This is a genomic window from Streptomyces sp. NPDC036984, assembly GCF_055607665.1.
Genome location: NZ_JBVJRL010000004.1, coordinates 370,174 through 426,674 on the forward strand (window position 1 = coordinate 370,174; position 56,501 = coordinate 426,674).

General features: G+C 72.1%; 49 protein-coding genes and 1 pseudogene (2 of these 50 only partly in view). 20 read left to right on the forward strand and 30 right to left on the reverse strand.

The features are described 5' to 3' along the window. A protein-coding gene (locus ACZ7DL_RS11025; protein WP_470773274.1) for a VMAP-C domain-containing protein crosses the window boundary here: on the reverse strand, positions 1-663 show its beginning. The gene continues 1,089 nt to the left of window position 1, outside the view; only the first 663 of its 1,752 coding nucleotides appear in the window; it begins with the start codon at positions 661-663; the stop codon falls past the left edge of the window. Then, positions 660-1,124 (reverse strand): CU044_2847 family protein, encoded by a 465-nt coding sequence (locus ACZ7DL_RS11030; protein ID WP_470773275.1) that lies wholly within the window; start codon positions 1,122-1,124, stop codon positions 660-662. The genes ACZ7DL_RS11025 and ACZ7DL_RS11030 overlap by 4 nt, the downstream gene beginning before the upstream one ends. Before the next feature lie 225 nt (positions 1,125-1,349). Here ACZ7DL_RS11030 and ACZ7DL_RS11035 point away from each other — a divergent pair, with 225 nt between their 5' ends. Next, positions 1,350-4,982 carry a S8 family serine peptidase gene (locus ACZ7DL_RS11035; protein ID WP_470773277.1) on the forward strand — a complete coding sequence of 1,211 codons (3,633 nt, stop codon included), beginning with the start codon at positions 1,350-1,352 and terminating at the stop codon, positions 4,980-4,982. A gap of 1 nt (position 4,983) precedes the next feature. On the opposite strand, the gene ACZ7DL_RS11040 is transcribed toward ACZ7DL_RS11035, so the two are convergent. Together ACZ7DL_RS11040 and ACZ7DL_RS11045 are read right to left on the reverse strand one after the other, a co-directional pair. Beyond that, positions 4,984-6,342, reverse strand: a complete 1,359-nt coding sequence (locus ACZ7DL_RS11040; RefSeq protein WP_470773278.1) for a carboxyl transferase domain-containing protein — start codon at positions 6,340-6,342, stop codon at positions 4,984-4,986. Then, entirely contained in the window at positions 6,335-7,813 is a 1,479-nt protein-coding gene (locus ACZ7DL_RS11045; protein ID WP_470773279.1) for an acyl-CoA synthetase, read from the reverse strand. Before ACZ7DL_RS11045 ends, ACZ7DL_RS11040 begins: the two co-directional genes overlap by 8 nt. Positions 7,814-8,069: 256 nt before the next feature. Between ACZ7DL_RS11045 and ACZ7DL_RS11050 the strand changes: the two genes are divergently transcribed. Both ACZ7DL_RS11050 and ACZ7DL_RS11055 read left to right on the forward strand, forming a co-directional pair. After that, on the forward strand, positions 8,070-8,948 hold the full coding sequence (locus ACZ7DL_RS11050) for an ATP-grasp domain-containing protein (protein ID WP_470773280.1): 879 nt from the start codon (positions 8,070-8,072) through the stop codon (positions 8,946-8,948). Between the two features lie 105 nt (positions 8,949-9,053). Further along, entirely contained in the window at positions 9,054-9,887 is an 834-nt protein-coding gene (locus ACZ7DL_RS11055; protein ID WP_470773281.1) for an oxidoreductase, read from the forward strand. 3 nt (positions 9,888-9,890) lie between these two features. On the opposite strand, the gene ACZ7DL_RS11060 is transcribed toward ACZ7DL_RS11055, so the two are convergent. Then, positions 9,891-10,448 (reverse strand): hypothetical protein, encoded by a 558-nt coding sequence (locus ACZ7DL_RS11060; RefSeq protein WP_470773283.1) that lies wholly within the window; start codon positions 10,446-10,448, stop codon positions 9,891-9,893. Between the two features lie 158 nt (positions 10,449-10,606). Here ACZ7DL_RS11060 and ACZ7DL_RS11065 point away from each other — a divergent pair, with 158 nt between their 5' ends. Beyond that, positions 10,607-11,380: an IclR family transcriptional regulator gene (locus ACZ7DL_RS11065; RefSeq protein ID WP_470773284.1), complete on the forward strand. Its 774-nt coding sequence runs from the start codon at positions 10,607-10,609 to the stop codon at positions 11,378-11,380. Beyond that, positions 11,377-12,222, forward strand: coding sequence for an SMP-30/gluconolactonase/LRE family protein (locus tag ACZ7DL_RS11070; RefSeq protein ID WP_470773285.1), 846 nt, complete (start codon positions 11,377-11,379; stop codon positions 12,220-12,222). Before ACZ7DL_RS11065 ends, ACZ7DL_RS11070 begins: the two co-directional genes overlap by 4 nt. 291 nt (positions 12,223-12,513) lie before the next feature. Here the strand turns inward: ACZ7DL_RS11070 and ACZ7DL_RS11075 are convergent, their stop codons facing one another. The 3 genes from ACZ7DL_RS11075 to ACZ7DL_RS11085 are packed head-to-tail and all read right to left on the reverse strand — an operon-like array spanning position 12,514 to position 15,765. Continuing rightward, on the reverse strand, positions 12,514-13,908 hold the full coding sequence (locus ACZ7DL_RS11075; RefSeq protein ID WP_470773286.1) for an NAD(P)/FAD-dependent oxidoreductase: 1,395 nt from the start codon (positions 13,906-13,908) through the stop codon (positions 12,514-12,516). Then, on the reverse strand, positions 13,901-15,139 hold the full coding sequence (locus ACZ7DL_RS11080) for an MAB_1171c family putative transporter (protein ID WP_470773287.1): 1,239 nt from the start codon (positions 15,137-15,139) through the stop codon (positions 13,901-13,903). The genes ACZ7DL_RS11075 and ACZ7DL_RS11080 overlap by 8 nt, the downstream gene beginning before the upstream one ends. Further along, positions 15,136-15,765 carry a toxin-antitoxin system, toxin component family protein gene (locus ACZ7DL_RS11085; RefSeq protein ID WP_470773288.1) on the reverse strand — a complete coding sequence of 210 codons (630 nt, stop codon included), beginning with the start codon at positions 15,763-15,765 and terminating at the stop codon, positions 15,136-15,138. The genes ACZ7DL_RS11080 and ACZ7DL_RS11085 overlap by 4 nt, the downstream gene beginning before the upstream one ends. Positions 15,766-15,967: 202 nt before the next feature. Here ACZ7DL_RS11085 and ACZ7DL_RS11090 point away from each other — a divergent pair, with 202 nt between their 5' ends. The 5 genes from ACZ7DL_RS11090 to arfA all read left to right on the forward strand — a co-directional run bounded on the left by ACZ7DL_RS11090 (position 15,968) and on the right by arfA (position 21,709). Next, positions 15,968-17,326, forward strand: a complete 1,359-nt coding sequence (locus tag ACZ7DL_RS11090) for an extracellular solute-binding protein (protein ID WP_470773290.1) — start codon at positions 15,968-15,970, stop codon at positions 17,324-17,326. Beyond that, a complete protein-coding gene (locus tag ACZ7DL_RS11095) occupies positions 17,323-18,264 on the forward strand; it encodes a carbohydrate ABC transporter permease (RefSeq protein ID WP_470773291.1) in 942 nt (313 codons plus the stop codon). Before ACZ7DL_RS11090 ends, ACZ7DL_RS11095 begins: the two co-directional genes overlap by 4 nt. Next, positions 18,261-19,109: a carbohydrate ABC transporter permease gene (locus tag ACZ7DL_RS11100; RefSeq protein ID WP_470773292.1), complete on the forward strand. Its 849-nt coding sequence runs from the start codon at positions 18,261-18,263 to the stop codon at positions 19,107-19,109. Before ACZ7DL_RS11095 ends, ACZ7DL_RS11100 begins: the two co-directional genes overlap by 4 nt. A gap of 16 nt (positions 19,110-19,125) precedes the next feature. Next, positions 19,126-20,088: an arabinan endo-1,5-alpha-L-arabinosidase gene (locus ACZ7DL_RS11105; RefSeq protein WP_470773294.1), complete on the forward strand. Its 963-nt coding sequence runs from the start codon at positions 19,126-19,128 to the stop codon at positions 20,086-20,088. Positions 20,089-20,194: 106 nt separating this feature from the next. Next, positions 20,195-21,709 (forward strand): arabinosylfuranosidase ArfA, encoded by a 1,515-nt coding sequence (gene arfA / locus ACZ7DL_RS11110; RefSeq protein WP_470773295.1) that lies wholly within the window; start codon positions 20,195-20,197, stop codon positions 21,707-21,709. Here arfA and ACZ7DL_RS11115 read toward each other — a convergent pair. Further along, entirely contained in the window at positions 21,696-24,650 is a 2,955-nt protein-coding gene (locus tag ACZ7DL_RS11115) for a glycoside hydrolase family 35 protein (RefSeq protein ID WP_470773296.1), read from the reverse strand. The two genes, arfA and ACZ7DL_RS11115, sit on opposite strands and share 14 nt — an antisense overlap. 75 nt (positions 24,651-24,725) lie before the next feature. On the opposite strand from ACZ7DL_RS11115, the gene ACZ7DL_RS11120 reads away from it, so the two are divergent. From ACZ7DL_RS11120 to ACZ7DL_RS11130, 3 genes and pseudogenes are all read left to right on the forward strand, one after another. Continuing rightward, a complete protein-coding gene (locus ACZ7DL_RS11120; protein WP_470773298.1) occupies positions 24,726-25,184 on the forward strand; it encodes an RrF2 family transcriptional regulator in 459 nt (152 codons plus the stop codon). Between the two features lie 234 nt (positions 25,185-25,418). Continuing rightward, entirely contained in the window at positions 25,419-26,081 is a 663-nt protein-coding gene (locus ACZ7DL_RS11125; protein ID WP_470773301.1) for a DUF4360 domain-containing protein, read from the forward strand. Positions 26,082-26,293: 212 nt separating this feature from the next. Beyond that, positions 26,294-26,710, forward strand: a pseudogene (locus tag ACZ7DL_RS11130) (family 43 glycosylhydrolase); the annotation flags it as partial. Here the strand turns inward: ACZ7DL_RS11130 and ACZ7DL_RS11135 are convergent. From ACZ7DL_RS11135 to ACZ7DL_RS11175, 9 genes are all read right to left on the reverse strand, one after another. After that, positions 26,676-26,873 carry a hypothetical protein gene (locus ACZ7DL_RS11135; RefSeq protein ID WP_470773303.1) on the reverse strand — a complete coding sequence of 66 codons (198 nt, stop codon included), beginning with the start codon at positions 26,871-26,873 and terminating at the stop codon, positions 26,676-26,678. The pseudogene ACZ7DL_RS11130 and the gene ACZ7DL_RS11135 overlap by 35 nt on opposite strands. A gap of 139 nt (positions 26,874-27,012) precedes the next feature. Further along, positions 27,013-28,743, reverse strand: coding sequence for a pyridoxal phosphate-dependent aminotransferase (locus ACZ7DL_RS11140; RefSeq protein WP_470773304.1), 1,731 nt, complete (start codon positions 28,741-28,743; stop codon positions 27,013-27,015). A gap of 101 nt (positions 28,744-28,844) precedes the next feature. Further along, positions 28,845-29,993, reverse strand: coding sequence for an aldose epimerase family protein (locus tag ACZ7DL_RS11145; RefSeq protein WP_470773305.1), 1,149 nt, complete (start codon positions 29,991-29,993; stop codon positions 28,845-28,847). Between the two features lie 25 nt (positions 29,994-30,018). Continuing rightward, complete coding sequence (mmsB, locus tag ACZ7DL_RS11150; protein ID WP_470773306.1) at positions 30,019-31,263, reverse strand: multiple monosaccharide ABC transporter permease; 1,245 nt, start codon at positions 31,261-31,263, stop codon at positions 30,019-30,021. After that, on the reverse strand, positions 31,260-32,810 hold the full coding sequence (gene mmsA / locus ACZ7DL_RS11155) for a multiple monosaccharide ABC transporter ATP-binding protein (protein ID WP_470773307.1): 1,551 nt from the start codon (positions 32,808-32,810) through the stop codon (positions 31,260-31,262). Before mmsA ends, mmsB begins: the two co-directional genes overlap by 4 nt. Positions 32,811-32,847: 37 nt before the next feature. Beyond that, on the reverse strand, positions 32,848-33,957 hold the full coding sequence (gene chvE, locus ACZ7DL_RS11160; RefSeq protein ID WP_470773309.1) for a multiple monosaccharide ABC transporter substrate-binding protein: 1,110 nt from the start codon (positions 33,955-33,957) through the stop codon (positions 32,848-32,850). 4 nt (positions 33,958-33,961) lie between these two features. After that, positions 33,962-34,963, reverse strand: a complete 1,002-nt coding sequence (locus ACZ7DL_RS11165; RefSeq protein ID WP_470773310.1) for a hypothetical protein — start codon at positions 34,961-34,963, stop codon at positions 33,962-33,964. 120 nt (positions 34,964-35,083) lie between these two features. Then, complete coding sequence (locus ACZ7DL_RS11170) at positions 35,084-36,088, reverse strand: zinc-dependent alcohol dehydrogenase (protein WP_470773313.1); 1,005 nt, start codon at positions 36,086-36,088, stop codon at positions 35,084-35,086. Beyond that, positions 36,085-37,242, reverse strand: coding sequence for a mandelate racemase/muconate lactonizing enzyme family protein (locus tag ACZ7DL_RS11175; protein ID WP_470773315.1), 1,158 nt, complete (start codon positions 37,240-37,242; stop codon positions 36,085-36,087). The genes ACZ7DL_RS11170 and ACZ7DL_RS11175 overlap by 4 nt, the downstream gene beginning before the upstream one ends. Positions 37,243-37,443: 201 nt before the next feature. Here ACZ7DL_RS11175 and ACZ7DL_RS11180 point away from each other — a divergent pair, with 201 nt between their 5' ends. Together ACZ7DL_RS11180 and ACZ7DL_RS11185 are read left to right on the forward strand one after the other, a co-directional pair. Further along, entirely contained in the window at positions 37,444-38,412 is a 969-nt protein-coding gene (locus ACZ7DL_RS11180) for an SCO2400 family protein (protein WP_470773316.1), read from the forward strand. A 182-nt stretch (positions 38,413-38,594) separates the two neighbouring features. Continuing rightward, entirely contained in the window at positions 38,595-39,755 is a 1,161-nt protein-coding gene (locus ACZ7DL_RS11185; RefSeq protein WP_470773318.1) for a serine hydrolase domain-containing protein, read from the forward strand. A gap of 55 nt (positions 39,756-39,810) precedes the next feature. Here ACZ7DL_RS11185 and ACZ7DL_RS11190 read toward each other — a convergent pair whose 3' ends face one another. Next, a complete protein-coding gene (locus ACZ7DL_RS11190) occupies positions 39,811-40,230 on the reverse strand; it encodes an organic hydroperoxide resistance protein (protein ID WP_470773319.1) in 420 nt (139 codons plus the stop codon). 109 nt (positions 40,231-40,339) lie between these two features. Further along, positions 40,340-41,368, reverse strand: coding sequence for an NADP-dependent oxidoreductase (locus tag ACZ7DL_RS11195; RefSeq protein WP_470773322.1), 1,029 nt, complete (start codon positions 41,366-41,368; stop codon positions 40,340-40,342). An 88-nt stretch (positions 41,369-41,456) separates the two neighbouring features. Here ACZ7DL_RS11195 and ACZ7DL_RS11200 point away from each other — a divergent pair, with 88 nt between their 5' ends. Both ACZ7DL_RS11200 and ACZ7DL_RS11205 read left to right on the forward strand, forming a co-directional pair. Next, complete coding sequence (locus ACZ7DL_RS11200) at positions 41,457-41,894, forward strand: MarR family winged helix-turn-helix transcriptional regulator (protein WP_470773325.1); 438 nt, start codon at positions 41,457-41,459, stop codon at positions 41,892-41,894. A gap of 40 nt (positions 41,895-41,934) precedes the next feature. Continuing rightward, a complete protein-coding gene (locus ACZ7DL_RS11205) occupies positions 41,935-42,738 on the forward strand; it encodes an EI24 domain-containing protein (protein ID WP_470773327.1) in 804 nt (267 codons plus the stop codon). Here ACZ7DL_RS11205 and ACZ7DL_RS11210 read toward each other — a convergent pair. Continuing rightward, positions 42,728-43,987, reverse strand: a complete 1,260-nt coding sequence (locus ACZ7DL_RS11210) for a pyroglutamyl-peptidase I (RefSeq protein ID WP_470773328.1) — start codon at positions 43,985-43,987, stop codon at positions 42,728-42,730. The genes ACZ7DL_RS11205 and ACZ7DL_RS11210 overlap by 11 nt on opposite strands. 144 nt (positions 43,988-44,131) lie before the next feature. Next, positions 44,132-44,713 (reverse strand): TetR/AcrR family transcriptional regulator, encoded by a 582-nt coding sequence (locus ACZ7DL_RS11215; protein ID WP_470773330.1) that lies wholly within the window; start codon positions 44,711-44,713, stop codon positions 44,132-44,134. A 103-nt stretch (positions 44,714-44,816) separates the two neighbouring features. On the opposite strand from ACZ7DL_RS11215, the gene ACZ7DL_RS11220 reads away from it, so the two are divergent. Further along, positions 44,817-47,273 carry a beta-glucosidase gene (locus tag ACZ7DL_RS11220; RefSeq protein WP_470773331.1) on the forward strand — a complete coding sequence of 819 codons (2,457 nt, stop codon included), beginning with the start codon at positions 44,817-44,819 and terminating at the stop codon, positions 47,271-47,273. A gap of 93 nt (positions 47,274-47,366) precedes the next feature. Here the strand turns inward: ACZ7DL_RS11220 and ACZ7DL_RS11225 are convergent, their stop codons facing one another. Both ACZ7DL_RS11225 and ACZ7DL_RS11230 read right to left on the reverse strand, forming a co-directional pair. Continuing rightward, positions 47,367-48,344, reverse strand: a complete 978-nt coding sequence (locus ACZ7DL_RS11225) for an aldose epimerase family protein (RefSeq protein ID WP_470773332.1) — start codon at positions 48,342-48,344, stop codon at positions 47,367-47,369. Between the two features lie 15 nt (positions 48,345-48,359). After that, positions 48,360-49,244: an SGNH/GDSL hydrolase family protein gene (locus ACZ7DL_RS11230; protein ID WP_470773333.1), complete on the reverse strand. Its 885-nt coding sequence runs from the start codon at positions 49,242-49,244 to the stop codon at positions 48,360-48,362. A 257-nt stretch (positions 49,245-49,501) separates the two neighbouring features. Between ACZ7DL_RS11230 and ACZ7DL_RS11235 the strand changes: the two genes are divergently transcribed. Then, positions 49,502-49,996, forward strand: a complete 495-nt coding sequence (locus tag ACZ7DL_RS11235) for a DUF3145 domain-containing protein (RefSeq protein ID WP_470773334.1) — start codon at positions 49,502-49,504, stop codon at positions 49,994-49,996. Between the two features lie 58 nt (positions 49,997-50,054). Here the strand turns inward: ACZ7DL_RS11235 and fabF are convergent, their stop codons facing one another. The 5 genes from fabF to ACZ7DL_RS11260 all read right to left on the reverse strand — a co-directional run bounded on the left by fabF (position 50,055) and on the right by ACZ7DL_RS11260 (position 55,003). Next, entirely contained in the window at positions 50,055-51,317 is a 1,263-nt protein-coding gene (fabF, locus tag ACZ7DL_RS11240; RefSeq protein WP_470773335.1) for a beta-ketoacyl-ACP synthase II, read from the reverse strand. Positions 51,318-51,411: 94 nt separating this feature from the next. Further along, positions 51,412-51,660, reverse strand: coding sequence for an acyl carrier protein (locus tag ACZ7DL_RS11245; protein ID WP_470773336.1), 249 nt, complete (start codon positions 51,658-51,660; stop codon positions 51,412-51,414). Between the two features lie 79 nt (positions 51,661-51,739). Then, entirely contained in the window at positions 51,740-52,771 is a 1,032-nt protein-coding gene (locus tag ACZ7DL_RS11250; RefSeq protein ID WP_470773337.1) for a beta-ketoacyl-ACP synthase 3, read from the reverse strand. A 16-nt stretch (positions 52,772-52,787) separates the two neighbouring features. Further along, positions 52,788-53,708, reverse strand: coding sequence for an ACP S-malonyltransferase (locus ACZ7DL_RS11255; RefSeq protein WP_470773339.1), 921 nt, complete (start codon positions 53,706-53,708; stop codon positions 52,788-52,790). A gap of 89 nt (positions 53,709-53,797) precedes the next feature. Beyond that, positions 53,798-55,003 carry a PucR family transcriptional regulator gene (locus ACZ7DL_RS11260; protein ID WP_470773341.1) on the reverse strand — a complete coding sequence of 402 codons (1,206 nt, stop codon included), beginning with the start codon at positions 55,001-55,003 and terminating at the stop codon, positions 53,798-53,800. Positions 55,004-55,113: 110 nt separating this feature from the next. Here ACZ7DL_RS11260 and ACZ7DL_RS11265 point away from each other — a divergent pair, with 110 nt between their 5' ends. Beyond that, positions 55,114-55,767 carry a pirin family protein gene (locus ACZ7DL_RS11265; protein WP_470773587.1) on the forward strand — a complete coding sequence of 218 codons (654 nt, stop codon included), beginning with the start codon at positions 55,114-55,116 and terminating at the stop codon, positions 55,765-55,767. Positions 55,768-55,794: 27 nt separating this feature from the next. On the opposite strand, the gene ACZ7DL_RS11270 is transcribed toward ACZ7DL_RS11265, so the two are convergent. After that, positions 55,795-56,501 carry the 3' portion of a serine hydrolase domain-containing protein gene (locus ACZ7DL_RS11270; RefSeq protein WP_470773343.1) on the reverse strand. 115 nt of this gene lie beyond the right edge of the window, so the window shows 707 of its 822 coding nt (coding positions 116-822); the start codon falls outside the window, past its right edge; the stop codon is at positions 55,795-55,797.

Genomic DNA, 56,501 nt, shown 5'->3' on the forward strand with positions numbered 1-56,501 from the left:
TGCCGCGGCCCGCCGCAGCAGGGCGTACAGCCGCCGGCGGGCGTCGTCCCGGTGGCCGGGCGTGGGCACCAGCTCGCCCAGCTCGGGCCAGTACCGGGCCATCACGTCCAGCGGCAGCATCCGGCCCTTGCGCACGTCCGGCGAGCCCGCGGCCGCGGTGACCATGCCGGCCACCCTGCCGTCCGGCAGCGTCGCCGCCGCCCCGCTGAAACCGGCCACGAGCGGCTGTCCGTGCCCCTGCCACGCCACCAGCTCCAGCCACTCGTCGGCGATCAACTGGCCGGATACGGCCTGGTATTCGGCGAGCGTGCCCTCGTCGTAGCCCTCGGGGAAGCCGTACGCGATCAGCTTGGGGTACGGCTCGGTGTACGCGGCGTCGGGCGGTGCGAAGCCGGCCGGGGCGAGCGGGACGGCACGCTCCAGTTCGAGTACGGCCACATCGCCGGGGTGGGTGGCTTCACCCGCCCAGCCGCCGTGGGCCACGACCGACGCGGACAGCTCGCCCAGCTCCCGGGCGTGCGGGAAGCTGACGGTCACCGCTGCCCGGTCGCTCCACCGGACGACATGCGCACAGGTGAGCACCCGGCGGCCGGTGACCAGGAAACCGGCCCCCACCTCGTTGCCGCAGGCGATCCGGGCGTGCCAGGCAGAGCTGCTCCTCACCGGTCGGTGGACCCCGGATCCGGCGAGGTCCGGTCCCGCGCGGTCCGGCCCTGCGCCGTCTGGTCCGGCGCGGTCTGGCCCGGCACGGTCCGGGCCGGCGCGGCCTGCCCCGGCGCGGCCTGCCCCGGCGCGGCCGGCTCCGGCTGCTGTTCCGGGGACCAGCTGAGCTTGACGACCAGGTGGCCCTCCGTCGATCCCTTCGCGATGACGGCACCGGCCTCCGCGGACAGCCGCACGCCGAACTCGATCTCCACCGCATCGGGGCGCAGGCTCCCGTCCCGGAAGACCCGCAACGCGGCCGCCGCGGCCGCCCGTACGCCGTCCAGCGCCCCCTCGAAGGTGCGCGCGGCCTGCGCCGGTCCGTCACCCCGCGAGACGAGGCGGGCACCGGACCTGGTGACCACATCCTCCACCACGACGAGCGCGCCGTCCTCGGTCCTGAACTCCACCCATCCGTCCATGGCGCCGGCGGCTCCCCCGTCGTATCTGACTCGTGACCAACTCCCATGTTACGCACCGTGCTTCGGGTGTCACATCCTCGAACACATGTGGCGGAACCCGTGCCGCGCCGGCGAGAACCCGACACTGCGCCAACCCGCCACCTCCGGCCGGCCCCGGTGCCCGCTGCTCCGCCCGACACTCGTCGCAGCACTCGACGCGCTCCACCCACACGAGAAGAGGCGTGGATGACCAGAGCACGAGGAGCAGGCAGACGCGGTACGGCCGTGCTGGCGGTGGCACTGGTGAGCGCCCTGCTGCCGGGCGGCCCGGCGGTCGCCCGGCAGCAGACCCCGGCCCCGCCCACCGCGCGGAGCACCACCGGCACCCCCACCACCGTCACCCTCGTCACCGGCGACAAGGTGACCGTCACCGACCTCGGCCACGGCAGGAAGACGGTCACCGTGCGGCGGCCGCGCGGGGCCACCGGCGCCGTCCGGACCCAGTCGGGCAACGGTCACCTCACCGTCGTACCGGACGAGGCGCTGCCGTATCTGCGCGCCGGTACGCTGGACCGGCGGCTGTTCGACGTCGGCGCGCTGATCCGGCAGGGGCTCGCCGACACCGAGACCGACGCGCTGCCGCTGATCGTGACCTACGCCCGGCACGCGCGGGCCGCCGTCCCGGCCGGCGCCCAGCGGACCCGCATCCTGGCCGGCCTGCACGGGGCGGCGCTGAAGGCGGACAGGGGCCGCACCTTCTGGCGGTCCTTCACCCGGACGCCCGGCATCGGCAGGGTGTGGCTGGACGGGCGGGTGCGGGCCGGCCTGGCCGAGAGCAACGCCCAGATCGGCACCGGGGCGGCCTGGGACGCGGGACTGACCGGCAAGGGCGTCACCGTCGCGGTCCTGGACACCGGCGCCGACCTCGGCCACCCCGACCTCCAGGACCGGGTCGGCACCGCGAAGAGCTTCGTCGAGGGGCAGGAGGTCGCCGACCGCAACGGGCACGGCACCCATGTCACCTCCACCGTCGGCGGCAGCGGCGCCGCCTCCGACGGCAAGGAGAAGGGGGTGGCACCCGGCGCGACGCTCGCCGTCGGCAAGGTGCTCGGCGACCAGGGCTCCGGCAGCGAGTCCCAGATCATCGCCGGGATGGAGTGGGCCGCACGGGACGTGCACGCCCGGATCGTCTCCATGAGCCTCGGCACGACGGAGCCCAGCGACGGCACCGACCCCATGGCCCAGGCGGTGAACACCCTCTCCCGGGAGACCGGCGCGCTGTTCGTCGTCGCCGCCGGCAACACCGGCGCCCCCTCCTCCATCGGCTCGCCCGGTGCCGCCGACGCGGCCCTCACCGTCGGCGCGGTGGACTCCGCCGACCGGGCGGCCGCCTTCACCTCCGCCGGACCCCGCTACGGCGACAACGCCCTGAAGCCCGACCTCGCCGCCCCCGGCGTCGACATCCTCGCCGCGCGCTCCCGACTCGTGCCCGGCACCGGCGACTACACCCCCATGAGCGGTACGTCCATGGCGACCCCCCAGGTCGCCGGGGCCGCCGCGCTGCTCGCCGAGGAGCACCCGGACTGGACCGGCGCCCAGCTGAAGGACGCGCTGATGTCCGGCGCGAAGCAACTCGACGACTCCGCCTATGTGCTGGGCGCGGGCCGGCTCAGCGTGCCGGACGCGGTGCACGCGACGGTCACCGCCACCGGCAGCGCCGACCTCGGCTTCCACAGCTGGCCGTACGAGGACGACAAGCCGGTCACCCGCACCCTCACCTACACCAACCGGTCCGACAGCCCGGTCGAGGTGCGGCTGTCGGTGCGGGGCGCGCCGGACGGCGTCGCCACCCTCGGCCGGGACACCCTCACCGTCCCCGCCCACGGCACCGCCTCCACCACCGTCACCAGCGACGCGTCCAAGGCGCCGGTGGGCCGGACGAGCGGGCGGATCGTGGCCGCCGACCCGGCCGGCGGCACGCTCGCGCACACCGTGTTCGGGCTGGTCAAGGAGGAGGAGCGGGACACGCTCACCGTCCACGTCAAGGACCGCGCGGGCGCCCCCGCCGCCGCCGACCTCACCCTCCAGCGGCTCGCCGCGGACGCGGACGCCCAGCCCGCCCACGTCGGCGCCTCGGGCACCCTCCGGCTGCGCCTCGCGCCCGGCACCTACTCCCTCGCCTCCTTCCTCGACGTGCCCGGCAGCCACGGCGCCGACTCCCTCGGCCTCGGCTTCCTCGCGGCCCCGGAGATCACGCTCGACCGCGACCGGGACGTCACCCTGGACGGCCGCGGACTGCGGGAGATCAGCGCGCACGTGCACCGGCGCACCGAGAACCGCCAGCTCGTCATGGAGTACGACCGGCAGGCGAACGGAGCCGACCTGTTCGGTGCCGTGCAGGTGCCCCTCGCCTACGACAGCGTCTTCGCCGCGCCCACGCCCGAGGTCGCCCAGGGCACCTTCGCGTACCGGACCGTGTGGCGGCTGGCCAAGCCGCTGCTGGAGGTCGAGGGGGTGGACGAGGCCACCGTCCAGCCGGGCGGCACGCTCATCGAGGGCCGCACCCGCCTGCCGCTGGTCGACGTGGGCGGCGGACCCGTCACCGGAGCCGCCGGCAAGGCGGTGCTCGCGCATCTCGCCGCCGGCGCCGACCCCGCCGCGCTCGCGCGGGCCGCGCAGGACGCGGGCGCCCGGGCCTTGTTCGTCACGGACGACGCTCCCGGCCGGCTGATGGCCTGGTGGGGCACGGACGACAACACCGACCGGCCGCTCCAGATCGCCACGGTCGACCACGCGGACGCGGCACGCCTCAGGGCGGCCGGCCGGGTCGACATGACCGGCACCCCCGACTCCCCGTACGTGTACGACCTTTCCGAGGGCCACCGGGGCGCCGTCCCCGACCGGGACCTCACCTACGCCCCCGGCCGCCGCGAACTCGCCGCCGTCCGCGTCAGGTTCCACGCCGCACAGCCGGGAAGCGGCGGCGAGTTCCGCTACTCGATCGCCGACGCCTTCCCGATCGGCCTCGGCTTCCAGGAACGCGTCTCGCTGCCCGCCGAGCGCACCGACTACGTCTCCACCGGTCCCGGCCGGCTCTGGCACGAGACGGTCACGACCGCCGACGGCGCGCTGGAGGAGCGGAGCGGGCTGGTGCGGTACGACGGCGGGACGCGGCCGGAACTGAACTGGTTCCGCCCGGTGTGGCACCCCTGGCTGGGCACCGGACTCGGCTGGGGCCAGCAGCGCGCCGGGAACCGGATCCAGCTGAACACGCCCGGCTGGGGCGACTCCGGGCCCGACCACACCGGCTTCGGCGACGTGTGGAGCGACGGCAGCGGGATGAGCCAGAGCACCGCCGTGTATCTGGACGGCACACTCGTCGACCAGGGCACCGGCTCCGCCGGCCACGTCTGGGACGCGCCCGCCGACGAGCACACCTACAAGGTCGTCACCGACACCGCCCTGGACGCCGGGCGCTGGCCGGTCGCCACCCGGGGCCACACCGAGTGGACCTTCCGGTCCGCGGCCACCCCGGAGGACCGCTGGACCTGCCTGCCGCTCATCAACCTCGCCTTCGACATCCCGACCGACCTCGCCGGCCGGGTGCGCGGCGGGCACCGGACCCGGGTGGGGCTCGCCGCCGTGTACGTGGCAGGGGCGGTCGGCACCGGGGCCCTCGGCGGCGGCCGCCTGGAGGTGTCCTACGACGACGGTGCCGGCTGGCGGACGGTCCCGCTGACCGGTGGCCTGAGCGCCTCCTGGCACGGCACGCTGAGCGTGCCCCGCGGCGCCGCCCACGTCTCCCTGCGGGCCTCGGCCCACGACGACCGGGGCGGCTCGGTGATCCAGGAGATCGTCCGGGCGGTGGCGGTGAGATGAGCTACGGCCGGGGGTGGTCCACGATACCCCGGACCACCCCCAGCTCCACCAGGTCCTGCGGCCGGATGCGCAGCTGCCCCGCGGTCGCCGCCACCTCCTGCGGCGGGCGTTTCAGGATGGCCGCGGCGAGTTCCGGGGCGATCACCGAGAAGTAACCGTCCGGCGTGATCCAGGTGTTGCCGGGCGCGGCGAGTGCGAGGGCGCCGCCGGAGCCGCCCTCGCCGATGACGAGGGTGGTGACCGGCACGCGGGCGGCGGCCACCGCGCCGAACACCTCGGCGATCGCCGCGCCGACGCCCTGCCGCTCCGCCTCCGCGTCGTTCGCGGCGCCCGGGGTGTCCACCAGCGTGAGCACGGGGATGCCGAGCCGGTCCGCCAGCCGGATCAGCCGGGCGGCGGTGCGGTACCCGGCGGGGCGGGCCGCCGTCCCGGTCTGCGCCGCGTAGGCCACGGTACGGCCGTCCCGCTCACCGAACCCGCACAGCATCCCGTCGGGATCGGTACCGCCGCACCGGTCGCCGCTGACGGCCGTCCGGTAGCTGAAGTAGGCGTCCAGACAGGCGTCCGCCCGTGGCCGCCCGGCGGAGCGGGCACGTCGGACGGCATCGATCCCGGTGCCGGGCAACACGCTGTCACCGAGCGCGGCGGGGACGGGCGCGGGTTCGCCCGGCTGCCCTGTCGTCCCCCGGGACAGCAGCCGTAGCCACCGGCCCAGCGTGTCCCGCAGCTCCTCCGGTGGGACCACCGCGTCCGCCGAGCCCGCCGACACCTGGGCCTCGGCCGTATAGGCCGCCGGGTCGGCGTCGGGCGGGCGGACCCGGGAGCCGGCGAAGCCCACCTGGGCGCCGGGCAGGGCCAGGATCACGTCCGCGCCGGCGCCGAGCGTGGCCCAGCCGCCACCGGTCGTCGGGTCCCGCAGCACCGCGATCTGGGCCAGCCCGGCCTCCCTGGTGCGGGCGGACGCGCGGGCCACCCGCTGGAGCTGGGTCAGCGCGAGCATGCCCTCCTGCATGCGGCTGCCGCCGGTCGCGATCAGCGGCACGACCGGGAGCCGGTGTTCCCGGGCATGGCCGTACGCCGCCTCCAGCCGGTCCCCGGTGCGTTCGCCCAGCGAACCGCCCAGGAAGCCGAACTCGAAGGCGATCAGCACCGCCAGGGTGCCCTGGACGCTCGCGGTGCCGCAGACGACCGACTCCCGCTCGCCGGTGCGGTCGGCGGCCCGGGCGCGGGAGGCGTCGTAGCCCTGCCAGCCGAGCGGGCCGTCCGGCTGCGACTCCCGTGGCGGGGCGGGCAGTTCGCGGAACGTGTCCGGGTCCGTGACCAGCGCCAGGATCTCCCGCGCCGAGAGCCGGTCAGGCATCGGGCAGGGCCCGCTTCATGATCTTCCCCATGTCGTTGCGCGGGAGCGCCTTCAGGTGGCGGACGACCCGGGGGCGCTTGTGCGGGGCCAGCCGCCGGGCCACATGGTCCGCCAACTCCTCGGCGCCCGGCGGGTTTTCCGGGTCCGCCGGGACGATCCAGGCCACGATCCGCTCGCCGAGGTCGGCGTCCGGCTCTCCGGTGACCGCCGCCTCGCGAACCCCCGGGTGCTCCAGCAGTGCGTTCTCGATCTCCCCGGCCCCGATCTTGTAACCGCCGCTCTTGATCAGGTCGGTGGCCTTGCGCCCGACGATCCGCACATACCCGTCCGGCTCCCGCACGGCCATGTCGCCGGTGCGGAACCAGCCGTCGGCGGTGAACGCGGCGGCGGTGGCGTCGGGCCGGTTCAGATACCCGGTGAACAGGTTCGGGCCGCGCACCTGGATCTCGCCGACGCTCTCCCCGTCGTACGCGGTGATCTCCGTGCCGTCCTCCTCCACCAGCCGCAGCTCCACGCCCGGCAGCGGCACGCCGACCGTGCCGGCCCGGGCCTCCTCGTCGGCACGCACGCCGGGCCGGGGGTCCGGGGGTGTCCACCGTGATGAGCACAGCATGAGCGTCTCCGTCATGCCGTACCGCTCGATCACGCGCCGCCCGGTGGCCGCCGCGATCCGCTCGTGGTCATGGACGGGCAGCGCGGCCGAACCCGAGACCAGCAGCCGGGCCCGTGCGAGCGCCTTCGCCAGCTCCGGGTCGTCCGGCAGGGCCTCGGCGATGCGGTGGTACATCGTCGGCACCCCGAACATCATGGTCGCGCCGTCGTTCAGCTCGCGGGTCACGCCCTCGGTGCCGAAGCGGCCCAGGTGCCGGACGCAGCCGCCGCGCCGCAGCGGTCCGAGGACGCCCAGCACCAGGCCGTGCACATGGAACAGCGGCAGCCCGTGCACCAGCACATCGTCGCCGGTCCACTGCCAGGCGTCGGCGAGCGCGTCCAGCGTGGTGGCGAGGGCCCGGCGGGGGAGGACGGCGCCCTTGGGCGGGCCGGTGGTGCCGGAGGTGTAGACGATCAGCGCCGGGTCGCCGTCCGCGGCCCGCTCCTCGGGCACGCTGCCCCGGCCGGACGCGTCGACATCGATCCGTGTCATGTCACCGAACACGGCGGGCAGTTCGGCGCCGGGCGCGGCGAGGACGAGCGACGGCGCGCTGTCGGCCAGGATGTGCGCCAGCTCCTTCTCGCCCGACTTCGGGTTGAGCGGCACCGCGGCCACCCCGGCGAGCAGCGTGCCGGTCACCGCGACGGCGGTCTCCAGCTCCGCGGTTGCCCACACGGCGACCCGGCGGGCGTCCCGGACCCGGGCGGCGACCGCGCCCGCGGCACCCGCGAGTTCGCCGTACGTCAGGGTCCGTGGCCCGAACCGCAGGGCGACCCGCTCGCCCGGACCGTCCGTCAGGGCGGGAAAGAGAGAGGACACGCGGCGCTCCTTGGCTGTCGGAAGAGCTGTCGGGGGACGACGGCACAATTATCCGACCGAGACGGGTGGCCCGGTGGGCGAAACGACGTCAGCGACGACACAGCTCACTGTCCGGGCACCTCGCGCTTCTCGCCGTCCGCCACCGGTGCCGGGGCGTCCCCGAAGGGGAAGGTCAAATGAGGTGTTCCGGTTCATCGGTGCTTGTTAGCCTCGCAGCCGCACGCCCATCGAACCGTCGTACGACAGGGAGCCCGCCGTGCCCCGCATCGCCCTCGCCACCTACGACCCCGGAGCCGAGCCGAGCAAGGACGCCGATCTGCCGGTGCTGGTGCGGGCGCTCACGGACGCCGGTGCCGAGGCGGAGGCCCGGTACTGGGACGACCCGGAGGTGGACTGGGGCGGCTACGACCTCGTCGTCATCCGCTCGACCTGGGACTACAGCTGGCGGGCCGCCGAGTTCACGGCCTGGGTGGAGCGGGTCGGCGCCGCGACCCGGCTCGCCAACCCGGCCCCCGTGGTGCGCTGGAACGCCGACAAGCGCTACCTCGGACAGCTGGCGGCGGCCGGCGTGCCCACCGTACCCACCCGCTACCTGGCGCCCGGCGAGCCGGCCGACCTGCCTGCCGGCCACGAGTTCGTGATCAAGCCGACCTCGGGCGCGGGCGCCCGGTTCGCCGCCCGCTACACACCCGCCGAACACGACACGGCGGTACGGCAGCTCGCGCGGATGCACGCGGAGGGCCTCACCGCGATGCTCCAGCCGTACCTGCCGGGGATAGACGTGACCGGGGAGCGGGCGCTTCAGTTCTTCGGCGGCCGGCTGCTGCACGCCAGCCGCAAGGGGGCGGTACTGGCGCCCGGCACCCCGTACGACGCCGACAAGGTCGCCCACCCCCGCCTGGAGCGCTGGCAGCCCACGGACGCCGAACTCGCCGTCGCCGACAAGGCGTTGGCGGCCGTGCCCGGCAGCTCCGGGCTGTTGTACGCGCGCGTGGACCTGGTGGACGGCGACGACGGCGAGCCCCGCCTGATGGAACTGGAACTGGTGGAGCCGAACCTGTTCCTGTGGCTGCACCCGGACTCGCTGCCGCAGGTGACGAAGGCGATCCTGACGGCGGCCCAGGACCTGGCCTAGCGTGTTTCGGCCAGTCGCCGGTTGACGCCGTGGCTCCTGGACGGGCGACGGCCCCCGGCTCAGGCTGGTGTTGTTACCGACGCATGTGACGTATTGGGGGTTCTGGTGAACAAGGTATGGCTGGTGACCGGAGCGACCAGTGGCTTCGGGCGGGAGATCGCCGAGGCGGCCGTCGCCGCAGGCGACGTGGTGATCGGCGCGGCCCGCCGTCCGGAGGCCCTGGACGATCTGGTGGCCGCCCACCCCGGGCGGGTGGAGGCGCTGCGCCTGGACGTGACGGACACAGCCGCCCTCGGCGCGGCCGTACGGGACGTCGTGGCCCGGCACGGCCGGATCGACGTGCTGGTCAACAACGCGGGCCGCACGCACGTCGGCGCGGTCGAGGAGACCACCGACGCCGAGCTGCGGGAGCTGTTCGACCTGCATGTCTTCGGGCCGGTGGCGCTCGTGCGGGCGGTGCTGCCGCACATGCGGGAGCGGCGCTCGGGCGCGATCGTGCAGATGAGCAGCATGGGCGGGCAGATGTCCTTCGCGGGCTTCGGCGCCTACAGCGGCACGAAGTTCGCGCTGGAGGGCATCTCCGAGGCGCTCGCGGACGAGGTGGCGGAGTTCGGCATCAAGGTGCTGATCGTGGAGCCGGGCGCGTTCCGGACCTCCCTGTTCGGCGCCGGCCGGGCCGGGCTCAGCCCCGACAGCGGGGTGTACGCCAAGGTGAGCGAGACCCGTGGGTTCGTCTCCGGCGGCGACGGCACCCAGCCCGGCGACCCGGCCAAGGCGGCGGCCCTGATCCTGGCCGCGCTGGAGGCCGAGGAGACCCCGCTGCGGCTGCCGCTCGGCGACGACGGGGTGAACGCGGTCCTCGGCCATCTCGACCAGGTCCGCGCGGAGGTGACCGCGTGGGAGAAGCAGACGCGGGCGACCGGGTTCGACACCCCGTAGGGCTCAGCCGACGGTCGCCGTCCGCTGGAGCAGGCCCCAGGTGAACTCGGCGACCACCTCGTGCCGTACGCCGTCCCGGTCCGGGGCGGTGAAGGCCAGCCCCCACCGGGTGGGGGCCGTGCCCTCCAGCGGCCGGGCGGGGGCGAAGGCGCGGGCGGCCTCGTCGACCGTGCAGGACCAGGGGGCCAGATCCTCCAGGGTGCGCAGGCGCGGCGCCGGGGCGCCCGGCGCCCGGACCAGCCACGCGTTCCACACCCCGCCGTCGGGCCCGACCAGCGCCTCGAAGCGCAGGTCGGGCCAGAGCGGCAGGGCCCACCGGCGCGTCTCGCAGTCGGCATCGCCGAGGCGGCGCGGCTCGACCGACTCCGGCTCGCCGAGGACGGAGCCGTACCGGGCGGCCGCGGCCCGGGCCCGGGGCGAGCGGACCATCGCCTGCCACCGCTTGTTGGCCTCGCGCATGTCGGCGACCGACGCGCCGAGCCGCCGCCGGGCGTCCTCCACGAGGTCCGGGTTGTGGTCGGCCATCCGGCGCAGCAGCACCAGCTGGAAGTCGAGATGCATGGCATCCATGGTGCCCGGCGGCTCCCGACCCATTGCCGGGGCACCTCCGCATGACTAGCCTGTGTTCGTCATGCCGATCGCCTGTTGATATCTCGAACGTCTTCTTCGACGACCGCCGATATCGTGCACAGGCGCTTACCCAAGGGAGGGGGCCGGACGTGGGACGCCTCGTGCCTGCCGTGACCCGGGCTCTCGACATTCTGGAGCTGTTCCTCGACGGGGACGGGACGCTCTCCGCCCCCGACATCGTGCGCAAGCTCCAGCTGCCGCGCACCACCGTGCACGAGCTGGTCACCACGCTCGCCGCACGGTCGTACATCGTGCCGGTGCCCGGACAGCCCGGACGGTACCGGCTCGGCGTACGCCCGTACCAGCTCGGCAGCCGCTACGCCGAGCAGCTCGACCTCGCCGCGGAGGGCCAGCAGGTGGCCCGCTCGGTCGCCGAGACCTGCGACGAGACGGTCCACGTGGCCATCCTGGAGGACACCGACGTCATCTACATCGCCAAGGTCGACTCCACGCACGCGGTCCGCATGGTCTCCGCCGCCGGCCGCCGGCTGCCCGCCCACTGCACCTCGGTCGGCAAGATGCTGCTGGCCGCGCTGCCGGAGCCGGAGCTGGCCGCGCGGATCCCGGACGGCACCGAGCTGGCCGCGATGACCCCGAACAGCATCACCGATCCGGCCACCCTGCGCGCTGCCCTGGCCGAGATCCGGCAGCGGGGCATCGCGTTGGAGAACCGCGAGTCCAACCCGGACGTCTCCTGCGTGGCCGCGCCGGTCCGCGACCGCACCGGCCAGATCGTGGCCGCGCTGTCCATCTCCGTCCCGATGATCCGCTGGAGCGAGGAGCGCCGGGCCGAGCTGGAGCAGCTGGCCGCGAAGGGCGCGGCGGAGCTGTCGGAGCGGCTGGGCCACCGGAGCGCGGTATGACGGCGTACGAGGTCGCGGTACGGGCCGAGGCGACGCTCGGCGAGGGCCCGACCTGGGACCCGGCGACGGGCCGGCTCGTCTGGCTGGACATCCTGGGCATGCGCATCCACACGTACGACCCCGCGTCCGGCCGCCGCACGGTCCGTACGACGGGGCAGCACGTCGGCGCGGCCAAGCCCCGCGCGGCCGGCGGCCTGGTGCTGAACCTGCGGGACGGCGTCGGTCTGCTGGACCCCGACGACACGTTCCGCTGGCTGCACCACGAGCCGGTCGCGGGCCGCCGCGCGAACGATGCCGCGGTGGCGCCCGATGGCTCCCTCTGGGCGGGCACGATGCGCTACGACGAGGCGACGGGCGGCGGCACGCTGTCCCGGCTGACCGGGGACGGCTCCGTGCGGACGGTCCTGTCCGACGTCACGGTCAGCAACGGCACCGGCTGGAGCCCCGACGGCAGCCTCATGTACTACGTCGACACCCCGACCTGCCGGGTGGACGTCTTCGATCACGATGCCGACGGCGTCCACAACCGGCGCCCGCTGGTGGAGATCGAGGAGGGCGCGGGTTTCCCGGACGGCCTGACGGTCGACGCGGAGGGCTGTGTGTGGGTGGCCCTGTGGGACGGGGGAGCGGTACGCCGCTACACGCCCGCCGGTGAGCTGGACCGGGTGATCACCCTGCCGGCCCCGCGGACGACGGCCTGCGCGTTCGGCGGCGCCGACCTGACCGACCTGTACATCACCACCGCCCGCACGGGCCTCACGGCGCCCCACCCCGTCGCCGGCTCACTGCTGGTCGTACCGGGAGCCGGAAAGGGCCTGCCCCAACCGGCGTTCGCGGGCTGATCGAGGTACGGAGTCCGCTCACCCGCACCGGCGGGGTGCCGCTGCGCCCACCCGTGCCGCCCCAGCGGCACGACCGCCCGCAGCTGGGGGGTGGCCCCGTGAGGGGCGCGGGGAACTGCGCGAGCGGCCACGCACTGCCCATAGCTGGGGGGTGGCTCCGTGAGGGGCGCGGGGAACTGCGCGAGCGGCCACGACGAACCCGCACCCGGCGGACGGCCCCCGCCATCCCCGCGCGCCCTGCAACCCCCGCCCCGCACCCGGCGGACGGCCCCCGCCACCCCCTACGCGCCCCTACAACCCCACCGCCTTCTTCTCCTCCACGGTCAACGGCGGAGCCGCGAGCGGCGGCTTCAGCGGTCCCACCACCGCGGCCGCCAGCACGCTCGGCGCCAGCAGCGCCTGCGCCCCCCGCTCCAGCGCCGTCACGTCGGTGACCCGGCGGGCGATGCGGCCGTTGCCCGTGGCGGTGTACAGCAGGCGGCCGACGTAGGCGGACAGCAGCCGGTCCCGCAGGGTGGGGCCGGCCTCCGTCGCGCCGGGGTAGAAGACGTCCGCCCCGATCGCGAGGTCCCAGGCCGCCCGCACCGTCCGGCCCACCGCCTTCTGCACCTCCCGGGACAGACCGGGCGCGCCGAACCCATGACGCCCTGTCACCTCCCGGAGGGCGAGCGCCGAGCGGGCCGCGACCGCCATCCCGTGCCCGTACAAAGGGTTCAGCGCGCACACCGCGTCGCCCAGGACCACGAAGTTCTCCGGCCACGCCGGCATCCGCTCGAAGAAGTGGCGCCGGTTCGCCGTCGTGCGCGTGACCGCGATCCCGCCCAGCGGCTCCGCGTCCCCGCCCAGCAGCTCCCCGATCAGCGGATGCCGTAGCTCCTCGCGGGCGTACCGCTCGAACTCCTCGCCGGTGCAGGGCGGTTCGCCGCTCCGGCCGCCGAACAGCGTGACGATCCACCGGCCGTCCTCCACCGGCATCAGCACGCCCCCGCGGCCGGTCCCCGTACCCCGCGGATCGGGTTCGATGGTGACGATCGGGAAGCCGGCCCGCGCCGGCTCCGGCGCCCGGTACAGCCGGCTCGCGTACACCAGCCCCGAGTCGACCTCCCGCCGCTCGACGGCCGGCAGCCCGAGTCCGGTCAGCCAGCGGGCCGCCCGGGAGCCTCTGCCCGTGGCGTCCACGACCAGGCCGGCCGTCAGCGTGCGCTCGGTGTCGTCGTGCATACGGACGCGCACGCCGGTCACCGCTCTGCCCGTACCCGTGAGGCCGGTCGCCTCGGCGCCCTCGACCAGCTCGATCCGCTCGTCATCCAGCACCAGTTGCCGTACCACCCAGTCCAGCAGGTCCCGGCTGGCGGGCAGCATGAAAGCGGACTCGGCCCAGCGCCGGTACCAGCCGTACGGGGACAGCGCCACCATGTCCGTGGTCACCGGCACCCGGTTCACCCCCGCCGCGCGCAGCCGCCCGATCGCCCCGGGCAGCAGCTCCTCCAGCGCCCGCGCCCCGCCCGACCACAGCTGGTGCACATGCCGGGCCTGCGGCAGTCCCTTGCGCGGCTCCGGCCCACCGGGCAGCGCGTCCCGCTCGACCACGGTGACCCGGGCTCCGCCGGCGGCCAGGGCACGGGCCGCGAGCAGGCCGGCGAGGGAGCCGCCGAGGACGACGGCGGTCGATCTGTGCTCACTCATGAACGGCGACGCTCTCTGCTGGGGCGGCTGGGAGGGCCGCACGCGAGCGGACGGCCTCGATGTCGTCGGGACGGCGGAGCGCTCGGGAGACGGCCCCGATCTCCCGGAGCAGGTCCGTGGTGTCGGGCCCGGCGGCCTGCTCGGCCGGTTCCGGGGTGCGGGCCCTGGTCTCGATGGCGTCGAGAATGCTCACCGCGGCCGCCAGCGCCCGGGCCCGCTCGGGCGGGTGGCCGAGTGCGAGCGCGGCGTCGTACGAGCGGGCGCCGAGGCCGGTGTCGATGTGCCGGGCCAGCGGCAGCAGCACGTCCCGGATGAACGTCTCGCGCCGGGTGAGCCGCAGCTCGGGCGTGGCGCGCAGCACGAACGGCACGCCCTCACCGCTCGCGCCGCGCATCAGCTGGTACAGCGGCCGCAGTTCGCGGTGGGCGAGCCGGACCCGCCAGCGGTCGTGCAGATACTGGCCGGCGTGCGGCAGGATGAAGCCGACCGCGATGAGGATGGCGGAGAGGGCGGCGACGGGCGGCGCGAGGTTGGTGCTCAGCCAGTCCAGGTCCCGCCCGCACCAGCGCGCGGTGACGGCGGTCAGCTTGATCCCGTCGAAGATCAGGTTCAGTACGTAGCCGGCGCCCAGCAGCTTCAGGCCCCAGCGCAGCCAGGCGTCCAGGCCCTCGGTGCGCACCCAGTTCCAGATGAGCCGCGAGGTGATCAGGCAGGCCACGGCGTGCGCGACGAGGTAGAGCAGGATCTCCTCGCGCATGAACGGCGTGCCGGCGTAGTAGGTGTCCAGGTCCCGCAGCCGCTCCTCGGGGGCGTCGGCGAGCAGGAACAGCACCCACAGGGCGATGATCACCCCGGAGTACACCGAGACCACCCAGCGCATCGCGCGCCGGGTGGCGGCCGAGCGGTCGGACAGCCCGTTGCGCCAGGTGATGATCAGCAGCAGACAGGACCCGCAGAACGCGGTGATCAGCGAATAGCACCAGGGCGCCGAGATGTTGGGCACGCCGGTGAGCCGGTTGACCCGGGCGATGGTGGACGGGGTGCAGAACACGAACACCGCGCAGGCGAGCAGCAGCAGCCCGCCGACCGCACGCAGCAGCGGGTCCCGCCACAGCCGGATGATCGTCGGCAGCTTGATCACCAGAGCGGCGGTGAGCACGGCGGTCGGGATCCAGAAGGAGATGTAGAACTCGCTGAGAAACCCGGAGGGATTCAGCGCCAGCACAGTCACCGAGCGGTTCCCCCGTGTGTGGACGTTCGGTTCGCCTGCTCACGCCCCCGGTACCCGAGAGACCGCTGCACAGGATCCGGCGGGGGATGCGGGGTCCCGGAGAGGTGGTTGCGGAACAGGGTGGCCAGGCGGTGGCCGAAGTCGTCTGCCTCGGCCTCCTCCGTTTCCCGGGAGCCGTCGCGGGCGGCCACGGTCAGGGCCGCCTCCCGCCAGCAGGGCCGTTCGGCGAGGGCGCGGGCCGCCTCGGCCCCGGCCAGGTGGTGGTGCCGGTGCCCGGCGTGCAGGTGCCACAACTCGTGGCCCAGGATGACCAGTTGCTGCACCGCCTCGGCTCGCTCCTCCACGATGACCACGTCGAAGTCGGCGAACTCCACCCACAGTCCGGTGACTTCGATCTCGTCCGGGAACCTCTCGAACCGCAGCTTCAGCGGCCGCCCGTCGCGCAGCGCGCTCATCTCCTCGCACAGCGCCCGGCACAACTCCCGTACGCCCTTCGGGGGCTCGGGCCGGCTGCGGACGGCGGCGGCGAGTTCGCCGGCCAGGGAGCGCATCGCCCCGCCGGAACGGAGGCCGCGCAGCCGCGTGGCGAGCCGTGCAGCTCGCTGTCGCGCGCCCGCGATGCTCATCGGTCTCCCTTCTCACCGCCGGTGTGCGGCTGGTCCGAGCGTACGCGCCTGGATGTGTCCGCGTCATGTGATCCGCCGACCGTCGTTCAAGGCCGAACGAGCCGTGAGCTTTGTGCAACCCATTGACGCGCGCGCACTTCGAATCTACGGTCCCGTTCGAAGTTACGGGCAGCATTCGGAATGTCGAACGTGGGGGCACGGTATGGCACAACCTGGCCTGAGTCGCAGGCACCTTCTGGCCGCGGCGGGCGGACTGGCGGTGGCCGGCAGCTTCGGCTTCGCGGCACTCGGCGCCGGCGCGGACGCACTCGCCTCCAACGCCCGTACCCGGGTGCGCTACTGGAACCTCTTCAGCGGCGGCGACGGCTCCAACATGATCGCGATGCTGGACGGCTTCCGGGACACCCACCCCGGCATCGCGGTGAAGGACTCCACCCTCCAGTGGGGCAACCCCTTCTACACCAAACTCGCCATGGCGGCCGCCGGCAACCGCGCACCCGACCTCGGCGTCATGCACATGGGCCGGGTCACCGGCTTCGCGCCCGGCCGCCTCCTCGACCCCTGGGACGTCGGCCTGCTCGCCAAGTACGGAGTACGGGAGCAGGACTACAACCCCAAGCTGTGGCAGCGCGGCATCATCGACGGCAAGCTCTACGCCCTCCCGCTCGACATCCACGTCCAGCTCTGCTTCTACCGCAAGGACGTGCTGAAGAAGGCGGGGCTGCTCGGCGACAACGGCCGGATCGTGCCCGTGACGTCCACCGACGAGTGGTTCGACGTGCTGAAGGAGGCCAGGAAGGCGACCAGGAAGGGCCTCCAGACCCTCGGCTTCTGGCACAACGACCAGAACTTCCAGTGGTGGTTCTTCGTCGCCTTCTACACCCAGCTCGGCGGCACCTGGTTCAACGACGCCGACACCGAGGTCACCTTCGACACCGACAAGGCCACTCGGGTCCTGGAGTTCCTGCGCCGGCACATCACCGACGGCTACGCCGACCCCGGCTTCGGGGGTGGCGCGGGCGCCGAACAGTTCGTCAACGGCTCCCCCTTCGCCTGGGAGGGCAACTGGTCGGTGCCGGTCTTCTCCGGAGCGAAGCTCGACTACGGCGCGATCCCGCTGCCACCCGTCTTCGGCAAGCAGGCCACCCACGCCGAGTCGCACGCGTTCGTCCTGCCCCACCAGTCCGACCGCGGCGGCGCCGCGAACGAGGCCGCCCACCAACTCGCCGCCTACGTCGTCCGGCACGCCCGGCAGTGGGCGGCCGGCGGCCACATCCCCGCCTACACACCCACCCTGTCCACGCCCGCCTACCGGAGGCTGGACCCGCAGAACGAGTACGTCTCCGCCATGAACCACCAGGCCACCGAGCCGAAGGTGTGGTTCGCGGGTTCCACCGGCATCCTCGCCCAGCGCGTCGGTCCCATCGTCGTCTCCTCGACGATGGGCTCCGCCAAGCCCGATGCCGTCGCCCGCCGGATGAAGAGCGAGCTCACCACGCTGCTCGCCATGAAGAACCCCATGGACGGCAGGACCGCCGCAGAAGGAGGTGCGGTCGCATGACGGCGACCAGCGCCCAGACCATCGCCGCACCCGCACGCACCAGGACCGCCGCGGACAGCGCCACTCTCCGCCGCAAGCAGGGCTTCCAGCACGGCGGCTGGTTCGTCGCCCCGTTCCTCGCCCTGTTCACCCTCTTCGTGATCTGGCCGCTGCTGCGCGGCGTCTACCTCAGCTTCACGGACGCCAACATCACCGGCGAGGGCGCGAGCTTCATCGGCCTCGACAACTACCGCGAGGCCCTCAAGGACCCCCTGATGTGGGACGCGCTCGGCCACAGCGCGTACTTCACGCTCCTGGTCGTGCCCTGCATCACGGTCCTCGCCTTCCTCCTCGCGATGCTCGCCCACCACATCGAGCGCGGCAAATGGCTGTGGCGGCTGTGCTTCTTCGCCCCGTTCCTGCTGCCCTCCACCGTCGCGGGCAATCTCTGGCAGTGGCTGTTCAACCCCGGCACGGGCATGATCAACCACGTCTTCGGCCTCGACACCCCGTGGCTGACCGACAAGTCGTACGCCATGCTCGCCATCGTCATCGAGACCCTGTGGTGGACGGTCGGCTTCAGCTTCCTGCTCTACCTCGCCGCGCTCCAGGGCATCCCCGACCACCTCTACGAGGCCGCCAAGCTGGACGGCGCGAACGCCTGGCACCGCATGGTGCACATCACCCTGCCGATGCTGCGCAACATCACCGGCCTCGTCATCGCCCTCCAGATCCTGCTCTCGCTCCAGATCTTCGACCAGGCCGTCGTGATGATGGACTTCGGCCCCGGCCCGGAGAACTCGACCCGCACGTTCGTCCAGTACACCCTCGAAGAGGGCTTCACGAGCTACCGCGTGGGCTACGCCTCCGCGATCTCCGTCATCTTCTTCGTGATCATCGCGGCCGTCGCCCTCGTGAGGATGTGGCTGCTGCGCAACCGTGAGGAGGCAGCCCGATGAGCATGGCCGCACCGCCGCGCAAGGCGTGGACCCCCAGTCAGATCATCCTCACCCTCCTCGGTGCGGCCGTCTCGGTCGTGTTCCTCGCTCCGTTCGCCTGGGGTCTGTTCACCTCCCTCAAGTCCGAGACCGAGGCTGTCGAGGTGCCTCCGCACTGGCTGCCGAAGGACTGGACGGGCCAGGCGTGGAAGGCCCTGTTCGACACCGGCAACATCACCGACTGGTTCGTGAACTCCCTGGTCGTCTCCGTCTGCGTGACGTCCGTCGTGCTGCTCGTGAGCGCACTCGCCGGATACGGCTTCGCCCGCACCGAGTTCCGCGGCAAGAGCGCCCTGATGGCCGTGGTCATGGCGGGCCTGATGATCTCCCCGGCGGTCCTCGGTGTGCCCCTGTTCACCACGGTCCAGCAGATGGGGATGGTCGACACCTACTGGGGCATGATCCTGCCGCAGTGCGCGCCCGCCGCGATGGTCTACATCCTCTACAAGTTCTTCCAGGGCATCCCGCGCGAGCTGGAGGAAGCGGCCTTCATCGACGGCGCCGGCCGCTGGCGGGTCTTCTTCACCATCGTGGTCCCGCTGGCCCGCCCCTCCCTCGCGGCGGTCGGCATCTTCACCTTCATCGCCTCGTGGAACAACTTCCTGTGGCCGTACATGGTCACCAACAACCCCGACCTGATGACCATGCCGAACGGCATCGCGACCGTCATGAACTCCTACGGCATCCAGTGGGCCCAGCTCATGGCCGGCGGTCTCATGGCGGGCCTGCCGCTGATCGTCGTCTTCGTCTTCTTCCAGCGGCAGATCGTGGCGGGCGTCGCCCACACGGGCCTGGCCGGACAGTGACAGGGAGCAAGCGGCCTTGAAACGCAGACTCGCCACCGTCCTCACGGCAGCGGCCCTGGCCCTGCTGCCCACGACAGCCTCGGCAGCGCCGGCCTACCCGGATCCCCTGCCCCTGAGCGGGCAGCAGATCATCCACGACCCCACCGTCCACCGGCTGAAGAACGGCCAGTACGTCGCCTACTCCACCGGCGGCATCATCGGCGCCCGCCTCTCCACCGACCTCCACCACTGGTCGGACGCGGGCAACGCCTTCACCACACCGCCGAGCTGGTGGTACGACTACAACACCACCGCCGACCCCTGGGCCCCCGACCTCACCTACCGCGACGGCCGCTACTGGCTCTACTACGCCGTCTCCTCCTGGGGCACCAACCACTCCGCGATCGGCGTCGCCACCTCACCCACCGGCCTGCCCGGCACCTGGACCGACCACGGCAAGGCGTTCGGCTCGGAGACGACGGACACCTGGAACGCGATCGACCCGGCGCTGATCCGGGCCGACGGCAGACTGTGGCTGGCGTTCGGCTCCTACTGGACCGGCATCCGCATGGTCGAACTCGACCCGGAGACCGGCAAGGCCGTCCCCGGCACCACGGTCCACCACCTGGCCAACCGCCCGGACGCCCCGTACGCGGTGGAGGGACCGTCGATCCTCCACCACGGCCGCTACTACTACCTCTTCGCCTCCTACGACGCCTGCTGCGCCGGCGTGAACTCGACGTACAGGATCCGCGTGGGCCGCTCGACGTCGGTGACGGGCCCGTACGTCGACAGCGAGGGCACGCCGCTGCTCGACGGCGGCGGCGACCTCCTGCTGGCCGGCCACGGCCGCTACGTCGGCACCGGCGGCGAGTCGACGTTCCGCAGCCGCGGCAAGACCTGGCTGGCGTACCACTACTACGACGCGGACGACGGCGGCACCCCGAAGCTGGGCCTCAACCGGCTTCGCTGGAAAGCAGGTTGGCCTGCACTCTCCTAGGGGCGCGGGGCTGTGTCCACAGGCGGCTCCGCCACGTGGGCACGACGAGCCGGAGACAACCCGCACCCGCCGACGCATCACCAGCACCCCACCCCGGAAGGCGAACATGCACCCCGCCCGCTTCACCCTCGACCCCGCTTTCACCATCGGCGAAGTAAGCCCCCGCCTCTTCGGCTCCTTCGTGGAACACCTCGGCCGCTGTGTCTACACCGGTGTCTACGAACCGGACCACCCCACGGCAGACGCCGACGGCCTCCGCACGGACGTACTGCATCTGATCCGCGAACTCGGCGTCACCACCATCCGCTACCCGGGCGGCAACTTCGTGTCCGGGTACAAGTGGGAGGACTCGGTCGGCCCCCAAGCGGACCGTCCCCGCCGTCTCGACCTGGCCTGGCACTCCACCGAGACCAACCGGTTCGGCCTCTCCGAGTACATCGCCTTCCTGAAGAAGATCGGCCCCCAGGCCGAACCCATGATGGCGGTGAACCTCGGGACGAGAGGCGTGGCCGAAGCTCTTGAGCTCCAGGAGTACGCCAACCACCCCTCCGGCACCGCCCTCTCCGACCTCCGCGCCGCGCACGGCGACAAGGAACCCTTCGGCATCAAACTCTGGTGCCTGGGCAACGAGATGGACGGCCCCTGGCAGACCGGCCACAAGACGGCCGAGGAGTACGGCCGGGTCGCCGCAGAGACCGCCCGCGCCATGCGCCAGCAGGACCCCGGCGTGGAACTGGTCGCCTGCGGCTCCTCCAGCCAGGCCATGCCCACCTTCGCCGAGTGGGAGGCGACCGTCCTGAAGGAGACGTACGACCTGGTCGACTACATCTCCCTGCACGCCTACTACGAGCCCGTCGACGGCGACCTGGACTCCTTCCTCGCCTCCGCCGTCGACATGGAGTCCTTCATCGAGAACGTGGTCGCCACGGCCGACCACGTGGGCGCGAGGCTCAAGTCCAAGAAGAAGATCAACCTCTCCTTCGACGAGTGGAACGTCTGGTACCTCTCGAAGTGGGAGGAGTACGCCAGGATCATCGACCAGTCCGACTGGCCGGAGGCCCCCCGCCTGCTGGAGGACAACTACAGCGTCATGGACGCGGTCGTCTTCGGCTCGCTCCTCATCGCCCTGCTCCGGCACGCCGACCGGGTCACCGTCGCCTGCCTCGCCCAGCTCGTCAACGTGATCGCGCCGATCATGACCGAACCGGGCGGCCCGGCCTGGCGGCAGACGACGTTCTTCCCGTTCGCGCAGGCCTCGGCGTACGGCCGGGGCCAGGTGCTCGACGTCCGCGTGGACTCGCCGACGTACGAGACGAGGAAGTACGGCGAGACGGACCTGCTGCACGCCACCGCCGTGCGCGCGGCCGACGGCACGGTCACCGTGTTCGCGGTCAACCGCAGCCGCACCGGGCCGCTGCCCCTCGAAGTCACCCTCAACGGACTGGAACTGACCTCCGTCACCGAGCACACCGCCCTCGCGGACGCCGATCCCGACGCCCGCAACACCCGCACCGAGCCCGAACGCGTCACCCCGCACCGGGTCGAGGGCACCACCCTGACGGACGGCACCCTCACCGCCGTACTGGAGCCGCTGTCCTGGAACGTGATCAGACTCGCCTGACCGGAATGCCGCCCGCCGCCCTGCCCAGCAGCGTCAGGCGGACCGTCCCGGGGCCCGACAGCGTGGTGAACTCCGAAAGGACCGCCAGCGCGAGGGTGTTGGCGCCCCGGGTGCGCAGGACGCCGTTCGGCAGGGCGAAGGTGTGCTGCGGGCCGACGTCGTTGATGTACTGGCCCAGGTTCCAGCCGTTGAGGAAGATCTGGGCACGGTAGGCCCGGTACGGGTCGTCCTCCAGGACCAGGCCGACCGAGGCGTCGATGTCGGCCGGCACCGACAGCCGGAACGTGGTCCGGTACCAGGTCACGCCCTGCCGCCGCTCGGCGCGCGGGAAGGTCACCTTCTCCCAGTCCCGGTCCCGGAAACCGGGCAGATGCCAGCCCTCCCGCTCGCCGTACAGGCCGCCGTTGTTCATCGGCCCCCGCACGGGGTCGGCAGCGGCCTCGCCCTGGATCCGCCACGTCACCTCCGGCGTGCCGCCCCGGAAGGTGACGGCCGTCAGGCCGCGCGCCGCCTTGTGCGTGTCGAGCGCCTTGCCGTCCTGGTCGTGCTGCATGCGCCGGACGAGGACGGACAGCACATGCCGGCCGGGGGAGCGCAGCTGCTCGCGCACCGGGAAGACCGCCGTCGCCGTCCAGCTGCCCTTGCGGATGGTGGTGTCCTTGTCCGGCACGGGCATCCGGTACGTGCCCAGCGGTTCGCCGTCCAGCCAGGCCATCAGCAGGCCCTGGGTGCCCGTGGTGCAGGCGAGCGAGACCTCCTCGATGCCGGTCGTGCCGGTGAAGGTGCCCCGGTACCAGACGTCTCCGTAGTGGAAGCCGTAGTCGTCGGCGAACAGCACCGGCTGCCCGTCCGGGACGGCCGTGGTGCTGTACGAGGTGGTCTTGTCGGCCGTCTTCCAGGACGAGTCGTCGAAGCCCGGGCCCGCCTCCGGGTTCTCGGTCCGCATCCGCCAGCCGCCCAGCTCGGGCAGCCGGACCTCGGGGACGTCCGGCAGCATCTCGGTGGTCATCAGGCTGCCGGACAGGGTGACCCGGGTGGCCAGCCTGCGCCCGTTCCACACCAGGGTGTCGATGCCGCGCGGAGCCCACACCTCCACGGTCGTCCGCTCGGTGACGTCACCCGTCAGGCGGACCTCCGAGCCATGGAGTTCGGCGTGCCGCAGCAGCGCCGGTCCGTAGACGAGCACGGTCCCGGACGGGGTGTCGTACGGGAACAGGCGGACGGCGGTGGCGTCGTCGGCGAAGAGCAGCAGCAGCGGGGTGTCGGACTCGCCCTTCTGCACCAGCACCCGGGTCAGGCCGCCCTGCCCGAGCGGGGCGTTGACATGCAGCTCGCCCCGGTCGTAGACCCAGGCGGCCTCCGGGTCCAGCCGCTGTACGTACGGCTCGGCCGGGCAGCTCAGGACCAGCTCGGCCATCTCGTCCCGCCGTCCCGCGAACACGGCGATGTCCTGCCGGCCCGCCGTCAGGCACATCATGGGCTGGGCGGTGGAGTACTTCAGCGTCCGCTCGCCCAGCGACAGCCCGGTGGTCAGCAGCTTGGCGTCCTTGCCGGGCACGGTGATCCGCAGCTTGCCGGCGTCGGTCGGCAGGTCGGTGGTGACCGGGTCCGTACCGTCGTTGCGGGCGACGTACACATGGCTGCCGGTGTCCGGGTTGGTCAGGTGGTAGACCGTCAGCCCCTCGGCCGTCACGTCCGCCGCCCGGTCCAGCCTGGCGAAGTCGGGCACGCGCTGGAGCAGGTGGCCGAGCTGGTGCATCGGGGCGATCTTGTCGGTGACGTTCCGGCCCTCGTCGATCGCGGCGCCGTAGTCGTACGACGTGTAGACGACCGGCGCGGGCAGCCAGCCCCACGACGTCCCGCCGAAGGTCATGTACACGTTGTGCAGGGTGAGGCCGTTGGCGAGGTTGGTCAGATAGAAGCGGCGCTCGTAGGCCGCGTCCCGGGTGCGCCGCGACTCGGCGTACCCCTTGCCGTCGAACCAGGCCCCGCCCCACGGATCGAACCAGCCGCCGCCGAACTCGGGCACGAACCCGGGCGTGCTCGGCGAGGCGGTGGCCCCGCCCTTCGGCCCGCCGGGACCGTAGTGCCCCCAGTCCGGCGGGGTCTGGGACGGCGAGGGATACCCGTCGAAGCCGTACAGCCAGCCGCCCTTCTCCCCGCCGGTGTCGAAGGAGCCGGGGATCCAGTAGCCGTTGCGGCCCTTGTCGTTGTGGAACAGCGGAACGTCGATCCCGTCGGCCCGCACCTTCCGGTAGAGGTGGGCCATGTAGTTCCGGCCGGTGGCCTCCCGCACGTGGGCGTCGTACTCGTTCTCGATCTGGTACAGCAGGATCGTGCCGGTGCCCTGCGTGAACAGATGCCTGCGGGCGATCCGGTTCACCTGGGTGAGCCACTCGTCGACGTGCGACAGATAGGTCGGGTCGTCGGTCCGGGCCGTGCCCTTCGTCGCGGTCAGCCAGCCGGGGAAGCCGCCGCCGTCGACCTCGGCGTTGATGTACGGGCCGGGCCGCAGGATGACGTACAGCCCGGTCTCGGCGGCCGTGCGGAGGAACAGGTCGAGGTCCCGGACGCCGGTGAAGTCGTACCGGCCCGGCGCGGGGGAGTGGTAGTTCCAGGCCACGTAGATGCTGACGGCGTTGTAGCCGTGCGCCCGCATCTTCTGGAGCACGTCCCGCCACAGAGACGGGCTCGGCAGCCGGAAGGGATGCATCTCGCCGGACCACACGACCAGCCGCCGCCCGTCCACGAGCAGCGAGTAGTGGTCGTAGCCGATGGTGTGGCGCTCGCCGTCGGCGCTCGGCGGGGCCGGCGCCGGGCCGGTCGGCGCGCTGGCGCCCGCGTACGCCGAGGGCGCCCCGGGGCCGCCGCTGCCGCCCAGGGCGAGGCCGAGCGAGGCCGAGCCGGCCAGGGCACTGAAGGTACGTCTGCTGAGCGCCAAGGTGGATCCTCCCGGGCGATCTTACGGGGCGCGGGTGCGGCCATTCTCCACGGAGGTACGCCCCACAATGGGCGCATGAGGATCTCGGCGCGGGCGGATTACGCGGTACGGGCGGTACTGGAGCTGGCCGTACGGCAGGGTAACGGCCCGGTGAAGGCAGAGGAAATCGCCGCCGTACAGGCCATCCCGCACAAGTTCCTGGAAGGGATCCTCGGCGACCTGCGCCGGGCCGGGATCGTCGAAAGCCGGCGCGGCGGAGGCGGCGGCTACCGGCTGGCCCGGGACGCGGCCGCGGTCACCGTGGCGGACGTCATCCGGGCGGTCGACGGCCCGATCGTGTCGGTACGCGGCGAACGCCCGACCGGCCTCGCCTACACCGGCACGGCCCAGCCCCTGCTGCCCCTGTGGATCGCCCTGCGCGCCAACGTCCGCCGGATCCTGGAGGGCGTCACCCTCGCCGACCTCGCGGCGGACGCGCTACCGGAGCCGGTCCGCGCCCTGGCGGCGGAACCGGCGGCCTGGGAGAACCCCTAGGGGGCCGGCGCTCGCCCGGCCGGGGACGGGGCGAGTGACGTCACGCCTGGCGAGGCGTGTCCGGAGGCCGTGAAAAGCCCGGTGTGAATGGCCGGAGTTCACTCTCCCGGTCCGGGGCGGGGCTTCCTACGATGCCCACGCCTCCATCTCCGGTTCACAGGTGGCACACAGATTCTTCACCTGTGAACGGTCGCGGCGGGAGGCGCACCCCCCACTCGACAACCGGGAGAAACCATGGCTGGTGGACTCCTCCTGAGCGGTGCTGTCGCCGCTCTGGTCACCACCGCGATACCCGCCCAGAGCCCGTCCTCCGTCTTCGACAACCCGCCCCCGGACAAGATCGTCATCGACGTGGCGACCGTGAACGGCTCCGGCTGTCCCGCGGGCACGGCCGCCGTGGCCGTGTCCCCCGACAACACCGCCTTCACGGTGACCTACAGCGCGTACCTGGCCCAGGCCGGCGGCAACTCCGACCCCACGGCCTTCCGCAAGAACTGCCAGCTCAACCTCGTGGTCCACGTGCCGCAGGGGTTCACCTACGCGGTCGCCAGCGCCGACTACCGCGGCTTCGCCTCGCTCCAGCGGGGGGCCACCGGCACGCAGAAGGCGTCGTACTACTTCCAGGGCTCCTCGAACACCGTCCCCAGGACGCACCCGTTCACCGGCCCCTACAACGACGACTGGCAGGCCACCGACGACACCGACTGGGCGCAACTGGTCTGGGCGCCCTGCGGAGTCCTGCGCAACTTCAACATCAACACCGAACTGCGCGTGAGCGCCGGCAGCACGACGCCCGGCAAGGTCAGCTTCATGACGATGGACTCGACGGACGGGGACATCAACACGGTCTACCACCTGGCGTGGAAGACCTGCCCGGGGGCGGCCGGCCGTCACTGATCCCGGCCGGACCGCCCGTGTGTCCGGGGCCGTAGCGGAGCCCGCGCTCCCCGCGGACGGGGGGGCGCGGGCTCGTGCAGTGGGTCAGCCGGAGACCCCGAGTGTGAGGGTTCCGGTGTAGCCGGACGAGGTGGGGCTGCCCAGGGCGGTGAGGGTGAGGAGGCCGGAGGAGGCGCCGCCGCCGTCGTAGACGGAGTCCTGGGAGAGGGGGTGCGACCGGGAAGCAGTACGCCGGCGACCGCACCCGCTACTCGCTCGCCTCCCGGCCCACCGGCAGCAAGGCGGTCGAGGCGCCGTACGTCGTCAAGCGCAACGGCTCCTACTACCTCTTCGCCTCCTACGACGTCTGCTGCCAGGGCACCAGCTCGACGTACAAGGTGAAGGTCGGCCGCGCCACCTCGGTCACCGGCCCGTACCACGACAAGAACGGGGTGGCGATGACGAACAACGGCGGCACGCCGGTCCTGGAATCGCACGGCAACGTCATCGGGCCCGGCGGGCAGTCCATCGTGCACGACACCGACGGCGACCTGATCGTCTACCACTACTACGACGGCAACGCCGGCGGCACTCCGAAGCTCGGCGTCAGCCTGCTCAGCTGGTCGACGGGCTGGCCGGTGGCGTACTGAGCGCGGGCACCAGGCCGGGATCGGCACCGAGGGCGGCGATCCCCTCGCGGACGGCATCCGTGAACCGCGTCAGCTCCGCCACCAGGGCCTCCCAGGCGACCGGCGCGGTCCAGCCGTCCGGCTCGCACACCGAACCCACCCGCCATCGCCCGGCCGACTCCATCCGGCCCTCCCGACCGTCCAGGACCGCGGAGCACGGGCCGTTCCGTCGGCGAACCTGTCAAGCACCCCGGCCTCGGCCCCGCGCCCAGGGCCTGGGGTACGGCCCCGCGGGCACGGCCTGCGGGGCCGGGCGGCCCGCCCTAGACGGCCGCCTGGCCCGTCCCCGCCGCGCTCGGCCAGCTCCGGGCGTTGGGCCAGCCCGTCGCGGGGGCCGGGGTCAGGCCGTGGGCGGGGGCCGGGGCCGTCATCCCGCGGACCTGGGCCGCGGTGAGCCCGCCACGGGCCGGGACCCCGGGCGGGGTGGGGGCGGCGGCCGGTACGGGGGTGGGGGCGGCCGGTACCGGGGCGGCGACGGGCACGGGTGTGGCGGCCGGCACGGGGGTGGGAGCCGCCGGCACCGCCGCGGCGGCCGGCACGGGGACGGGAGCCGGTGCCGGCACGGGTGCGGGTGCCGGCATGGGTGCGGATGCCGGCAGGGGGACGGGAGCCGGCGCCGGGGCCGGTGCGGGGGCGGGGGTGAATGCCGGCTGCGGGGCCGGTGCGGGCATCGGCTGGGCTGCCGCCGGCATCGGCATCCCGCCGCCGGCCGGCGTCACGGCGGCGGGGAGCGGCATGCCGGTGCCGGCGGCCGGAGCGGGACCGGCCGCGGTGAGCCGGATGCCGGCCCCGTTGGTCTCGCTGACCAGCCGGTCCACGGCCGCCGTACCCGAGCTGTAGTTGGTCCCGGTACCCAGCTCGGGTACGGCGGCTCCCCTCCTGGACCCGTAGAGCACCTGTTCCAGGCCGGACACCAGGCGACGCACGTCGACCTGGGGGCGCACCACGAGCCGCAGGAAGCGGCTGGAGGATCCGATCTTGTTGCCGCACTCGCGGACCAGGATCCGGTGCTCGGTGAGCATCCGGTCCCGCACCACCGTGCCCTCGGCGCCGACGGGCAGGCGCACGAAGAGGAAGTTGCCCTGGGAGGGGTAGACGGTGAGGCCGGGCAGCGCGGAGAGGTGGCTGGCCATCTCCAGGCGGTCGCGGCGGACCTGCGTCAGGCTCTGCGCGTACTCGGGGCCGTGTTCCTTCAGCATGAACACCACGTGCTCGGCGAAGGAGTTGAGGTTCCACTTCGGCAGCATCGAGCGGACCTTGCCCGCGAGCGCCGGGTTGGCGACGAGATAGCCGAAGCGTATGCCGTGCAGGCCGAAGTTCTTGCCGAGGCTGCGCAGGACGATCACGTTGGGGCGGAGCATGGCCTCCTGGACGACGCTCGGCTCGGCCTCCGCGTCGGCGAACTCCAGGAAGGACTCGTCGATCACCACCAGGTCCAGGTCGGCCATGGTGTCCATGAACTGCACGACCTGCTGGCGGCGCAGATAGCCGCCGTCGGGATTGTTCGGGTTGCAGATCACCGCGACCCGGGTGCCCCGGGACCGGATGAACTCGGCGTACTGCGCGAGGTCCAGGGCGAAGCCGTTCGCCTCCTGGAGCGGGAACATGTCGACCCGCTTGCCGGTCTCCATCGGCTGGTCGGTCCAGCGGCCGAAGGTGGGCACGGGGACGGCCAGGGACTCGCGGACGAGCAGATGGTCGATCCAGGTGATCAGCTCCGTGGAGCCGTTGCCCATCGCCACGCACTGCGGCGGCAGCTGGAGCAGGTCGCACAGCTCGCTCGTGATGGTGTCGGCGCTGCTCGGGTAGTACGTGATGATGTCCCGCAGCCGGCCCGCCATCTCCTCGAACATCGCCGGCGTCGGGAAGTACGGGTTGCACGGGATGCAGAAGTCCACCGGTCCGGCCCCGTCGCCGCCCTCACGAGTCAGCGCCGCCATGGAGGGGCTGTGCGCGGCGGTGCCGCGGAACAACGAGGTGACGTTGCCGGCCAAGGGGACCTCCGTTCAGGGTGGCCCGTGCGGGGGAGCACGGGCCACCCTTGGATACGGAGGAGGCCGCCGTGGTGTTCAACTCACGGAGTGCGTGAGTGACTTCACGCTCCGAACGAGTGGATCGTCGTCGTCCGGTAGGTCTGCCCCGGCCGGAGGACCGTCGTCGGGAAGTTCGCGTGGTTCGGCGAGTCCGGGAAGTGCTGGGTCTCCAGGCAGAGGGCGTCCCCCTGGCGGTAGGTGCGGCCACCGGTGCCGGTCAGGGTGCCGTCCAGGAAGTTGCCGGAGTAGAACTGGAGGCCCGGCTGGTCGGTGGCGATCTTCAGGGTGCGGCCGGAGCGCGGGTCGCGCAGGGTCGCGATGTGCTCGGGCCGCGCCGTGATCCCCTTGTCCAGGACCCAGTTGTGGTCGTACCCCTTGGCCTGCACCTGCTGCGGGTGGCCCGCCCGGATGTCCCGGCCGATCGGCTTGGCGTGCCGGAAGTCGAACGGGGTGCCCGCGACCGTGGCCAGCTCGCCGGTGGGGATCAGACCCGGGTCGGTGGGGGTGTAGCGGCCGGCGGCGATCGTGAGCTCGTGGTCCTCGATCGTGCCGCTGCCCTCGCCGGCCAGGTTCCAGTAGACGTGGTTGGTGAGGTTGACGACGGTGGCCTTGTCGGTGGTGGCCTCGTAGTCGATGCGCCAGTCGCCGTGCCGGGTGAGGGTGTAGGTCACCTTCGTCCGGAGCGTGCCCGGGTAACCCATCTCGCCGTCGACGCTGGTGTAGTGCAGGTGCAGCCCGACGTCGGAGCCCCGGGTGAACGGCTCGACGTCCCAGATGTGCTTGTCGAAGCCCTTGGTGCCGCCGTGCAGATGGTTCACGTCGTCGTTGACGGACAGCTGGTGGCTCGTGCCGTCCAGCGTGAACCGTCCCTTGCCGATGCGGTTGCCGTAGCGGCCGATCAGGGCGCCGAAGTACGGGCTCTTGGCCACATAGTCGTCGATGGTGTCGAAGCCCAGGGAGACGTTGGCGTGCCGGCCGTGGCGGTCCGGGATCTCCAGCGACTGGACGATGCCGCCGTACGACAGCACCTTCAGCCGGGTGCCGCCGTTCTCCAGCGACCAGCGGTGCACCTTGGTGCCGTCGGCGAGCGTGCCGAAGACTTCCTTCACCGGCTTCCTTCCCGTGGCCGCCTGGGCCGTGCCGCCGAGGGTGGTGGCGGCGAGGCCCGCCGCCGCGGCTCCTGCGATGACCGTGCGTCTGTTCAGTTCCATGGGTGCGGCTCCCTTGTCTGGGTGCTTACGAACCGGACTTGCGCTTGTTCCACACGTCGAACCCGACAGCCACCAGCAGGGCCAGGCCCTTGATGACCTGCTGCCAGTCGGTACCGACGCTCAGGAGGTTCATGCCGTTGTTCAGCACGCCGAGGACGAGACCGCCGATGATGGCGCCGAGGACGGTGCCGACACCGCCGCTCATGGACGCACCGCCGATGAACGAGGAGGCGATCGCCTCCAGTTCGAAGTTGACGCCCGCCTTCGGCGAGGCCGCGTTCAGCCGGGCGGCGACCACCAGACCCGCCAGGGCCGCGAGCACGCCCATGTTCAGGAAGACGTAGAAGGTGACCTTCTTGTCCTTCACACCGGACAGCTTGGCCGCCGGCAGGTTGCCGCCGATGGCGTAGATGTGGCGGCCGAAGACCGCGTTGCGCATGACGTAGCCGTAGCCGACGACCAGCGCGCCGAGGATGATCAGCACGATCGGAGCGCCCTTGTAGCTGGCCAGCAGCAGGGTGAGGGCGAGGATCGCCGCCACCAGGGCGGTCAGCTTCAGCAGGAACAGCCGGGTGGGCACGACGTCCAGCGAGAACTCCTGCTGGCGGCGGCGGTCCCGGAACTCCTGCCACACCACGGCCGCGATCAGGACGAGCCCGAGCAGCAGGGTGAGGTTGTGGTAGTTGGTGTTCGGGCCGGTCTCGGGCAGGAAGCCGTTGCCGAGCTTCTGCAGTCCGTCCGGGAACGGGCCGAGGGTCTGGCCCTTGAGGAGGATCTCGGTCAGGCCGCGGAAGAGGAGCATCCCGGCGAGGGTGACGATGAAGGACGGTATGCCGAGATAGGCGATCAGATAGCCCTGGATCGAGCCCGCCGCCGCGCCCACCAGCAGGCACAGCACCAGTGCGATGGGCCAGGACACGCCGTGCTGGACGGTGAGTACGGCCGCGAAGGCGCCGACGAACGCCGTGAGCGAGCCGACCGACAGATCGATGTGCCCGGCGATGATCACCAGCATCATGCCGATCGCGAGGATCAGGATGTAGCTGTTCTGGAGCACCAGGTTGGAGACGTTGCGCGGCAGCAGCAGGTCCCCGTCGGTCCAGATCGCGAAGAGGACCACGATCAGGCCGAGCGCGATCAGCATGCCGTACTGGCGCATGTTGCGGCGCAGGCCGCTCAGCACCAGGCCGAGCAGCCCTGCGCCGGCAGCCGATCCGCTCTTGCCCGGCGGCGCGGGGGCCGGGCTCTTGGCGGTCACATCCGTGCTCATCGCGTTACCTCTTTGTCCTTCGTCATGTGGCGCATCAGCACTTCCTGCGTGGCCTCGGCGCGCGGCACCTCGCCGGTCAGCCGCCCGGCGGCCATCGTGTAGATGCGGTCGCACATGCCGAGCAGCTCGGGAAGCTCGGAGGAGATGAAGACGACCGCCTTGCCCTCGGCGGCGAGCTGGTCGATGACCGTGTAGATCTCGTACTTGGCACCCACGTCGATGCCGCGGGTCGGCTCGTCCAGGATCAGCACGTCCGGCCCGGCGAAGATCCACTTGCTCAGGACGACCTTCTGCTGGTTGCCGCCCGAGAGCTTGCCCACCGGCTCGAAGACCGTGGGCGCCTTGATGTTCATGGACTTCCGGAAGCCCTCGGAGACCTGCCGTTCCTCGTGCTCGTCCACCACGCCCCGCCGCGCGACCTTGTTCAGCGCGGTCAGCGAGATGTTCCGGTTGATGGTGTCGATGAGGTTGAGGCCGTAGTGCTTGCGGTCCTCGGTGACGTAGGCGATGCCGTGCCCGACCGCCTCCGGGACGGTCTTCGTCCGGATCTCCCTGCCGTCCTTGAGGACCGTGCCGCCCGCGTACCGGCCGTAGGTGCGCCCGAAGACGCTCATCGCGAGTTCGGTGCGGCCCGCGCCCATCAGGCCCGCGATGCCGACGATCTCCCCGCGGCGGACCTGGATCGACACGTCGTCCACGACCTTGCGCTGCTGGTCGATCGGGTGGAACACGGTCCAGCCGCGGATCTCCAGCGCCGGCGCCGCGCCCTCTTCCGGCCGGTGCGGGGTGCGCTCGGGGAAGCGGTGGTCGAGGTCGCGGCCCACCATGCCGGCGATGATCCGCTCCTCGGTCGTCTCCGGCGCCTTCACATCGAGGGTCTCGATGGACCGGCCGTCCCTGATGATCGTCACCGAGTCGGCGACCCTGCGGATCTCGTTGAGCTTGTGCGAGATGATGATCGAGGTGATGCCCTGGTTCTTCAGCTCCAGGATCAGATCGAGGAGCTTGCCGCTGTCCTCGTCGTTCAGGGCCGCCGTCGGCTCGTCGAGGATGAGCAGCTTCACCTCCTTCGACAGCGCCTTGGCGATCTCCACCAGCTGCTGCTTGCCCACGCCGATGTCGGCGACCCGGGTCTCCGGATGCTCGTCCAGACCGACCCGGCGCAGCAGTCGGGTGGCGTGGCGCAGGGTCTCGCGCCAGTTGATGAGTCCGCGCGTGGCGTGCTCGTTGCCGAGGAAGAGGTTCTCCGCGATGGACAGATGCGGCACCAGCGCCAGTTCCTGGTGGATGATGACGATGCCGTGCTGCTCGCTGGCCCGGATGTCCTTGAACTGGCAGACCTCCCCCTCGAAGAGGATGTCCCCCTCGTAACTGCCGTGGGGGTGGACGCCGGAGAGCACCTTCATCAGGGTGGACTTGCCGGCGCCGTTCTCCCCGCAGATGGCGTGGACCTCGCCCTGCCGGACGGTCAGGGTGACGTCCGACAGCGCCTTGACGCCGGGAAAGGTCTTGACGATCGAGCGCATTTCCAGGACGGGTCCCGCCATGGTCGTGCCTTCCAATCCGTTGGGAACAGGGGCGGGGTTACTTGAGGTCGGCCTCGGTGTAGTAGCCCCCGTCGACGAGCACCTGCTGGTAGTTGCTCTTGTCGACGCTCACCGGCTGGAGCAGGTAGGCGGGCACGACCTTGGTCCCGTTGTCGTAGGTCTTGGTGTCGTTGACCTGCGGCTTCTTGCCCTTCAGGGAGTCGTCCATCATCGCGGCGGCGACCTCGGCGAGCTTGCGGAGGTCCTTGTAGACGGTCTGCGTCTGCTGACCGGCGATGATCGACTTCACCGAGGCCAGCTCGGCGTCCTGACCGGTGATCACCGGCAGCGGCTTGCTGCCCGAGCCGTAGCCGTCCGACTTCAGCGCGGACAGGATGCCGATGGAGATGCCGTCGTACGGCGAGAGGACCGCGTCGACCCGGCCGGTCTTGTAGGCCGAGGTGAGGATGTCCTCCATGCGCTTCTGCGCGGTGGTGCCGTCCCAGCGCAGGGTGACGACCTTGTTCAGGGCGGTCTGGCCGGACTTGACCACCAGCTGCTTCTTGTCGATGTACGGCTGGAGGACGCTCATGGCGCCGCCGAAGAAGTACTTGGTGTTGTTGTCGTCGTTGGAGCCGGCGAACAGCTCGATGTTGAACGGGCCCTTCTTGCCCTTGTCCAGCCCGAGCTTGTCGACGATGTACTGGCCCTGGAGCTTGCCGACCTTCTCGTTGTCGAACGAGGCGTAGTAGTCGACGTTCTTGCTGCCGAGGATCAGCCGGTCGTAGGAGATGACCGGGATGTGCGCGTCCGCGGCCTGCTGGAGCACGCTGTTCAGGGACTTGTTGTCGATGGCCGCGATGATCAGGCCCTTGACGCCCTGCGTGATCAGGTTCTCGATCTGCGAGACCTGCTGCTCCGGGTCGTCCTCGCCGTAGACCAGCTTGGTCTTGTAGCCCTTGGCCTCCAGGTCCTTCACGACGTTCTTGCCGTCGGAGATCCAGCGCTCGGAGGACTTGGTCGGCATGGCGATGCCGATGGTGGCGCCCTTGGCGTCGCCCGGCTTCGCCTTGCTGCCGCCCTCACTGTTCTGGCCACAGGCGGTGAGGGTGAGGGCGAGCGAGGCGGCTGCGGCTATCGCGGCGAGTGCGGCTCTGCGGTTGCGCATGGGATCAGTCCTTGTCGTTCTCGTCGTTGAGAGGAGCGGATGCTTCGACGGGGAAGCGGTTGAGGGTCCCGGGCAGCCGTGAGCCGAGCGGCGCCATGTCGCCGTCCGCGCCGTGCCGGGCGAGCAGGTCCAGGGCGAGCCGGCCGCGCCGCACCCGCTCCCGGGCGGTGTCCAGGGTCACGTCCCGCAGGTGGGTGCCCCACGGGTAGATGCCGGGAGCCTTGGACAGGCCGAACTTCAGATAGAGCGGTGCGCCGCGCCGGATCAGCTCGGCGACCTCGTACATCCGGATGTAACCGCCGAGGTCGTCGGGGGCCTCGATGTACATGTCCATGGGGGCGCCGGAGACCCGGCGGATCTCGGTGAGGTGGTCCAGCGTCAGGTCACTGGGCACGTTGACGGAGTCGGCGCCGAGCCGCTCGTAGACGGCGTACGAGGCCGGGTTGACCGGGCCGATCAGCGCCGAGACCTTCAGCGTGGTGTCGGCCGGGATGATCCCGGACTGCCGGGCCCGGTGCAGGGTCCACAGCACGCCCTCGTCGGCCACCAGCAGGCACTTGACACCCAGCGCGGTCGCCCGTACGGCGTCTTCGACGCAGCCCGCGACGGCGTCGTGGCCCCGGGCGCGCAGTCCGGCCCCCCGCGAGTCGGACCGCACCGAGCCGCCGATGTCCCAGGTGCCGCGCGGGCCGGTGAACAGGCAGAGTTCGATGTCGCGTTCGGCGGTGGCCTCGACCATCTCGGTGATCTCGGCGTCGGTGAGCATCCACACGCCGCTGCCCTGGCTGATCCGGTGGATCGGCACATCGAGGCGCGAGGCCTCCTTGAGGACGACCGTCAGCGCTTCGGGACCCTCGCACGAGGGGATCTCGGTGCGCCAGCGGCCGCCGCCCGGGAAGGTGTGGGCGGACGCGTCGGTGGGGTCGAGGGCGGGCGCGCTCAGGCCGAGTGCGGCGAGCACCTGCTCGCCGGGCCTGCGGGCTGCCGGGGCGGAAGCGTCGGTCACAAGCTGTCCTTAGTGTCCTGGTGTTCGAAATATCGGACGACGTTCGTGGCTCTGGGTATGAAAAAGCCTTGGTGGTACGCCGGTCGGGGCGCCGTCAGGTCGCGCCCCGACCGGCGTACGTCAGGGGCGGAGCAGCACCTTGCCCACCTTCGGATCGCCGGCTCCGACCAGCTCGATGGCCTGCGGGAACTCGGTCAGCGGCAGCTCGTGCGTGACCAGTGGCAGCGGGTCCAGCAGCCCGGCGCCGAACACCCGCACGGCGTGCGCCCAGGCGTCAGGGGGCGCCCCGAAGACTGTGTGCACCTCCAGCTGCCGTACGACGAGATCGGTCGGGTCGAGCCCATCCGCGCCCGGCGCCGGGATCCCGGTGAGGACCAGGCGCCCGCCGCGCCGGAGCAGTGCGGCGGCCGTGCGTGCGGCGGACGCGGACCCGGCGGTCTCGATCACCACGTCGAAGCCTGTGGGCAGCTCCCGGTCCCGGAGCCGGAAGTCACTCGCCCCGAACCGCCGGGAGAGCGCCTCCCGGTCGCCCCGGGTGCCGACGACGAGCAGCTCCGCCGGCGAGACGGCCTTCAGGAACTGCACGGCGAACATGCCCAGGGTGCCCGTGCCGACCACCGCGACCCGCTCACCCGGCCGGGCGTTCGCCTTCAGCGCGGCGGCGGCGATGCACGCGGCCGGCTCCAGCAGGGCGGCGGCGGTGAGGTCGGCGTCGTCCGGCAGGACGTGCAGCAGCCGGGCCGGCAGGGTCAGGGTGGCCGCCATGGCACCGGGCCGGGTGAACCCGGTCTCCTCGTACCCGGCCGTGCACAGCGTGGTCTCGCCCGCGTGGCAGCGGTCGCAGACCTGGCAGTTGCGGAAGCCCTCCCCGACGACCTTGCGTCCGACGAGGCTCTCGGGGACGCCCGCGCCCACCGCGCGCACGGTCCCCGACCACTCGTGGCCGGGCGTGAGCGGGTAACGGACGTATCCCTCGGGCCGGTTGCCCTGGTACACCTCGCGGTCGCTGCCGCAGATGCCCACCGCGTGCACGGCGACCAGCGCCTCGCCGGGACCGGGGTCCCGGGGCGTGTGGTCCTCCACCCGGTGACTGCCCGGCGCCTCGATCAGGACCTGGGAACTCACTTCGTGCCCTTCGGCTTGCGCTGCTCCCAGCCCTCGGCCCACAGGTCGAACCGGGCCTGCTGCTGCGGGAACTCGGCGGCCGCGTCGACGTCCAGCTCGACCCCGAGACCGGGCGCGTCGGAGAGGTGGAAGTACCCGTCGACGACCTGCGGCGCCCCCTTCACGACCTTCTTGATCTCCGCGTCCGCGAAGTCGTTGAAGTGCTCCAGGATCTTGAAGTTCGGGGAGGTGAAGCCGACCTGGAGGGAGGCGGCGGTGAGCACGGACCCGCCCACGTTGTGCGGGGCGACCAGCATGTAGTGGGTCTCGGCGGTGGCGGCGAGCTTCCGGGTCTCCCAGATGCCGCCGATGTGGCCGACGTCGGGCTGGATGATGTCCACGGCCTGGCTGTCGAAGAGCTCGCGGAACTCGATCCGGTCGTGGATGCGCTCACCGGTGGCGACCGGGATGTCCACCTTGGCGGCGACCTTCTCCAGCGCCTTGAGGTTCTCCGGCGGCACCGGCTCCTCCAGCCAGGCCGGCTTGAAGGGCGCCATCTCCTTGGCCAGCCGGACGGCGGTGGCGGGGGAGAAGCGGCCGTGCATCTCCAGCATCAGCTCGGCCTCGGGGCCGATGGCGTCCCGCACGGCCTCGATGAGCGAGACGGCGTACAGGGTTTCCTGGTGGTCCAGCTCGAAGTGCCCGGTGCCGAACGGGTCGATCTTCAGCGCCTTGTAACCGCGCTCCATGACCCCCTGCGCGGCCTTGTGGTACGCCTCCGGGGTCCGCTCGGTCGTGTACCACCCGTTGGCGTACGCCTTCACCTTGTCGGTGACCTTGCCGCCGAGCAGCTGCCACACGGGCACGCCCAGCGCCTTGCCCTTGATGTCCCAGCACGCCATCTCGACCACCGCGATGCCGGACATGACGATCTCGCCGGCGCGGCCGTAGTCGCCGTACTTCATACGGCGGGCCAGGTCCTCCACGGCGAACGGGTCCGATCCGAGAATGTGGTTGGCCTCGGCCTCTCGCAGATAGCCGATCAGCGCGTCGGTGTGCCCGAGCATACGGGTCTCGCCGACTCCCGTGATCCCCTCGTCGGTGTGCACCTGGACGTAGGTCAGGTTGCGCCACGGCGTGCCGACCACGTGCGTGCTGATTCCGGTGATGCGCACGGCAGTTGCCCCTCAGCTGTTCGAGATTTCGTCACACGTTCGAAATGCTGGCGTGACAGTAAGGACGGTCCGGCAGAGGTGTCAATGGGTCGAACAGGTAACGGTTTCGGCAAGGCTTTCGAGAACTCTTTCGACCTCGCACGAAACCTTCACAGCCGCGCCTGGAACCGGGTCCCGCGCGGACTCTAGTCTTCCCGCGTCATGGACTACTGCCTCCCGTGCCAACGGCACCTCAACGGCGCCCTGGCCTGTCCGGGGTGCGGAACTCCCGCCGAGCGGCTCGCCGTCGCCGCCGCCGTGCCCGCCGCGCACACGCACGGGTACGCGCAGGCGCCGACGGCATACGGGGAGCACGCGTACGAGCAGTCCCCGGCGCAGTCACCCGAGCAGCCCTACGGCTCCTCGTACGACGGGGCGTACCAGGAGCCGTACGACGAGCCGTACCGGGAGGCGTACGAGGAGCCGTACCAGGAGGCCTACGAGGAGTCGCACCAGGAGGCGTACGACGGCCGCGGCGCACCCGACGAGCCGGACGAGCCCGACGCGCCCGGCGAGCCCGGCGAGGAGGACCGGGACGCGCCCGAGGAGGCCGCCGACGAGGCCGCCGGGGACGTCGCCCCGGCCGGCCGGCGTGCCGGTGCCCGTGCCGCCGGGAGCCGGCGTGACCGCAAGGCCGCCGTGCACCGGCGCCGCCGGCGCCGTACCGTGCTGGTCGCGGCCGGCTTCGTCCTCGCGGCCGGCGGACTCAGCCTCGCCGAACTCGGCACGGACGCGCCCTTCTCGCCCTTCTCCAGCGACACCCCGGAGCCGGCCGGGGACACCTCGGTGGACGGTGGCGCGGCCTCCCCCGCCCCCGACCGCACCGCCGGCCCGCTCGACGCCGCCGGCGCCACGCCGGGCGCCGGCCACTCGGCGTCCCCCGGCGCCTCGGCCTCCGCGTCCGCCTCCGAGTCCCCGCGGGACAAGGACTCCGCTTCCCCCTCCGCCCAGGACACCGACGAGGCGGAGCAGTCGGCCACGGCGGGTTCCGGTACGGCCACCGCACCCCCCGCAGCCCCGGCCACCACACCCCCCGCCGCCACCCCGACCGCGACCCCGACGACCGCCGACCCCACCCCCCAGCCGTCACCCACGAAGACGTGCGACCGGGTCCTGTGGTGGTGCACCTGAAGCACGCCCCGGTGCACCCCGCGCCACCCGTGCCACCGGCCATCCGGGCTATCCACGACACCCGCCGGCCCGCACGGGGGTTGAGTCGGACAGGCGCGTCTCGCCGTACCGGTCTCGGGAATGCCCGATGCCGGAAGGGGTGTTCCGCCCAGCGGGAGCAGCGACTCAGTCGAGGAGAGCGGATGACGCAGGAGATCACCGTCCAGGGCACGGTCGCCGAGGGCTTCGAGACCGTGCGCGAGGAGTTCGCCGCCTTCGTCGCCGGGGAACGGGACGACTACGAAGGCCAGTTGTGCGCGTACGTCCACGGGCGCCGGGTCGTGGACCTGTGGGCGGGCGAGGGGGTGACGGGCGACGCGCTGTACGCCGTGTACTCGGCCACGAAGGGCGCGGCCCACCTGGTCGTGGCGCTGCTCGTGCAGGACGGCACGCTGGAGCTGGACCGCAAAGTCACCTATTACTGGCCGGAGTTCGCCGCCGAGGGCAAGGGCGCGCTGACCCTGCGCGATCTGCTCGCGCACCGGGCGGGGCTGATCGGCGCCGGCACCGGGTTCGGCCTCGCCGAGCTGGCCGACGACCGGGTGATCGCCGAACGTCTCGCCGACCAGCGGCCGTTCTGGCGGCCGGGCACGGCCTTCGGCTATCACGCGCTGGTGATCGGCGCGCTGACCGGCGAGGTCGTCCGCCGGGCGACCGGCCGTACGCTCCAGGAGGTGTACGAGGAGCGGGTCCGCGCCCCCCACGGCCTCGACCTGCACCTGGGCCTGCCGGCCGCGCACGAGCCCCGTTTCCGCACGGTCCAGCCGATGCTGCCGACCCCCGCCCAGCAGGCCCAGCGGGACGCCGTGCCGACCGGCCCGCACACCCTCGAGGCGATCGCGTACAACCGGCACGGCACGGACCCCACCGACCTGGAGAGCCTGCCGAACGAGCGGCTGATCCGCGCCAAGGGGCCCGCCTCGGTGGGCGGGGTCGGCTCGGCACGCGGTCTCGCGGGCATGTACGCGGCGATGATCAGCGAGGTGGACGGCAGGACCCCGCTGCTGAAGGAGGACACGCTGGCGGAGTTCGGCCAGATCCACTCCGTCGGCTACGACCTGGTGGCCCGCGCCCACAAAGCCTTCGGCCTCGGCTTCCAGGCGACCGCCGACGCCCGGCACCCCTTCCTGGGCGCCGGAACGATCGGCCACGCCGGCGCGAACGGCGTCCAGGCTTTCGCCGACCCCCACGCGGGTCTCGCCTACGCCTACACGCGGCGCAGGTTCGCCTTTCCGGGGGGAGCGGCACCGGAGAACGACCGACTGGCGGTCACGATCCAGCAGGCGGCGTCGGCGACGCCGTGACGCAGCCGCACCCCACGTCCAAGGGTGCGGCTGCCGCTGTATGGAACGACGAAGGTCAGACCAGCGTCACGGTGATGTTCCCGCGAGTCGCCTTCGAGTAGGGGCACACCTGGTGAGCCTTCTCGACCAGGGTGCGCGCCGTCGCCGCGTCGGCGTTCGGGATGTTCGCCGAGATCTCCACGATGATCCCGAACCCGTCCTCGTTCTTCCCGATCCCGACCTTCGCGGTCACGGTCGAACCGGAGACGTCGGCACCCTCCTGCCGGGCGACGACACCGAGCGCCCCCTGGAAGCAGGCGCTGTACCCCGCGGCGAACAGCTGCTCCGGGTTGGTGCCGGCGCCGCTGCCGCCCATCTCCTTGGGCGGGTTCACGACGACGTCGAGCGTGCCGTCGTCGGTGGCGACCCGGCCGTCGCGGCCGTTCTCGGCGGTGGCGACGGCGGTGTACAGGACGTCGGACTGCGTGATGGGCATGCGGTTGTCTTCCTCCTCGGTCCGCCGCGACTCGCGCCCACGATCGACGACGGATTTGGAAAGAAGTTACCGCATGCCGAAATCAGCGGGAAAGGCCGGCGGAGAACCGTCAGAGCTTGACGACCATCTTCCCGATGTTGTCGCCGCGCAGGACCCCGAGGAACGCCTCCACGGTGTTCTCGATGCCCTCGACCACGGTCTCGCGGTACTTCAGCGCGCCCGAGGCGACCCACGGGCCGACCTCCTGGACGAACTGGGGCTGGAGGTCGTAGTGGTCGCCGACCAGGAAGCCCTCGATCCGGCCGCGGGTCTGGATCAGCCGGGCCAGGTTCTTCGGGCCGGGCGCGGGCTCGGTGTCGTTGTAGACCGAGATCATGCCGCAGACCGCGATCCGGCCGCCCTGGTTCAGGGAGCCGATGGCGGCCTCCAGGTGGTCTCCGCCGACGTTGTCGAAGTAGACGTCGATCCCGTCGGGCGCCGCCTGCCGCAGCTGCTCGGCGACCGGGCCGTTCTTGTAGTTGAACGCGGCGTCGAAGCCGTACTCCTCGACCAGCAGCTTGACCTTCTCGTCGGACCCGGCCGAGCCGATGACCCGCGAGGCGCCCTTGAGTTTGGCGATCTGGCCGACCTGGCTGCCGACGGCGCCGGCCGCGCCGGAGACGAAGACGACGTCGCCCTCCTTGAAGGAGGCGGTGCGCAGCAGGCCGGCGTAGGCGGTCAGGCCGGTCATGCCGAGGACGCCCAGGTACGTCGACAGCGGCACTGTCTGCGGGTCGACGGTGACGGCCGGGACGGCCGTCGGGCCGACCTTGACGGCGTTCTTCGCGTCCACGACCGCGTACTCGCGCCAGCCGAAGAAGTGCAGCACGTGGTCGCCGACGGCGATGCCCTCGGCGTGGGACTCGATCACCTCGCCGACCGCGCCGCCCTGCATGACCTTGCCCAGCTCGAAGGGGGCGACGTACGACTTCGCCGCGCTCATCCGGCCGCGCATGTAGGGATCGACGGAGAGGTACTTGTTCCGCACCAGCACCTGGCCCTCGCCCGGGGTCGGGACCGGCGCCTCGACGAGGGCGAAGTCCTCGGGCTTCGGCCAGCCGACGGGACGGCTGAGCAGATGCCACTCGCGGTTGATCATGACGGGAGCCTTTCTATTACTTCAGTTCCTGAAACAACCATGCGCCTGAATATTTCAGGATGTCAAGTAACCGGGTATCCTGGTGGGCATGTCCACCCCATCGAAGACCCACCGTCCCGACGCCCTGACCATGGAGGTCGTCGAGCTGATCGGTGACGTCGTGTCCCGCTACTACGCGGACTACGAGAAGGCGGCGGGCGAGCACACGCTGACCGGCGCGCAGGCCCGGCTCCTCAGCCTGCTCTCGCTGGAGCCGCTGCCGATGCGCAAGCTGGCGCAGAAGCTGAAGTGCGAGCCGTCGAACGTGACCGGGATCGTGGACCGCCTGGAGTCCCGCGGACTGGTGGAGCGCCGCCCCGACCCGGCCGACCGCCGGGTGAAGGTGGCCGCCGCCACCGACGAGGGCCGCCGGGTGGCCCGGGACCTGCGCGAGGGCCTCCACTTCGCCCGCGAGCCGCTCGCCGGCCTCTCCGCGGACGAGCGCCGCTCGCTGCGGGACCTGCTCCGCCGGATGCTGGACGACTGAGCATCCCGCACGCCCGTGCGGAGCCAGTAGAGTCTCCGGCATGCGCGATCTTGGGGTGGGTTTCGGTTATCTGCTGAAGGGGCAGCGGTGGGTGGCCCGGCACGGCCGCCAGTACGGGTTCGGGCTGCTGCCCGGGCTGATCACACTGGTGGTGTACGCCGCCGCGCTGGTCGCGCTCGCCGTGTGGGGCGAGGACGCGGTCGGCTGGGCGACCCCGTTCGCGGACGACTGGTCGAGCCCCTGGCAGGGCCTGTTCCGCGGCTTCCTGACGGCCGTCCTCTTCGCCCTCGGCCTGCTGCTGGCCGTGCTGACCTTCACGGCCGTCACCCTGCTCGTCGGCCAGCCCTTCTACGAGAACCTGTCGGAGAAGGTCGACGCCGACGTCTCACCCGACGGCGCCGCCCCCCGGTCCGACCTCCCGCTCTGGCGCGAGCTGTGGATCTCGGCCCGGGACAGCCTGCGCATCCTGGTCCGGGCCGGGCTGTGGGGCCTGCTGCTCTTCGCCCTCGGCTTCCTGCCGTTCGTCGGGCAGACCGTCGTCCCCGTGATCGGCTTCTTCGTCACCGGCTTCTTCCTCACCGAGGAACTCGCCGCGGTGGCCCTCCAGCGCCGGGGCGTCGACCTGCGCGCCCGGCTCACCCTGCTGCGCTCTCGCAAGACCCTGGTCTGGGGCTTCGGCACCCCGCTGGGCGTGGCCTTCCTGGTGCCGTTCGTCGCGGTGTTCCTGATGCCGGGCGCGGTCGCGGGTGCCACGCTCCTCGTCCGTGACCTGCTGGGCGAGGAGAGCGCGGACGAGCGGAGCGCGGACGAGCGGAGTGCGGACGGCCAGGAGGTCACGTCCTGACCGTGGCCGCCACGGCCACCGCCACGACGGCGCGCACCTGGGCGATGATGTCCAGCCGGTTGCGGACGAACTCCGGGTCGCTGACCGTGCCGGTCGCCGGGTCGGTGTTACCGGCGCCGAACCGAAGCACCGGCGTGTGCAGATGGCCGCCGGGCAGGGTGTCGCGCAGCCCGAGCCGGTCGCGCAGCAGGGTGGCCCGGTAGGCGATCTCGTTGGAGAGGTAGTCGCCGCCGGCCCCGGCGCGGGCGGTGGAGCCGGGGGTCGGTCCGTCCGGCCGTACGACGGGGTCGGTCCCTCCCGCCGGGATCTCGGTGACCTCTGTGTGGTCGTACACCGGGAACCGGCCGGTGTGCGCGGCCGCGATGGCGGTGTACGGGAGGGTGGTGCCCGTCCATTGCGGCTGCGAGGCCGGGTCGGCGACCGGAACGGTCTCCGTCCGCGAGACCTTGTCGTTGTCCGGGAAGCCGCCGCGCCAGGCGCCGTTGGTGCGCTCGATGTCGAACCGGCCGACGCGGCCCTGGCTCACGGTCGTGAACAGGTCGACCCGCGGCAGATACGGCCGCAGCGTCCGCTCCACCGTGCCCTCGGCGAAGTCCTGCCAGCGCACCGGGAACAGGGCGGTCTCGATGCGCGCCGGCCCCTGCGCCGTCTCGACGACCGTGCCGTCCAGCGCGAGCGCGGTCGCCCCGGACGGATTGGAGATGCGGATGTCGCGGTCGAGGGTGAAGGGGTCGAAACCGGTGAGCAGCACCCGCCGCAGTGGCCCCTTCGCCGGGTAGCGGATGTCCGTCTGCCCGCGCGAGGTCCGCTCCAACCGGTCCAGCAGGGCGGACCGTTGCGCATCCGCGAGCCCGAACTCCGGCTGCCAGGTGCGCACTTCCCGGGTCAGGCCCAGCCGCGCCCAGTACAGCGGCCGGTCGTCGTCCCGCGGGAGGTCACCGCCCCCCGGTCCCCGCCCCTGCGCCCGGTCCACGGCCCGCCGCCACAGCGCGGAGCCCTCCCGTACGACGATGCGGCGGGCCTGCGCGTAGGAGCGCGCGTGCGCCAGCGCCCGGGCGAACTCCGGTGCCGCATCGTCGAATCCGGACCGCCGGAGGATCTCCTGCGGTACGGCACCCGCCAGCCGCTGTTCCTCGACGGTGGGGGAGGGGGCGGCGGCCGGGGCGGCGGTGGCTGCGGCCGGGGGAGCGGACAGGCCGGCGAGCAGGGCCAGTCCGAGGACGGCGAGACGAAGTCGTGGAGAGCTCAAGGGAGTTGAGGTCCTTCCAGTAGGCGCCGCGACTTCGGCCCACCGTACTCGGCTGCGGGCCGGTGGGGGCCGATCGCGCCGTTCCCCGCGCCCGTGCGGGGCGCTGTCCGGCCACACGGGCAAGCGCCCCCGGCCGCAGCCTCGTCAGCCCACCGGCTCCCCCAGCAGCCGCAGGAAGTCCCGGAACGCCCCCGGCATGTCGACCGACTCGGGGTCCAGCAGCCACTGGTACTGGAGGCCGTCCATCACGGCGACGAGCAGCGGGGCGGTGCGCTCCGGGGTGAGGCCGCTGGGCAGCAGGTCGCCGTACTCGGCGCGCAGGACCGCGGTCATGGACTCCCGGACCCGGGCGTACCGCTCGGTGAAGTAGGCGCGTGCCGGATGGCCCTCGGTCACGCTCTCGCCGAGCAGCGCGGAGAAGGTCTGGATGATCGCCGGGCGCATGGTGTTGTACTCGACCAGCGAGGCCAGCAGGTCCATCCGCCACTGTGTGTCCGGTACCGCGTCCCATCGGTCCCGCTCCTGGAGCACGGCCACCAGCAGGGCGTCCTTGGTGGGGAAGTGGTGCAGCAGACCCTGCTGGGTCAGTCCGACCCGCTCGGCCACCGCGGCCAGGCTCGCCCCCCGGTAACCGCGCTCGGCGATCACCTCCAGGGCGGCCCCGACGATCTCCGCGCGCCGCTCCTCGCTCCTGACCCTCGCGTTCATGACGTCACCGTACGGCATCACCCACCGCGATATATAACGGCCATATAACGAAACCTACCACTCTACAGGTGGCGGAGGCACGATGGAGGCCCCTGCACGGACTCGACGAGGAGGAACCGCGATGGCGGGATCCCTGCGCACCCCGGCCGAGAAGGCCCGCGAGGCGGTCGTGGAGGCGGCCCTCGCCGCACTCGACCTCGACGCCAAGGCCCGGCTGCTGGCCGGCCAGGACATGTGGACCCTGCCGGCCCTGCCGGAGATCGGCCTCGGATCGCTGGTCATGTCCGACGGCCCCATCGGTGTCCGGGGCGTGCGCTGGACCGCCGACGACCCCTCCGTGGCCCTGCCCTCGCCGACCGCGCTCGCCGCCGCCTGGGACCCGGAACTCGCCCGCCGCGCAGGCGTGCTGCTCGCCCAGGAGGCCCGCCGCAAGGGCGTCCACGTCCTGCTCGCCCCCACGGTCAACCTGCACCGCTCCCCGCTCGGCGGCCGCCACTTCGAGTGCTACAGCGAGGACCCCCACCTGACCGGCGAGATCGGCACCGGTTACGTCCGTGGCGTCCAGTCCGGCGGAGTCGGCACCACCGTCAAGCACTTCGTCGCCAACGACGCCGAGACCGACCGCTTCACGGTGAACAACCTGGTCTCCGAACGCGCCCTGCGCGAGCTGTACCTGGCCCCCTTCGAGGCGATCGTGAGGAACGCCCGCCCCTGGGGCATCATGACCGCCTACAACACGGTCAACGGCACGACCATGACCGAGCACCACCACCTGGTCAACGAAGTCCTGCGCGGCGAATGGGGATTCGACGGCTTCAACGTCTCCGACTGGATGGCCGCCCGGGACACGGTGGGCGCCATCCGCGGCGGCCTCGATGTCGCCATGCCCGGCCCCCGGACCGTGTACGGCCCGGCCCTCGCCCAGGCCGTACGGGACGGCAGGGTCGACGAGGCCACGGTCGACGCGGCCGTCCGCCGGGTGCTGCTCCTCGCCGCCCGCGTCGGGGTCCTGGAGGGCGCCGAACCGGTGGTCGCCGAGCCGCCCGCGCCGGTCGACGGAGCGGCCCTGGCCCGCGAGATCGCCCGCCGCTCCTTCGTCCTCGTCCGCAACGAACGCGGCGCGCTCCCGCTGAAGCCGGGCACGCTGGCCCTGATCGGCGCCGCCGCCCGCGACGCCCGCATCCTCGGCGGCGGCTCCGCCACCGTCTTCCCGGCCCGGATCGTCTCCCCGCTCGACGGCCTCACCGCCGCCCTCCCCGACGGCACCCTCGGCTACGCCGTCGGCGCCGACCCGGCCACCGAACTGGCCGTCGCCGACCCGGGCTTCACTCTGCGCGCGGTCTGCCGGAACGCCGACGGCGAGATCATCGGCACCCGCTCCGCCCCGGGCGGCCTCATCCAGTGGATGGGCTCCGACCTCCCCGAGGGTGTGACGTACGACACCCTGCACACCGTCGAACTGACCGGCACCTTCACCCCCCGCGAGTCCGGCCCGCACACCTTCGGCGTCAAGGGCACGGGCGCCTTCACACTCACCATCGGCGGCACGACGTACTACGACGACGTCCAGCGCCCCGCCAAGGAGGACCCCTTCGAGGCGCTCTTCGCCGCCCCCGTTCCCCGCGCCCAGGCCGAACTCACCGCCGGCGAACCGGTCGACGTCTCCCTCACCCACGTCGTCCGGCTCCCCGAGGACCTCCCGATGAAGGTGGTCACCTTCGCCCTCGCCCACTCCGGACCGCAGCGCGACCCCGACGAGCTGATCGCCGAGGCCGTCGAGGCCGCCCGCAGCGCCGACACGGCGGTCGTCATGGTCGCCACCACCGACCGCGTGGAGTCCGAGGGCTTCGACCGTACGGACCTCCGGCTCCCCGGCCGTCAGGACGACCTGGTCCGCGCGGTCGCCGCCGCCAACCCGAACACCGTCGTGGTCGTCAACTCCGGATCCCCGGTGGAACTGCCCTGGCGGGACGAGGTCGCCGCCGTCCTGCTCGGCTGGTTCCCCGGCCAGGAGGGCGGCGCCGCCCTCGCCGACGTCCTCACCGGCGCCCACGAGCCCGGCGGCCGGCTCCCCACCACCTGGGGCTCCCTCGCCGACGCCCCGGTCACCCAGGTCGTCCCGGCCGACGGCGAGCTGCCGTACAGCGAGGGCGTGTTCATCGGCTACCGCGCCTGGGAGCGGGCCGGCCGCACCCCGTCGTACCCCTTCGGCCACGGCCTCGGCTACACCGACTGGGCCTACGAGTCCCTGGACGTCGACGACGCCGGCACCGCCTCCGGCACCACGGTCCGCGTCCGCGTCCGCAACACAGGCGAGCGGGCCGGCCGGGAGGTCGTCCAGATCTACGTCTCCCCGGCCGGACCCGGCCCCGAGCGCCCGGCGCGCCGGCTCGCCGGCTTCGCCTCCGTCGAGGCCGGGCCCGGCGAGAGCGCCGAGGTCACCGTCGAACTCCCGCGCCGCGCCTTCGAGGTGTGGGACGAGACGGCGAAGGCGTGGGGCTTTGTGAAGGGTTCGTACGAGATCGCCGCCGGACGCTCGATCGCGGACCGCAGGCTGACCGCGCCGATTAACGTCTGATCCGGGACAAGTCCCCCGGCGCGGGGGGCGCGTCCCCACCAGCAGCCCCGGTCCGGGACCTGACCCCTGGGCCGGGGCTTCACACCGCTGCCGTCACCGGCCCCGCGCACCGAAGCCGTACACCGTCTCGGACCGGAAGACCTCGCCGGGCCGCAGCACGGTGCTCGGGAACTCCGGCCGGTTGGGGGAGTCCGGGAAGTGCTGTGTCTCCAGGGCGGTCCCGGCGCCGGGCAGGAACGGCCCGGACAGGTGGTCGGCGGTGTAGAGCTGGAGGCCGGGCTCGGTCGTCGCCACCGTCAGGGTCCGCCCGGACGCGGGGTCGTACAGCTCGGCCACCTCCTCGGCCGTCTCGGTCACCCCCTTGTCCAGCACGAAGTTGTGGTCGTGACCGGAGCCCGTCTTCCGGGCCGTACGGAAGTCGAAACGCGAACCCGACACGTCCTCCGGCGCCCCCGTCGGGATCAGGTCCGCGTCCACCGGCGTGTAGCGGGACGCGGCCAGCCGCAGTTCATGCCCGCCCGCGTCGCCGGAACCGCTCAGGTTCCAGTACGTGTGGTTGGTCAGGTTCACGATCGTCGGCGCGTCGGTGACCGCCTCGTAGGCGATCCGCAGCGCACCCGAGGCCGCCAGCGTGTACGTCACCGTCACCGCCAGCCGGCCCGGGAACCCCTCCTCGCCGTGCGGGCTCACCCGGCTCAGCCGCACCCCGTGCGCCACCGGCGTCACGTCCCACACCCGCCGGTCGAACCCGCGCTCGCCGCCGTGCAGCGAATTGGGGCCGTTGTTGCGTGCCAGCGGGTACGTCCGGCCGTCCAAAGAGAACCGGCCGCCCGCGATCCGGTTCGCGTACCGGCCGATGACGGCACCCAGATACGGCTCCGGATGCTCCAGATAGCCCTTGAGATCGGGGAACCCCAGCACCACGTCAGCCGTCCGCCCGGCCGCGTCCGGAACCTCGACCGACTGCACGATCCCGCCGTACGACAGCACCCGCACCCGCACCCCGGCGCGCTCCAGCGTCCACCGGTGCACCGCAGTGCCGTCGGAAAGTGTGCCGAACAGTTCGTCCATGTGGGAAACCCTAGGTCACGGACGACTCGCCGTGATCGTGCGGTACGCGATCTCCGCCAGCCGGGCCTGGCCGTCCTTGCTGGGATGGAACCAGTCCCAGTGACTGAGCTGGTCCGTGCCGAAGCGGTAGTCGTACACCGCGTTGCCGTCGAAGCGGCAGCGGCGGTCCTGGGCGCAGACCTCCTTCAGCACCTTGTTGTACGCCACCACCCGCTGCTGCACGGTCTCCCGGCGCAGCGTCGCCGCGCCGGTCAGATCGTCCGCGCCACCCAGCATCGACGGGCAGATGCCGAGCTTCCACACCTGCTTGCCCAGCGGATTCGCCCGGCCCTCCGACCACAGCCGCTTCAGATTCGGCACGCTCGCCACGTACACCTGCGTCTTCGGCAGCGCCGAGCGCAGCGTGCTCATCGCCTCCTCGAAGTCCGCGCGGAAGTCCGCCACCGAGGTCATCGCCGACGCCGAGGACCGGCAGGCGTCGTTCGCCCCCACCATCACCGTCACCAACTCCGGGCCGCGGGCGGCCGCCTGCGCCATCTGCTCCGGCAGATCGGCCATCCGGGCGCCGGTCACCGCGTAGTTCCAGCTGCGCTCCGCCGCCCCCGGCACCCCGAGCAGCCGCACCGCCAAGCTGTCCACCCCGGCGTCGCTGCCCGTCGCCCACGACACCTCGGGGCAGTCCGACAGCACCGTGCAGGCGTCGAAGCCGCGCGTGATGGAGTCGCCCACCGCGGCGATCGAGTCCGGGCTGCGGTCCCACACCGGAGGCCGGGCCGTGCGCGCCTTCGTGCCCTCCGGCTCGGCCGGACTCCCGCGGCCGCCGTCACATCCGGCGGCCCCCAGCAGCACGGCCGCCACGACGGCGAGAGCGGCCCGCACCCGGTGGCTTCGCTTCCGCATTCCCTGCTGTTCCCCTCGCTCGACGGTCCTGCACTCCCTCCCATGACAACGTCCGAGGGTTCCCGGCCGTCCACCCGGGAACGGCGCACCCCCGTACAAGCGTCCCCCTGGGTGAATGGCGGCGTTTTCCTGACACCGGGACCGACGGTACGTCACACTCCTTGCCCCGCCGCAGGGTAGCCTCGCCATCAACGCGGCCGTCGCGCCACTGCCGCCCAGCCAGTCCGCAAGATGTCCCGCTCTGCCCGGAGGTTCCGGTGACGACACGTGGAGTTCTGTACGTGCACTCCGCGCCGCGCGCGCTGTGCCCGCACGTCGAGTGGGCCATCGCCGGGGTGCTCGGCACGCGCGTCAACCTCGACTGGATCCGGCAGCCCGCGGCCCCCGGCACCTGGCGCTCGGAGTTCTCCTGGCAGGGCCAGGCCGGCACCGCCTCCAAGCTCGCCTCCGCCCTGCGCGGCTGGCACCTGCTGCGCTTCGAGGTCACCGCCGAACCCTGCCCGACCGCCGAGGGCGAGCGCTACAGCTGCACCCCCGACCTCGGCATCTTCCACGCCGTCACCGGCCTCCACGGCGACATCCTGATCCCCGAGGACCGGCTCCGCGCGGCCCTGCTGCGCAGCCAGAAGGGGGAGACCGACCTGGAGGCCGAGCTGTCCAAGCTCCTCGGCAAGCCGTGGGACGACGAACTGGAACCGTTCCGCTACGCCGGAGAGGGCGCCCCGGTGCGCTGGCTGCACCAGGTGGTCTGAGTCCCCGGACATGCGTGAAGGGCCCCCACCGTCCGGTGGGGGCCCTTCACGTGCGGTCTCAGATGGTCCTGAACGCCAGAACCACGTTGTGCCCGCCGAAGCCGAACGAGTCGTTCAGCGCGGCGATCCGGCCCTCGGGGAGCGCCCGCGGCTCGTCGCGCACGACGTCCGCGTTGACCTCGGGGTCCAGGTCCTCGACGTTGATCGTCGGCGGAGCCGTACGGTTCACCAGCGCCAGGATCGACGCGACGGTCTCGATGCCGCCGGCACCACCGAGCAGGTGACCGGTCATCGACTTCGTCGCGGAGATCGCCATGTGGTCGAGGTCGTCGCCGAAGACCTTGCGCAGCGCCTTGATCTCGCCGACGTCACCCTGCGGCGTGGAGGTGGCGTGCGCGTTCACGTGCACGATCTCGGCCGGCTTCAGGTCCGTGCTGTCCAGCAGGTTCTGGAGCGCGTGCGCGATGCCGTTGCCGGACGGCTCCGGCTGCGTGATGTGGTGGCCGTCCGCGGAGATGCCCTGGCCGACCGCCTCGACGTAGATCCGCGCACCGCGGGCCTTCGCGTGCTCCTCGGACTCCAGGACGATCACACCGGCGCCCTCGCCGAGCACGAAGCCGTCGCGGCTGGTGTCGTAGGGACGCGAGGCGCCCTGCGGGTCGTCGTTGTTCTTGGACATCGCCATCATGTTGCCGAACGCGGCGATCGGCAGCGGGTGGATGGCGGCCTCGGTACCACCGGCCACGACCACGTCCGCACGCCCGGTGCGGATCATCTCGACCGCGTACCCGATGGCCTCCGCGCCCGAGGCGCAGGCCGAGACCGGGGTGTGCACACCGGCACGGGCACCCAGCTCGATCCCGACGTTGGCCGCGGGGGAGTTGGGCATCAGCATCGGCACGGTGTGCGGGGAGACGCGGCGAACGCCCTTCTCCTTGAGCACGTCGTACTGGTCCAGGAGCGTCGTCACGCCGCCGATGCCGGAGGCGATGACCGCACCGAGACGGTCGGGATTCACGGACGCGTCCTCACCGGCCCTGGCGGTGAAACCGGCGTCCTGCCAGGCCTGCTGAGCGGCGATCAGCGCGAACTGCGCGGACCGGTCCAGCTTGCGGGCCTGCGGGCGGGGGAGGACCTCGCCCGGCTCGACGGCGATCTGCGCGGCGATACGGACCGGCAGTTCGGCCGCCCAGTCCTGCTCCAGCGGGCTGACGCCGGACTTGCCGGCGAGCAGAGCCTCCCAGAACGAAGCTACGTCGCCACCCAGCGGTGTGGTTGCGCCGATACCGGTGACGACCACGGTGCGATTGGTCGGGCTCACGGGAATTCTTTCTCCAACGGATGCGGGATTCTACGGCGCCACCGCCGGGTGGCGGGGCCTTGCAGCCTGACGGCCTTACGGCCTACGAGGTGGCTCAGGCCTGGTGGTCGAGGATGTACTTCGTCGCGTCGCCGACCGTCTTCAGGTTCTTGACATCCTCGTCCGGGATCTTGACGTCGAAGCGCTCCTCGGCGGCCACGACGACCTCGACCATGGACAGGGAGTCGACGTCCAGGTCGTCGGTGAAGGACTTGTCCAGCTCAACGTCCTCGACCGGGATGCCGGCGATCTCGTTCACGATCTCGGCGAGACCCTCGACGATCTCTTTCTCAGTGGCGGCCATGTCAGGCGCTCCTTCTTCGATATCCAGATGGTTAGGGCATTTCGATCCGTCCCGGACCACACGATCCGGCACGGAGTGCCTAGGGGAGGGTAACGACCGTGGCGGCGTAGACGAGACCCGCCCCGAATCCGATGACGAGCGCGGTGTCGCCGCTCTTCGCCTCCCCGGTCGCCAGGAGCCGCTCCATCGCGAGCGGAATCGAGGCGGCCGAGGTGTTGCCGGTGGTGCGGATGTCACGGGCGACCGTGACGTGCTCCGGCAGTTTCAGCGTCTTCACCATCGAGTCGATGATCCGCACGTTGGCCTGGTGCGGGATGAAGACATCCAGGTCGTCCGGGGTGATTCCGGCCGCGTCCAGCGCCTGCTGGGCGACCTTCGCCATCTCGAACACGGCCCAGCGGAACACCGCCTGGCCCTCCTGCGTGATCGCAGGGAACTTGATGTTGCCCTCGGTGTCGAGGGGCAGTTCGGACAGGTCACCGAGCCGGAACCGGTCCCACGGGACGGTCTGCTTGATCGTCTCGGCCTTGTCGCCCTCGGAGCCCCACACGGTCGGGCCGATCGCCGGCTCCTGCGAGGGGCCGATCACGACCGCGCCGGCGCCGTCACCGAACAGGAACGCGGTCGCCCGGTCCTCCAGGTCGGTGAGGTCGCTCAGCCGCTCCACACCGATGACGAGCACGTACTCGGCGGAACCTTCCACCACGATGCCCTTGGCGAGCGTCAGGCCGTAGCCGAAGCCCGCGCAGCCTGCCGAGATGTCGAAGGCGGCCGCCTTGGCGGTGCCGAGCTTGTCCGCGATCTCGGTGGCGACGGCCGGGGTCTGGCTGAAGTGCGAGACGGTCGACACGACCACCGCGCCGATCTGCTCGGCGTCGATACCGGCGTCCGCGATCGCCTTCCCGGAAGCCTCGATCGCCATCGCGGCCACGGTCTCCTCGGGGCCCGCCCAGTGCCGCGTCTCGATGCCGGAGCGCGAGCGGATCCACTCGTCGGAGGAGTCGATCTTCTCGAGGATCACCTCGTTCGGCACCACCCGGGTCGGCCGGTAGCCGCCGACACCGAGGATGCGCGCGTACGGGGCGCCCTTGCTGGGCTTGATCTTCGACATGCTCTCGAGCTCCTTCTCAGGCGTGCTCGGCGATGAGCTCGCGAGCCGCGTCGAGGTCGTCGGGGGTCTTCAGGGCCAGCGTCGCCACGCCCGGCAGGGCCCGCTTGGCCAGGCCGGTCAGCGTGCCGCCCGGGCACACCTCGATGAGCGCGGTGACGCCGAGCTCCTTGAAGGTCTCCATGCACAGGTCCCAGCGCACCGGGTTGGCGACCTGGCCGACCAGCCGCTCCAGCACCTCGGCGCCGGTCGCGACGGTCCGGCCGTCCTTGTTGGAGACGTAACGGACCTTCGGGTCGGCGGGCGCGAGCTCCGCGGCGGCCTTGGCCAGGGTCTCCACGGCCGGGGCCATGTGGTGCGTGTGGAAGGCACCGGCGACCTTCAGCGGGACGACCTTGCGCACGCCCTCGGGCTTGTCCTCGGCCAGCGCGGCCACCTGCTCCAGCGTGCCGGCGGCGACGATCTGGCCCGCACCGTTGATGTTCGCCGGGGTCAGGCCCAGCTTCTCCAGGTGCGCGACGGACGTCTCGGGGTCGCCGCCGAGCAGCGCCGCCATGCCGGTCTCGGTGACCGCGGCGGCGTCGGCCATGGCCAGACCCCGCTTGCGGACCAGGCCGAGGGCGTCGGTGTCGGTCAGGACGCCCGCGAAGGCGGCGGCGGTGATCTCACCGACGCTGTGCCCCGCGACCGCGCCCGGGGCGATCTCGGACATGTCACCGAGTGCCGCGGCGGACAGGATCCCCGCGGCGACCAGCAGCGGCTGGGCCACCGCGGTGTCACGGATGGCGTCGGCGTCGGCCTGGGTGCCGTAGTGCACCAGGTCCAGTCCGATGGCGTCCGACCATGCGGCGACGCGGTCCGCGGCACCGGGCAGGTCGAGCCAAGGAGTCAGGAAGCCGGGCGTCTGGGCGCCCTGGCCGGGAGCGACGAGTACGAGCACTCTCACACTCTCTCTTGGGGACGGCCGCGGCCGCCCGTGAGGACAGGGACGAAGAACACGAGGGGGTTTTGTGGGGCCCCCACAAAACCCTATGCCTGGGTATCACCGTCGGCCAGACGCCCCAGGATGAGCGCGATCCGCAGTGTGAACGCGGATCGTACATCGGACGGCGACCATCCGGTGACATCAGTCACACGTCGGAGCCGGTAGCGCACGGTATTCGGGTGAACGAAGAGCATGCGGGCCGCGCCTTCCAGGCTGCTCGCCTGCTCCAGGTAGACACTCAGGGTTTCCAGCAGCGCCGACCCCGCTTCCTCCAGCGGTCTGTAGATCTCCTCCACCAGCTGCTCGCAGGCGCTCGGATCGCCCGCGATCGCCCGCTCCGGGAGCAGATCGTCCGCCAGTACCGGACGCGGCGCGTCCTGCCAGGCGGTACAGGCCTTCAGTCCCGCGGCGGCCGCCTGCGCGGACCGGGTCGCGGCCAGCAGATCGGGTACGACGGGCCCCGCGACGACCGGCCCGGCGGCGAACGGCCCGATCAGCGACTTGGCGACGGCGAGAGGATTGTCGCTGCCGCCCGCGATGACCACGAGCCGGTCCCCGAGCACCCCGGTGAGCACCTGGAGCTTGGCGTGCCGGGCGGCCCGCCGGATGGCCTCCACGGTCAGCTCGCTGTCGCCGTCGGGCGCGGTTCCGAGCACGACACACACATGCTCGGGCGAGTTCCACCCCAGCGCGGCGGCCCGGCTGAGCGCCCCCTCGTCGGCCTCCCCGCTGAGTACGGCGTTCACGACGAGCGACTCCAGCCGCGCGTCCCAGGCACCCCGTGCCTCGGCGGCCTGGGCGTAGACCTGGGCGGTGGCGAAGGCGATCTCGCGGGCGTAGACGAGCAGGGCCTCCCGCAGCACGGACTCGTCCCCGGGAGCCGCCACCTCGTCGATGGCGCTCTCCATGACCTCGATGGTGGTGCGCACCATCTCCACGGTCTGCCGCAGCGTGATGGCCCGGGTCAGTTCGCGCGGCGCGGTCCCGAAGACGTCCGTGGAGATCGCCTGGGGGGCGTCCGGGTGCCGGAACCACTCGGTGAAGGCCGCGATGCCGGCCTGGGCGACGAGGCCGATCCAGGAACGGTTCTCCGGGGGCATGGCCCGGTACCACGACAGAGTGTCGTCCATGCGCGCGATGGCCTGCGCGGCCAGACTGCCGGAGGATTTCTCCAGCCGTCTCAGGGTCGCGTCGTGCGGGTGGACGTCGTGTACTGCGGGGTCGCCGCTGTGGGATTCGGGTTCGGGCACGTGGACAAGACTGCCTTATCGGGACGGGACCGTGTGTCGCCGGGGGCTGTGCTCGACGGCTCGGCCACCTCCGGGGCGCCTCGGCGGGTGGGGCTAACGTGGTGCCCGTGATGGACGTACGGCGCGCCGGCGAGCGCTACCGAGGCGGGGACCCGGAGACCGGGATCGACACCCGCCACGCCTTCTCCTTCGGTCCGCACTACGACCCCGACAACCTGCGGTTCGGCGCGCTGATCGCCTGCAACGAGGAGCGGCTCGCCCCCGGTGCCGGGTTCGACGAGCACCCGCACAGTCACACCGAGATCGTGACCTGGGTGATCGAGGGCGAGCTGACCCACCGTGACTCGACGGGACACGAGACCCGGGTGCGCGCCGGGGACGTCCAGCACCTCAGCGCGGCCGCGGGTGTCCGCCATGTGGAACGCAACGACGGCGCGGTCCCGCTGACCTTCGTCCAGATGTGGCTGACCCCACGCGACCCCGCCGGCGACCCGTCCTACGCACTCGTCCCCGGCATCGCCGACGCGACCCCGTACGCGGTGCCGAACGCGGGGGCGGTGCTGCACGTACGGCGCCTGACCTCCGGCGGGCGAACGGCGGTGCCGCACGCGGAGTACGTCTACGCGCACGTGGTGCGGGGCGAGGTCCGGCTGGGCGGGGAGACGCTCGGGGCGGGCGATTCCGCCCGCCTCGCGGACGCGCGGGGCCTGGAGGCGGTGGGGGTGACCCCGGCGGAACTGCTGCTGTGGGAGATGACGGGGTAGCCGGCGGGGGCACTGCCCCGGCCGGCGTCAGCCGCGCAGCTCCGCGAGCACCGCGTCGGTGAACACCGGCCACGCCTCGATCGCCCAGGGCCCGAACGCCCGGTCCGTCAGGGCGACCCCGGCCACCCGCGCGTCAGGGTCGATCCACAGAAACGTACCCGACTGCCCGAAATGCCCGAACGTGCGAGGGGACGACGAACCCCCCGTCCAGTGCGGCGACTTGGAGTCGCGGATCTCGAACCCCAGCCCCCAGTCGTTGGGATTCTGGTGGCCGTAGCCCGGCAGGACGCCCTTCGTCCCCGGGTACTGCACGGTCATCGCCGCCGCCACCGTCCGCGGATCCAGCAGCCGTGGCGCCTGCACCTCCGCCGCGAACCGCAGCAGATCCGCCACCGTCGACACCCCGTCCTTCGCCGGCGAACCCTCCAGTGACGTCGACGTCATACCCAGCGGTTCCAGCACGGCCTGCCGCAGATACTCCGCGAACGGAATGTCCGTCGCCTTGGCGATATGGTCCCCGAGCTGCTCGAACCCGGCGTTGGAGTACAGCCGCCGGTCCCCGGCCGGAGCCGTCACCCGGTGCTCGTCGAAGGCCAGTCCGGAGGTGTGGGCGAGCAGATGGCGGACCGTCGACCCGGGCGGCCCGGCCGGCTCGTCCAGCTCGATCGCACCCTCCTCGTACGCGACCAGTGCCGCGTACGCCGCCAGCGGCTTGGTGACGGAGGCCAGCGGAA

Bases quoted from the DNA above. Each gene is read 5' to 3' on its own strand.
- chvE (WP_470773309.1), bottom strand. From the start codon at position 33,957: ATGCGCAACCGCAGAGCCGCACTCGCCGCGATAGCCGCAGCCGCCTCG.
- ACZ7DL_RS11075 (WP_470773286.1), bottom strand. From the start codon at position 13,908: ATGAGTGAGCACAGATCGACCGCCGTCGTCCTCGGCGGCTCCCTCGCC.
- ACZ7DL_RS11085 (WP_470773288.1), bottom strand. From the start codon at position 15,765: ATGAGCATCGCGGGCGCGCGACAGCGAGCTGCACGGCTCGCCACGCGG.
- ACZ7DL_RS11090 (WP_470773290.1), top strand. From the start codon at position 15,968: ATGGCACAACCTGGCCTGAGTCGCAGGCACCTTCTGGCCGCGGCGGGC.
- ACZ7DL_RS11215 (WP_470773330.1), bottom strand. From the start codon at position 44,713: ATGCCGTACGGTGACGTCATGAACGCGAGGGTCAGGAGCGAGGAGCGG.
- ACZ7DL_RS11145 (WP_470773305.1), bottom strand. From the start codon at position 29,993: ATGGAACTGAACAGACGCACGGTCATCGCAGGAGCCGCGGCGGCGGGC.
- ACZ7DL_RS11205 (WP_470773327.1), top strand. From the start codon at position 41,935: ATGCGCGATCTTGGGGTGGGTTTCGGTTATCTGCTGAAGGGGCAGCGG.
- ACZ7DL_RS11125 (WP_470773301.1), top strand. From the start codon at position 25,419: ATGGCTGGTGGACTCCTCCTGAGCGGTGCTGTCGCCGCTCTGGTCACC.
- ACZ7DL_RS11030 (WP_470773275.1), bottom strand. From the start codon at position 1,124: ATGGACGGATGGGTGGAGTTCAGGACCGAGGACGGCGCGCTCGTCGTG.
- ACZ7DL_RS11035 (WP_470773277.1), top strand. From the start codon at position 1,350: ATGACCAGAGCACGAGGAGCAGGCAGACGCGGTACGGCCGTGCTGGCG.
- mmsA (WP_470773307.1), bottom strand. From the start codon at position 32,810: ATGGCGGGACCCGTCCTGGAAATGCGCTCGATCGTCAAGACCTTTCCC.
- ACZ7DL_RS11070 (WP_470773285.1), top strand. From the start codon at position 11,377: ATGACGGCGTACGAGGTCGCGGTACGGGCCGAGGCGACGCTCGGCGAG.
- ACZ7DL_RS11245 (WP_470773336.1), bottom strand. From the start codon at position 51,660: ATGGCCGCCACTGAGAAAGAGATCGTCGAGGGTCTCGCCGAGATCGTG.
- ACZ7DL_RS11185 (WP_470773318.1), top strand. From the start codon at position 38,595: ATGACGCAGGAGATCACCGTCCAGGGCACGGTCGCCGAGGGCTTCGAG.
- ACZ7DL_RS11095 (WP_470773291.1), top strand. From the start codon at position 17,323: ATGACGGCGACCAGCGCCCAGACCATCGCCGCACCCGCACGCACCAGG.
- mmsB (WP_470773306.1), bottom strand. From the start codon at position 31,263: ATGAGCACGGATGTGACCGCCAAGAGCCCGGCCCCCGCGCCGCCGGGC.
- ACZ7DL_RS11250 (WP_470773337.1), bottom strand. From the start codon at position 52,771: ATGTCGAAGATCAAGCCCAGCAAGGGCGCCCCGTACGCGCGCATCCTC.
- ACZ7DL_RS11135 (WP_470773303.1), bottom strand. From the start codon at position 26,873: ATGGAGTCGGCCGGGCGATGGCGGGTGGGTTCGGTGTGCGAGCCGGAC.
- ACZ7DL_RS11060 (WP_470773283.1), bottom strand. From the start codon at position 10,448: ATGCATCTCGACTTCCAGCTGGTGCTGCTGCGCCGGATGGCCGACCAC.
- ACZ7DL_RS11225 (WP_470773332.1), bottom strand. From the start codon at position 48,344: ATGGACGAACTGTTCGGCACACTTTCCGACGGCACTGCGGTGCACCGG.
- ACZ7DL_RS11040 (WP_470773278.1), bottom strand. From the start codon at position 6,342: ATGCCTGACCGGCTCTCGGCGCGGGAGATCCTGGCGCTGGTCACGGAC.
- ACZ7DL_RS11180 (WP_470773316.1), top strand. From the start codon at position 37,444: ATGGACTACTGCCTCCCGTGCCAACGGCACCTCAACGGCGCCCTGGCC.
- ACZ7DL_RS11120 (WP_470773298.1), top strand. From the start codon at position 24,726: ATGAGGATCTCGGCGCGGGCGGATTACGCGGTACGGGCGGTACTGGAG.
- ACZ7DL_RS11190 (WP_470773319.1), bottom strand. From the start codon at position 40,230: ATGCCCATCACGCAGTCCGACGTCCTGTACACCGCCGTCGCCACCGCC.
- ACZ7DL_RS11200 (WP_470773325.1), top strand. From the start codon at position 41,457: ATGTCCACCCCATCGAAGACCCACCGTCCCGACGCCCTGACCATGGAG.
- ACZ7DL_RS11220 (WP_470773331.1), top strand. From the start codon at position 44,817: ATGGCGGGATCCCTGCGCACCCCGGCCGAGAAGGCCCGCGAGGCGGTC.
- ACZ7DL_RS11265 (WP_470773587.1), top strand. From the start codon at position 55,114: ATGGACGTACGGCGCGCCGGCGAGCGCTACCGAGGCGGGGACCCGGAG.
- ACZ7DL_RS11100 (WP_470773292.1), top strand. From the start codon at position 18,261: ATGAGCATGGCCGCACCGCCGCGCAAGGCGTGGACCCCCAGTCAGATC.
- ACZ7DL_RS11195 (WP_470773322.1), bottom strand. From the start codon at position 41,368: ATGATCAACCGCGAGTGGCATCTGCTCAGCCGTCCCGTCGGCTGGCCG.
- ACZ7DL_RS11230 (WP_470773333.1), bottom strand. From the start codon at position 49,244: ATGCGGAAGCGAAGCCACCGGGTGCGGGCCGCTCTCGCCGTCGTGGCG.
- arfA (WP_470773295.1), top strand. From the start codon at position 20,195: ATGCACCCCGCCCGCTTCACCCTCGACCCCGCTTTCACCATCGGCGAA.